This window comes from Paenibacillus terreus (assembly GCF_042138595.1).
GTDB classification, from domain to species: Bacteria; Bacillota; Bacilli; order Paenibacillales; family Paenibacillaceae; genus Paenibacillus; species Paenibacillus terreus.
The window spans coordinates 57,672-115,342 of the sequence record NZ_JBHIRX010000014.1 but is presented as its reverse complement, the minus strand read 5'-3'; the positions used below and the strand labels follow the sequence as shown (position 1 = coordinate 115,342).

Annotated in this window: 52 protein-coding genes, 1 tRNA gene and 2 riboswitches (1 of these 55 only partly in view); of the genes, 8 read left to right on the top strand and 45 right to left on the bottom strand. The window is 51.4% G+C overall.

What is annotated here, in order from left to right; all coding sequences use genetic code 11:
- Nucleotides 1-2: 2 nt before the first annotated feature.
- From ptsP to aroA, 4 genes are all read right to left on the bottom strand, one after another.
- Nucleotides 3-1,754, bottom strand: a complete 1,752-nt coding sequence (gene ptsP, locus ACE5KN_RS22110) for a phosphoenolpyruvate--protein phosphotransferase (protein WP_375524118.1) — start codon at nt 1,752-1,754, stop codon at nt 3-5.
- The gene (locus ACE5KN_RS22105; RefSeq protein ID WP_375524117.1) at nt 1,751-3,634 is read right to left on the bottom strand and encodes a glucose PTS transporter subunit IIA; all 1,884 of its coding nucleotides are present in this window, start codon (nt 3,632-3,634) and stop codon (nt 1,751-1,753) included. Before ACE5KN_RS22105 ends, ptsP begins: the two co-directional genes overlap by 4 nt.
- 208 nt (nt 3,635-3,842) lie before the next feature.
- A complete protein-coding gene (locus ACE5KN_RS22100; RefSeq protein WP_375524116.1) occupies nt 3,843-4,292 on the bottom strand; it encodes a CoA-binding protein in 450 nt (149 codons plus the stop codon).
- Between the two features lie 34 nt (nt 4,293-4,326).
- The gene (gene aroA / locus ACE5KN_RS22095; protein ID WP_375524115.1) at nt 4,327-5,619 is read right to left on the bottom strand and encodes a 3-phosphoshikimate 1-carboxyvinyltransferase; all 1,293 of its coding nucleotides are present in this window, start codon (nt 5,617-5,619) and stop codon (nt 4,327-4,329) included.
- A 160-nt stretch (nt 5,620-5,779) separates the two neighbouring features.
- On the opposite strand from aroA, the gene ACE5KN_RS22090 reads away from it, so the two are divergent.
- Complete coding sequence (locus ACE5KN_RS22090) at nt 5,780-6,088, top strand: rhodanese-like domain-containing protein (RefSeq protein WP_375524114.1); 309 nt, start codon at nt 5,780-5,782, stop codon at nt 6,086-6,088.
- 65 nt (nt 6,089-6,153) lie between these two features.
- Here the strand turns inward: ACE5KN_RS22090 and ACE5KN_RS22085 are convergent, their stop codons facing one another.
- The 4 genes from ACE5KN_RS22085 to ACE5KN_RS22070 form a co-directional block, all read right to left on the bottom strand.
- Nucleotides 6,154-6,282 carry a hypothetical protein gene (locus ACE5KN_RS22085; RefSeq protein ID WP_375524113.1) on the bottom strand — a complete coding sequence of 43 codons (129 nt, stop codon included), beginning with the start codon at nt 6,280-6,282 and terminating at the stop codon, nt 6,154-6,156.
- A 369-nt stretch (nt 6,283-6,651) separates the two neighbouring features.
- Nucleotides 6,652-7,170, bottom strand: a complete 519-nt coding sequence (locus ACE5KN_RS22080) for a shikimate kinase (protein WP_375524112.1) — start codon at nt 7,168-7,170, stop codon at nt 6,652-6,654.
- A gap of 145 nt (nt 7,171-7,315) precedes the next feature.
- The gene (gene gnd, locus ACE5KN_RS22075; RefSeq protein WP_375524111.1) at nt 7,316-8,722 is read right to left on the bottom strand and encodes an NADP-dependent phosphogluconate dehydrogenase; all 1,407 of its coding nucleotides are present in this window, start codon (nt 8,720-8,722) and stop codon (nt 7,316-7,318) included.
- A gap of 138 nt (nt 8,723-8,860) precedes the next feature.
- Nucleotides 8,861-9,460: a YkzI domain-containing protein gene (locus tag ACE5KN_RS22070; RefSeq protein ID WP_375524110.1), complete on the bottom strand. Its 600-nt coding sequence runs from the start codon at nt 9,458-9,460 to the stop codon at nt 8,861-8,863.
- A 242-nt stretch (nt 9,461-9,702) separates the two neighbouring features.
- On the opposite strand from ACE5KN_RS22070, the gene ACE5KN_RS22065 reads away from it, so the two are divergent.
- Nucleotides 9,703-10,335 carry a YktB family protein gene (locus tag ACE5KN_RS22065; RefSeq protein ID WP_375524109.1) on the top strand — a complete coding sequence of 211 codons (633 nt, stop codon included), beginning with the start codon at nt 9,703-9,705 and terminating at the stop codon, nt 10,333-10,335.
- Between the two features lie 258 nt (nt 10,336-10,593).
- Here the strand turns inward: ACE5KN_RS22065 and ACE5KN_RS22060 are convergent, their stop codons facing one another.
- Nucleotides 10,594-11,883, bottom strand: a complete 1,290-nt coding sequence (locus ACE5KN_RS22060) for an MFS transporter (RefSeq protein ID WP_375524222.1) — start codon at nt 11,881-11,883, stop codon at nt 10,594-10,596.
- Between the two features lie 197 nt (nt 11,884-12,080).
- Here ACE5KN_RS22060 and ACE5KN_RS22055 point away from each other — a divergent pair, with 197 nt between their 5' ends.
- Nucleotides 12,081-13,556 (top strand): aminotransferase class I/II-fold pyridoxal phosphate-dependent enzyme, encoded by a 1,476-nt coding sequence (locus ACE5KN_RS22055; protein ID WP_375524108.1) that lies wholly within the window; start codon nt 12,081-12,083, stop codon nt 13,554-13,556.
- Between the two features lie 141 nt (nt 13,557-13,697).
- Here the strand turns inward: ACE5KN_RS22055 and ACE5KN_RS22050 are convergent, their stop codons facing one another.
- Both ACE5KN_RS22050 and ACE5KN_RS22045 read right to left on the bottom strand, forming a co-directional pair.
- Entirely contained in the window at nt 13,698-14,015 is a 318-nt protein-coding gene (locus ACE5KN_RS22050) for a DUF1292 domain-containing protein (RefSeq protein WP_375524107.1), read from the bottom strand.
- 92 nt (nt 14,016-14,107) lie between these two features.
- The gene (locus tag ACE5KN_RS22045; protein WP_375524106.1) at nt 14,108-14,668 is read right to left on the bottom strand and encodes a copper amine oxidase; all 561 of its coding nucleotides are present in this window, start codon (nt 14,666-14,668) and stop codon (nt 14,108-14,110) included.
- Nucleotides 14,669-14,869: 201 nt separating this feature from the next.
- On the opposite strand from ACE5KN_RS22045, the gene ACE5KN_RS22040 reads away from it, so the two are divergent.
- On the top strand, nt 14,870-15,625 hold the full coding sequence (locus tag ACE5KN_RS22040) for an MBL fold metallo-hydrolase (RefSeq protein ID WP_375524105.1): 756 nt from the start codon (nt 14,870-14,872) through the stop codon (nt 15,623-15,625).
- A 124-nt stretch (nt 15,626-15,749) separates the two neighbouring features.
- Here the strand turns inward: ACE5KN_RS22040 and ACE5KN_RS22035 are convergent, their stop codons facing one another.
- Nucleotides 15,750-16,193, bottom strand: a complete 444-nt coding sequence (locus ACE5KN_RS22035) for a GNAT family N-acetyltransferase (protein WP_375524104.1) — start codon at nt 16,191-16,193, stop codon at nt 15,750-15,752.
- 238 nt (nt 16,194-16,431) lie between these two features.
- Here ACE5KN_RS22035 and ACE5KN_RS22030 point away from each other — a divergent pair.
- Nucleotides 16,432-16,504: transfer RNA gene (locus ACE5KN_RS22030), tRNA-Val, on the top strand.
- Nucleotides 16,505-16,853: 349 nt separating this feature from the next.
- Here ACE5KN_RS22030 and ACE5KN_RS22025 read toward each other — a convergent pair.
- Together ACE5KN_RS22025 and ACE5KN_RS22020 are read right to left on the bottom strand one after the other, a co-directional pair.
- A complete protein-coding gene (locus tag ACE5KN_RS22025; RefSeq protein WP_375524103.1) occupies nt 16,854-17,144 on the bottom strand; it encodes a hypothetical protein in 291 nt (96 codons plus the stop codon).
- Between the two features lie 14 nt (nt 17,145-17,158).
- On the bottom strand, nt 17,159-18,400 hold the full coding sequence (locus ACE5KN_RS22020; RefSeq protein ID WP_375524102.1) for a WXG100 family type VII secretion target: 1,242 nt from the start codon (nt 18,398-18,400) through the stop codon (nt 17,159-17,161).
- 234 nt (nt 18,401-18,634) lie between these two features.
- On the opposite strand from ACE5KN_RS22020, the gene ACE5KN_RS31175 reads away from it, so the two are divergent.
- A complete protein-coding gene (locus ACE5KN_RS31175; protein ID WP_511215705.1) occupies nt 18,635-18,910 on the top strand; it encodes an Rv1352/Rv1906c domain-containing protein in 276 nt (91 codons plus the stop codon).
- A gap of 63 nt (nt 18,911-18,973) precedes the next feature.
- Here the strand turns inward: ACE5KN_RS31175 and ACE5KN_RS22015 are convergent, their stop codons facing one another.
- From ACE5KN_RS22015 to ACE5KN_RS21955, 13 genes are all read right to left on the bottom strand, one after another.
- Nucleotides 18,974-19,405, bottom strand: coding sequence for a hypothetical protein (locus ACE5KN_RS22015; protein WP_375524101.1), 432 nt, complete (start codon nt 19,403-19,405; stop codon nt 18,974-18,976).
- Between the two features lie 533 nt (nt 19,406-19,938).
- Nucleotides 19,939-21,273, bottom strand: a complete 1,335-nt coding sequence (locus ACE5KN_RS22010) for an amidohydrolase family protein (RefSeq protein WP_375524100.1) — start codon at nt 21,271-21,273, stop codon at nt 19,939-19,941.
- Entirely contained in the window at nt 21,270-21,710 is a 441-nt protein-coding gene (locus ACE5KN_RS22005) for a cupin domain-containing protein (protein WP_375524099.1), read from the bottom strand. Before ACE5KN_RS22005 ends, ACE5KN_RS22010 begins: the two co-directional genes overlap by 4 nt.
- A 40-nt stretch (nt 21,711-21,750) precedes the next feature.
- A complete protein-coding gene (locus ACE5KN_RS22000) occupies nt 21,751-23,454 on the bottom strand; it encodes a CocE/NonD family hydrolase (protein WP_375524098.1) in 1,704 nt (567 codons plus the stop codon).
- Between the two features lie 65 nt (nt 23,455-23,519).
- Nucleotides 23,520-24,854, bottom strand: a complete 1,335-nt coding sequence (locus ACE5KN_RS21995; RefSeq protein WP_375524097.1) for an FAD-binding oxidoreductase — start codon at nt 24,852-24,854, stop codon at nt 23,520-23,522.
- Between the two features lie 51 nt (nt 24,855-24,905).
- Nucleotides 24,906-25,937: an ABC transporter substrate-binding protein gene (locus ACE5KN_RS21990; RefSeq protein ID WP_375524096.1), complete on the bottom strand. Its 1,032-nt coding sequence runs from the start codon at nt 25,935-25,937 to the stop codon at nt 24,906-24,908.
- 36 nt (nt 25,938-25,973) lie between these two features.
- A complete protein-coding gene (locus ACE5KN_RS21985) occupies nt 25,974-26,840 on the bottom strand; it encodes a fumarylacetoacetate hydrolase family protein (RefSeq protein ID WP_375524095.1) in 867 nt (288 codons plus the stop codon).
- Nucleotides 26,837-27,679 (bottom strand): creatininase family protein, encoded by an 843-nt coding sequence (locus ACE5KN_RS21980; RefSeq protein ID WP_375524094.1) that lies wholly within the window; start codon nt 27,677-27,679, stop codon nt 26,837-26,839. Before ACE5KN_RS21980 ends, ACE5KN_RS21985 begins: the two co-directional genes overlap by 4 nt.
- An 86-nt stretch (nt 27,680-27,765) precedes the next feature.
- On the bottom strand, nt 27,766-28,944 hold the full coding sequence (locus ACE5KN_RS21975) for an amidase (protein WP_375524093.1): 1,179 nt from the start codon (nt 28,942-28,944) through the stop codon (nt 27,766-27,768).
- A 47-nt stretch (nt 28,945-28,991) separates the two neighbouring features.
- Nucleotides 28,992-29,780, bottom strand: coding sequence for a cysteine hydrolase family protein (locus ACE5KN_RS21970; RefSeq protein WP_375524092.1), 789 nt, complete (start codon nt 29,778-29,780; stop codon nt 28,992-28,994).
- A gap of 46 nt (nt 29,781-29,826) precedes the next feature.
- Nucleotides 29,827-30,855: an ABC transporter substrate-binding protein gene (locus ACE5KN_RS21965; protein ID WP_375524091.1), complete on the bottom strand. Its 1,029-nt coding sequence runs from the start codon at nt 30,853-30,855 to the stop codon at nt 29,827-29,829.
- 24 nt (nt 30,856-30,879) lie between these two features.
- Nucleotides 30,880-31,653: an ABC transporter permease gene (locus ACE5KN_RS21960; RefSeq protein ID WP_375524221.1), complete on the bottom strand. Its 774-nt coding sequence runs from the start codon at nt 31,651-31,653 to the stop codon at nt 30,880-30,882.
- Between the two features lie 138 nt (nt 31,654-31,791).
- On the bottom strand, nt 31,792-32,589 hold the full coding sequence (locus ACE5KN_RS21955) for an ABC transporter ATP-binding protein (RefSeq protein WP_375524090.1): 798 nt from the start codon (nt 32,587-32,589) through the stop codon (nt 31,792-31,794).
- Nucleotides 32,590-33,132: 543 nt separating this feature from the next.
- On the opposite strand from ACE5KN_RS21955, the gene ACE5KN_RS21950 reads away from it, so the two are divergent.
- A complete protein-coding gene (locus ACE5KN_RS21950; RefSeq protein ID WP_375524089.1) occupies nt 33,133-34,737 on the top strand; it encodes a PucR family transcriptional regulator in 1,605 nt (534 codons plus the stop codon).
- Between the two features lie 255 nt (nt 34,738-34,992).
- Here ACE5KN_RS21950 and ACE5KN_RS21945 read toward each other — a convergent pair whose 3' ends face one another.
- From ACE5KN_RS21945 to ACE5KN_RS21880, 14 genes are all read right to left on the bottom strand, one after another.
- Nucleotides 34,993-35,289 carry a hypothetical protein gene (locus ACE5KN_RS21945; protein ID WP_375524088.1) on the bottom strand — a complete coding sequence of 99 codons (297 nt, stop codon included), beginning with the start codon at nt 35,287-35,289 and terminating at the stop codon, nt 34,993-34,995.
- Nucleotides 35,290-35,858: 569 nt separating this feature from the next.
- Complete coding sequence (locus ACE5KN_RS21940; RefSeq protein WP_375524087.1) at nt 35,859-36,086, bottom strand: hypothetical protein; 228 nt, start codon at nt 36,084-36,086, stop codon at nt 35,859-35,861.
- Between the two features lie 108 nt (nt 36,087-36,194).
- Nucleotides 36,195-36,743: a GNAT family N-acetyltransferase gene (locus tag ACE5KN_RS21935; RefSeq protein ID WP_375524220.1), complete on the bottom strand. Its 549-nt coding sequence runs from the start codon at nt 36,741-36,743 to the stop codon at nt 36,195-36,197.
- A 169-nt stretch (nt 36,744-36,912) separates the two neighbouring features.
- Nucleotides 36,913-37,557, bottom strand: coding sequence for a cell wall hydrolase (locus ACE5KN_RS21930; protein WP_375524086.1), 645 nt, complete (start codon nt 37,555-37,557; stop codon nt 36,913-36,915).
- Nucleotides 37,558-38,008: 451 nt separating this feature from the next.
- The gene (locus tag ACE5KN_RS21925; protein WP_375524085.1) at nt 38,009-38,614 is read right to left on the bottom strand and encodes a pentapeptide repeat-containing protein; all 606 of its coding nucleotides are present in this window, start codon (nt 38,612-38,614) and stop codon (nt 38,009-38,011) included.
- Nucleotides 38,615-38,787: 173 nt separating this feature from the next.
- Nucleotides 38,788-40,125 (bottom strand): glycoside hydrolase family 30 protein, encoded by a 1,338-nt coding sequence (locus ACE5KN_RS21920; RefSeq protein WP_375524084.1) that lies wholly within the window; start codon nt 40,123-40,125, stop codon nt 38,788-38,790.
- A gap of 170 nt (nt 40,126-40,295) precedes the next feature.
- On the bottom strand, nt 40,296-40,985 hold the full coding sequence (locus ACE5KN_RS21915; RefSeq protein WP_375524083.1) for an ECF transporter S component: 690 nt from the start codon (nt 40,983-40,985) through the stop codon (nt 40,296-40,298).
- Nucleotides 40,961-42,688 carry an ABC transporter ATP-binding protein gene (locus ACE5KN_RS21910; protein ID WP_375524082.1) on the bottom strand — a complete coding sequence of 576 codons (1,728 nt, stop codon included), beginning with the start codon at nt 42,686-42,688 and terminating at the stop codon, nt 40,961-40,963. The genes ACE5KN_RS21915 and ACE5KN_RS21910 overlap by 25 nt, the downstream gene beginning before the upstream one ends.
- Nucleotides 42,616-43,596 carry an energy-coupling factor transporter transmembrane component T gene (locus tag ACE5KN_RS21905; protein WP_375533154.1) on the bottom strand — a complete coding sequence of 327 codons (981 nt, stop codon included), beginning with the start codon at nt 43,594-43,596 and terminating at the stop codon, nt 42,616-42,618. Before ACE5KN_RS21905 ends, ACE5KN_RS21910 begins: the two co-directional genes overlap by 73 nt.
- Nucleotides 43,545-44,507 (bottom strand): DUF4430 domain-containing protein, encoded by a 963-nt coding sequence (locus ACE5KN_RS21900; RefSeq protein WP_375524080.1) that lies wholly within the window; start codon nt 44,505-44,507, stop codon nt 43,545-43,547. Before ACE5KN_RS21900 ends, ACE5KN_RS21905 begins: the two co-directional genes overlap by 52 nt.
- 132 nt (nt 44,508-44,639) lie before the next feature.
- Nucleotides 44,640-48,665: an S-layer homology domain-containing protein gene (locus ACE5KN_RS21895; RefSeq protein WP_375524079.1), complete on the bottom strand. Its 4,026-nt coding sequence runs from the start codon at nt 48,663-48,665 to the stop codon at nt 44,640-44,642.
- A 169-nt stretch (nt 48,666-48,834) separates the two neighbouring features.
- Nucleotides 48,835-49,030, bottom strand: a riboswitch (cobalamin riboswitch).
- A 396-nt stretch (nt 49,031-49,426) separates the two neighbouring features.
- A complete protein-coding gene (locus ACE5KN_RS21890; RefSeq protein ID WP_375524219.1) occupies nt 49,427-50,203 on the bottom strand; it encodes a MeeY/MeeF family manganese export membrane protein in 777 nt (258 codons plus the stop codon).
- A 183-nt stretch (nt 50,204-50,386) separates the two neighbouring features.
- The gene (locus tag ACE5KN_RS21885; protein WP_375524078.1) at nt 50,387-51,625 is read right to left on the bottom strand and encodes an MFS transporter; all 1,239 of its coding nucleotides are present in this window, start codon (nt 51,623-51,625) and stop codon (nt 50,387-50,389) included.
- A gap of 253 nt (nt 51,626-51,878) precedes the next feature.
- Complete coding sequence (locus ACE5KN_RS21880; RefSeq protein ID WP_375524077.1) at nt 51,879-52,238, bottom strand: (2Fe-2S) ferredoxin domain-containing protein; 360 nt, start codon at nt 52,236-52,238, stop codon at nt 51,879-51,881.
- A 179-nt stretch (nt 52,239-52,417) separates the two neighbouring features.
- A riboswitch (cobalamin riboswitch) is annotated at nt 52,418-52,605 on the bottom strand.
- A 220-nt stretch (nt 52,606-52,825) separates the two neighbouring features.
- On the opposite strand from ACE5KN_RS21880, the gene ACE5KN_RS21875 reads away from it, so the two are divergent.
- Nucleotides 52,826-54,007, top strand: coding sequence for an acyltransferase (locus ACE5KN_RS21875; protein WP_375524076.1), 1,182 nt, complete (start codon nt 52,826-52,828; stop codon nt 54,005-54,007).
- A gap of 150 nt (nt 54,008-54,157) precedes the next feature.
- On the opposite strand, the gene ACE5KN_RS21870 is transcribed toward ACE5KN_RS21875, so the two are convergent.
- From ACE5KN_RS21870 to ACE5KN_RS21855, 4 genes are all read right to left on the bottom strand, one after another.
- Nucleotides 54,158-54,889 (bottom strand): LutC/YkgG family protein, encoded by a 732-nt coding sequence (locus ACE5KN_RS21870; protein WP_375524075.1) that lies wholly within the window; start codon nt 54,887-54,889, stop codon nt 54,158-54,160.
- Nucleotides 54,882-56,393 (bottom strand): LutB/LldF family L-lactate oxidation iron-sulfur protein, encoded by a 1,512-nt coding sequence (locus tag ACE5KN_RS21865; protein WP_375524074.1) that lies wholly within the window; start codon nt 56,391-56,393, stop codon nt 54,882-54,884. Before ACE5KN_RS21865 ends, ACE5KN_RS21870 begins: the two co-directional genes overlap by 8 nt.
- Complete coding sequence (locus tag ACE5KN_RS21860) at nt 56,380-57,117, bottom strand: (Fe-S)-binding protein (protein ID WP_375524073.1); 738 nt, start codon at nt 57,115-57,117, stop codon at nt 56,380-56,382. Before ACE5KN_RS21860 ends, ACE5KN_RS21865 begins: the two co-directional genes overlap by 14 nt.
- Nucleotides 57,118-57,199: 82 nt before the next feature.
- Nucleotides 57,200-57,671: the 3' portion of a DeoR/GlpR family DNA-binding transcription regulator gene (locus tag ACE5KN_RS21855; protein ID WP_375524072.1), read on the bottom strand. Its footprint extends 287 nt past the window's final position; the window shows 472 of its 759 coding nt (coding positions 288-759); its start codon lies off the right edge, out of view; it ends in the stop codon at nt 57,200-57,202.

Sequence of the window (57,671 nt, the reverse complement as noted above, 5' to 3'; positions counted from 1 at the left end):
TTTTACGGGATATTGTCGTTCTGCGGATTCAACGGAACGCTGCTCGCTGCTGCCGCAAGTTTTTGCTCGATCAAGGCGGCATTGGACAGCTTCATGCATTCCTGAGCGGTGCGCCGCGCATCTGCAGCCGTCGTATTCAGCAGCCGGTGCTTGACACGAAGCAGAGACTGCGGCGACATGCTCAGCTGCCGGATACCAAGCTCCAGCCAGAGCGGGATGGAACGTTCGTCCCCGGCCATTTCCCCGCATACGCTGACACTGATGCCCGCCCCTTTGGCTGCCTCGACCGTCATGCGCAGCATGCGAAGCACCGCCGGATGAAAGGGATTGTACATATGGGCAATCTGCTCATTCATGCGGTCGACCGCCAGCACGTACTGCACCAGGTCATTCGTGCCAATGCTGAAAAAATCCACCTCTCGCGCCAGCTCTCCGGCAATGAGGGCAGCAGCGGGAATTTCGATCATAATCCCTTTTTCCGTATTTTTGTTATAATCTGCGCCACGTTTGTCCAGTTCCTCCATCGCCTCCGCCAGAACTGCCTTGGCCTGCAACAGCTCCTCGACGGAAGAGATCATGGGAAACAGTATTTTGACCTGACCAAAGGCGCTTGCCCGCAGAATGGCGGTCAGCTGGGTTTTGAACAGATCCTTGCGGTCCAGACTGATGCGGATACCGCGGTAGCCAAGGAAAGGATTCTCCTCTTCCTGCAGCGGCAAATAATCGAGCTGCTTATCTGCTCCGATATCAAGGGTGCGAATGACGATCGGCTGCCCGCCGGCCTTCTCGGCGACAAGCCTGTACACGTTAAACTGCTCCTCTTCACTGGGAAAAGCCGGCCGATCCATATACAGGAACTCCGTCCGGAACAGCCCGACACCCTGGGCGCCGTTTTTGATGGCTGTCTCCATATCCTTGACCGAGCTGATATTGGCGGACAGCCTGATCTTCTCCCCGTCCTTCGTAATGGCCTCTACGGAAGCCAGCAGCTGAAGCTGCTCCTTTTTGCGCTGCTGCTCATTTCGCAGCTCATTATAACGCTCCAGAACAGCCTGCTCCGGATTGACGTACACCCGCCCGTTGTCCCCGTCGACAATCATCATATCCCCGGTTTGGACAGGCAGGTTGCTGCTGCTTTCCAAACCGGACACTAGCGGAATGCCCAGCGCCCTGGCCATGATGGCTGAATGGGAGGTTTTTCCTCCGCTCATCGTCACAATGCCCAGAACATTGCCTGGATTCAAATGCGCAAGCTGCGAAGGTGACAGCTCCTTCGCTACCAGAATGTAAGGCTGTGTATCCTTCGGAAGCGTGACCTCGGGCGCACCCAGCAGATGCTTCAGCAGACGGTTGCCGACATCCTTGATATCCATGGCCCGTTCCTTCATATATTCATCGTCCAGCAGATCAAACATGGCTACAAAATGGTCGATGGCTTCCTTCACCGCCACCTCGGCCGCTTTGTACTGCCGTTCAATAATGCCGTGAACCTCATTCATAAAGGCCGGATCGTCCAGAATGGCCAAATGCGCGTCAAAAATACTGGACTCCTCCGGTCCGACCATTTCACGAAATTCATTTTTGATCGACTTGATTTCATCCTTGGAAGTACGAATGCCTTCATACAATCTTTCAAATTCCTTGGCTAAATCCACCGGGTCCATCTTCTGCTCCGTCAGGTCCCATTCCCAGCTTGGCAGGACAAATGCCTTGCCGATCGCAACGCCCGCGGCGGCGCCAATGCCGTCTATCATGATTCTACCCCTCCAACATTCCTATCGTGCAGTACAACGGACATCACCGATGCCTGACCTTTTTTTACATGCTTAAATGGAGCGTAGCTCCAGGATTTCACACGGTCCGGATTCGTGATCACCATCGGCGTCGCGAGCGAAGGAGCCTGTTCGCGGAGTGCCTGCAAATCAAATTTGATCAGCAGCTGCCCCGGCTCCACCGTATCTCCCGCCTCCACGAGGGCGTTAAAGTGGCCCTTGAGCTGGGACGTATCAATTCCGATATGCAGCAGCACCTCAATCCCCTCAGGGGTTGAGATGCCGATGGCATGCATGGTCGGATAAATATGCATAACCGTGCCGTGCACAGGCGACACCAGCTCCCCTTTTTCGGGGATAAAAGCAACCCCGTCCCCGACCAGCTTGGCCGCGAAAATTTGATCAGGCACCTCCTGGATCGGCAGCATTTTGCCCTGCACGGGAGCGTTGAACATGACCTGCGGAAGATCCCGCTCCATCAGCTTGGCGATTTCCTCGCGGATCAGCTCCGAATAGGTGCCGAATACGACCTGAACATTGCCGCCGCCCAGCTTGATCAGCCCGGCGGACCCCAGCGCTTTCATGGCGCCCGAATCGATCAGACGGTCATTATGCACCGTAAGGCGCAGCCGGGTGATGCAGGATTGAAGCTGAATGATATTTTCCTTGCCGCCGAGCGCCTCCAGAATCAGTGGAGCCCTGTAAGGGATGCCCCCGGCCCAGTCGTCCAGCATGGAGCCTTCCTCCCTGCCCGGTGTTGGAATCCGGAATGTCCGGATGGCCCAGCGGAACAACACATAATACACAAGCCCGTACGCCACCCCGACGGGAATAAGCAGCCATGCGTTATGGGACAGGTGAAAGTTGAGCACATAATCGATAAACCCCGCCGAATAGGAGAATCCGTGCCTGATGTCCAGCGCATAGGTAATCCACATCGCAATTCCGGATAAAACGGCATGCAGCAGAAACAGATAAGGTGCCGCGAACAGGAACGCAAACTCAATCTGCTCCGACACACCGGTCAGGAAGCACACGAATGCGGCGGTCAGAAACGTTTTTCTGATTTTAGGCTTCAAATCCTCCCTGGCCTCATGTATGATAGCCAGCGCAATGGCCGGCAGGGCAAACATCATGATCGGGAACAAGCCGGACATGAAGTACCCTGCAGTCGGATCTCCGGCAAAAAAGCGCGGCAGATCCCCCTGTACCAGATTCCCGTCGGGAGTCTCATATGTACCGAGCTGAAACCAGAATATATTGTTAAGCAAATGATGCAGCCCGAAAGCAACCAGAATCCTGTATAAGACGCCATACAAAAAAAGACCGAAGCCGCCCATAATGCTTTCCATGGAGGCGAGATGCACAAGAGCGCCCTGCAGCACAGGAGCGATGCCCAGCATCAGAAAAGCGAATACGGCCGAAAATAGGCCGATAAACAGCAGCACGAACCGTGATCCGCCAAAAAACTGCAGCACCTCCGGCAGCTTGATGCTTTTGAACCGGTTATGCGTATACCCGGATATAACACCCAGAATAATCGCGATCAGTGTGGCGGGATGCACTGTCCCGCTTCCGAAATGCTTCGTTACCTGATCATATATCGCCATTCCGGCCAACGCGGCCAGTCCGGCCTGCCCCGCCTGATTGGACATACCCAGCGCGACGCCGACAGCAAAGATGTATGGCAAAAAATTAAAAATGCCGTGACCTGCGGCTTCAGCCACTTCACCAACGGCAGGCAGCCCCCAGCCTGCCCAGGGAAGGCTCGCCAAACTCAGGAGAATAGCCGCTGCCGGCAGTACCATCGTCGGAAGCATAACGGCACGCCCCAGCTGCTGAAGCGATCCGAGCCAGTTCATGGCGATCCTCTCCTTTCTACCAATGATGGTAAGGTGTAGGGAAGTATTTGTCAAAGCTATAGTGAATCATTTTGGTATCGGTATCCATTATTGCCCCCACGCTGAATGCCAACACACGTCATTTGTGTAAAATGCGAAAGTCGACGATATTGCCGTAAGTGAAAAGAAGAAAAAGGGAGCCGGCCGGCTCCCTTTTGAAATTAGAGTATTAGACACCTGACGGAGCGTTGGGACGGACAGGCCGCGTGATGGCTTCCTCCACCTTGATGCAGCGGTCCATAATCACGGTCATTCCGTGTTCGTGGGCGATGGCGGCGGCTTCCTCGCTTACAATGCCCTGCTGCAGCCATAATGTCCGGGCATTGATCGCCGCCGCATCCCTCGCTACATCCGCGCAATATTCGCTGCGGCGGAACACGTTCACCAAATCGATTGGCTCTGGTACATCCTGCAATGACGCATAACAGGTTTCACCCAGGATTTTCTGGCCCGCTGCCGCCGGATTGACAGGAATGATCCGGTAGCCCCTGCTCTGCATGGCTCCCGCAATCATATAGGAAGTACGGTCTGTTTTATCCGACAAGCCCACTACCGCGATATTGCCCACCTGCTCCAAAATTCGCTTGATTTCTTCTCGTGACGGATTTTCAAAAGCCATGGAATATTCCCTCCTTATCACTTATGCCGCATTATTATTTTACCCATTCCACATTGGCGCCAAGAGCGGTCAAATGCTCAAAATATTGCGGATAGGATTTCGCCACATGATGCGCGTCCCGGATGACGAGCGGCTGCTTTGCCCGCAGGCCGACTACCGTCAACGCCATGATGACGCGGTGATCAAAGTGCGCGTTAATCTCCACGCCGCCTTCCACACCCTCCGGACGGCCATGGACAATAATTTCCGCTTGCCGCTCTTCCACCTTCGCTCCCGCTTTCGCCAGTTCAGCGAGGTAATCCGTGATGCGGTCACATTCTTTGTAGCGCAGGTTTTCCACGTTATAAAAGCGGGAGGTTCCCTCGGCAAACACAGCCGCAGCCACCATAGCCAGGACAGCATCTGTCGCCGCATCGCCGTCGAACTCAACCGCCTTGAGCTTGCCGTTCCCCTGTACATGCACGGTATCGTGTTCATGCGTCAACGGCACGCCCATCATTTGCAACACATCCACAATCGCGCGTTCTCCCTGTTTGCTGTGTACCATCAGGCGTTCAACCGTTACATCCGACTGCGTTACGGCAGCCGCCGCAAGGATCGCGGCGCTTCCCGGGTAATCGCCTTGCACCGTGTAGCTGCGCGCCTGATAAGACTGACGGCCCGGCACCTTGAATGACATGTAATCATCGCTCGCCTGGATCGTGATTCCGGCCTGCTCCAGCACCTCCAGAGTCTGGCCGATAACGACCTTGGACTTCAGGTCATTCAGCACTTCGATCTCGCTGTCCTCCTCCAGCAGAGGGGTCAGGAACAGCAGCGCACTCAAATATTGCGAGCTGACCGAGCCGGATACTGTGATCTTTCCGCCCTTTGGCTGCCCACCCTTGATCCGGATCGGAAGCCGGCCTTGCTGATGCTCCACTTCCACGCCCAACTGTCCAAGCGCATCGATCAGATCGTCATGCGGCCGTTTTCCCAGCGATTCCGGATATGTATTGACAAAGGTCACGTCGGGAAGGAAGGACGCAATACCCATGAGAAAACGAAGCACCGCTCCCGCGTTGCCCACGTTCAGCTCAGATACATGGCGCGGATGGCTGCCGAAGCCTGTAATGACGATTTTCTCATCATCTTCTTCAAGCACGGCACCCAAATCCTTGATGCAGCGGCGCATGGCATCGCTGTCTTCGCTATGGGCAGGATAATAAATCGTACTTGTGCCATCCGCAAGCGCGGCCGCCAGCAGATAACGGGTGGTGTAGTTTTTGGAGGACAAAGCCCCGAATTGTCCCTTGAGGGAAGGTGTAGATTTTACGATAACATCCATTTTCAATAAGCTCCTTCGGTCTGAATTCGCGTAAAGATCGTAAACTGTATCCGTTGACAGCACGGCTTCCGCTTGTCTACACTGTTTATAGTGCGCTTATGCTTATCATCATACAATTGCACAACCATTTAGATAAATCCAAGGAAAAGAGGTCTCACATATGAATCCGATCCCTCAAATTGAACCCGCCAAGCTAAGGCAGCGCCTTCAGGCGGGGGAACAGCTGAATCTGATTGATGTCCGGGAGGATGAAGAGGTGGCCGCCGGCATGATTCCGGGCGCCAGACATATTCCCATGAATCAGATTCCCTCAAGACTGGAGGAAATCGACCCGGACCAGGAAGTCATCTTTATCTGCCGCAGCGGCTACCGCAGCGAACGGGTCTGTGAATATCTGCAGCAGCACGGTTATGATAACTGTGTCAATATGACCGGCGGCATGCTGCAATGGTGGAACGAAGAAGAGTAACCGGACGCTCCACCCGGACGAACCATTCCTTAAATCGCTGCTGCCCCGGATTTTTTTCAATTATTTTAAAGAGAATAAAATTCGGGGGCAAAGGCGAATTCTTCGCTTTTCCAGAATTGCTTCGTTCCCTCCGCTGCATCCAGCGTGTCCCTGCCTACAAAACACAAGGAGTTCACTTTTTCGTCCACTAGCATTGCATTAACTCCTGCACAAGACAACTTTTAGGCCCCGATCCTTTCCGGATCTCCCGCAAAAGCTCAGGTTTTCGAGCCAATATAGCGCCCACCGGAAATCTAACGGTTGTAGCAGCTTCTATTTTACGAAAAAAGACCTTTACTAAATTCTAAGGGTTGTGACAGCTGTTATTTGCCTTAATATAGGCAAAAATATTCGGGCAAAGTGAATTAAGCGCCATTGCAACCGTTACAATTTAAAATCAACGTTCTTGGAACCAATAGCGGTTGTGGCAACCGTTAGAATAGTTTCGTGGTTAGAAATGTACCATCTTTGTCAGATTTGTTGCAACGCTAGTGTTTTTCATCAAAGAACTTGCCTTTAAAAGCTTAGACGCGGTAATGCGCTAAAATCAATTCAACCACTTTGCCCGCGCCCACACCCGTCGTATCAATCGTAACGTGGGCAAATGAATAAGCATCCTTGCGTTCCTCCATAATCTTCCGTACCCGGCCTTCCACATCTCCTGCCAGCAGCGGTCTGTCCGCTGACGATCTGACTCGCTCCACGATGCTTTCAGCTTGTGCCGACAAGGCCACAACATAGCCGTTATTGAGCATTGCCCGGCAGTTTCCCTCTCTCAGCACAGCACCGCCTCCGGTCGCAACCACCTGGCCGTTGTCTTCCAGTACCTTGTGCAGCACGGCGGTCTCCGCATCCCTGAAGTAGTCCTCGCCTTCATTGGCGAAGATATCGGGTATGGTTCGTCCCTCCCGGCGCTCCAGCTCCACGTCCAGATCCACCATACGATACCCCAGCTTCTCCGCAAGAAGGGCCCCAACGGTAGACTTTCCCGTTCCCATCATGCCAATCAGAATGAGGTTCCGGTTCTGAGCCGCATTTTCCACGTATGACACCCCTCTGATCTATAAAACTTTCACATATCATAACACAGGGCCGAAACTTAAGACAATCCGGGTATACGAGCAAAATAAAGACCCGATACAGCCTCTGCCTTTCAGGCTGCATCGGGTCTTGGTCAGAACATGAAGCTTAGAACCACTGATGGTGGAAGACGCCTTCCTTATCCACACGCTTGAACGTATGGGCGCCGAAATAATCACGCTGTGCCTGCAGCAGGTTCGCCGGGAGACGCTCCGTGCGGTAGCTGTCATAATAAGCCAGCGCGCTGGAGAAACCGGGAACCGGAATGCCGTTCGCTACAGCGGCGGAAATCACTTTACGCCATGCTTCCTGATACGTTTCCACAATATTCTTGAAGTACGGATCGAGTAGCAGGTTTTTCAGCCCGGAATCACGGTCGTAGGCATCCTTGATGTTCTGCAGGAACTGGGAGCGGATAATGCAGCCACCGCGGAAAATCATGGCGATATTTCCGTATTTCAGATCCCAGCCATACTCATCGGAAGCTGCGCGCATTTGGGCGAAGCCTTGGGCATAGGATACGATTTTACTTGCGAACAGCGCCTTGCGCACGTTCTCGATAAACTCTTTTTTATCGCCGTCAAAGGCGGCTGTCTCAGGACCGCTGAGCACCTTGCTGGCAGCAACACGCTCTTCCTTCATGGCCGAAAGGAAACGGGAGAATACGGATTCGGTAATCATGGACAGCGGCACGCCCAGATCCAGCGCGCTTTGGCTTGTCCATTTGCCTGTACCCTTCTGGCCGGCAGAGTCCAGAATAACATCCACCATCGGCTTGCCGGTTTCTTCATCGTATTTCGAGAAGATGTCGGCCGTAATTTCGATCAGGTAGCTGTCAAGCTCCCCTTTATTCCATTCCGTGAAAATTTCGTGCAGTTCGTCCGCGCCCACATTCAGCACGGATTTCAGCAAATGATACGCCTCGCAGATCAGCTGCATGTCGCCGTACTCAATGCCGTTATGCACCATTTTCACATAATGTCCTGCACCATCAGGACCGATATATGTACAGCATGGGTCCCCGTTTACTTTTGCCGAAATGGCCGTCAAAATCGGTTTTACCAGCTCATAAGCACTTTCCTGCCCACCCGGCATAATGGCCGGCCCCTTCAAGGCTCCTTCTTCACCGCCGGATACACCCGTGCCGATGAAACGGAGGCCTTTCTCCTCCAGCATTTTGCTGCGGCGCTGGGTATCAGGGAAATAGGCGTTGCCGCCGTCAATAATGATGTCGCCTTCGTCCAGATGAGGAATAAGCTGTTCAATGGTTGCATCCGTCGCTTTGCCCGCCTGAACCATGATCAGAATTTTGCGGGGTGATTCCAGGGAGGCTACGAATTCCTCAATGGAAAAGGTTCCTGTGAGGTTCTTTCCTTCCGCTTCTTTTAACAGATCATGCGTTTTCTCGGGCGAGCGGTTGTATACCGAGACACTGAACCCTCTGCTCTCAATGTTAAGGGCCAGGTTTTTGCCCATTACGGCCAGACCAATCACACCAATTTGCTGTTTTGCCATCTGGTTCCTCATCCTTTGCAACTGTATTTTGTGAAATCACGTACAACTATATTTTACCGTTTTTGCGCAAAGAAGTGAACCCCCGCTTCTGCGCAGAGGAAAACACCTCATTTGCATGAGGTGCAAGTAAAGCGCTGTTTATCCCTCCAGCATCAGCAGCTGTCTGGACAGTTCCTTCAGCCGGCTGCGGCAAATGTCAGCCTTTTCTTTATTTCCGGCCTGCAGCGCAGACCATAACTGCTCCAATCCGTCATCCACCTCCATCCTGGCCAGCTGAAGCCGCAATTCTCCCTCTTTTGAAGCGAGCATCTCCTCAAGCTTCTCGGTCGACAGCTGTACCCCTTTCTGAAACAGAACGCGCTGTCTGAATCCGTTCACTTCCACAAGCCGGATCACCTCGCCGAATAAAATATTTTTCACCAGGATGTGCTGATCCTTGATGCGCTTGACAATGGCATGGCCGCGTGTAACCCCAATCAGATTTTCCAGCCATTCCGCCAGCTTCTCATCCTTGATCAAATAATCCCCCGCTAATTTGTAGTGACCGGTGCGCAGCAGCTGAAAACGGAGCTTCACCAGCTTGCGTCCCGTACGGACCGATAAAATAAGACTTTCCTCATCCTCGCTCCAATATAAAGAGTAGCCTTCCTGAATGAGGTCCTTGATCAGATTGTGGATATGCCGGCGGCTAAACCGGAGCTCCAAATTGCAGTATTCCACTTCGCAGCTCTTATTCACGGCATTCCCTCCTTTGTGAGATCCGGATCAAGACTGCGCGGCAGGAAACGGCTGCGCCGTATGATCTTTTCCTTACTCTATTTTATACTTCATATTATGTAAGGGTACTTGGTTATTTGACTAAATTTGCTTAGCCATGCCCGGCTCATTTTTAAGATACGGCCAAGCCCCCGGCTGTATGCTATAATCAGGGTTGTTCCGGTTAAAAATAAGCGGAATCGGGCAAGACAGGAGGAGAAGGAATGACGTTCACCGGTTTTAACGAGCAGGATTTCGACGTATTTGAAGTGCCTGGCCTGGAGGCCAGAATGGAAGTGCTGATCCGCAACGTGCGGCCGAAGCTGGAAGCCATCGGGGAAGAATTGACCCCCTATATGACCGGCCTGTGCGGCGAAGAGATGTTCCCCCATGTCGCCAAGCATGCGCGCCGTACGGTAAATCCGCCCAAGGATACCTGGGTTGCATGGGCGCCAAGCAAGCGGGGGTATAAAGCGTATCCTCATTTTGAAGTAGGCATGTTCGCTTCCCACCTCTTCATTGTGTTCGCTATTATATATGAAAGCCCGAACAAGGAAGTGTTCGCCAAGCAGCTGGACAAGCAGCTCGGAGCCATCCGCAGCCACTTGCCGGGCAATTATTACTGGTCCACGGATCATATGGCGCCGCAGGGCACTTCTCATGCGGAAATGACGGAGGAGCAGTTCCAGACCTTGATCCACAAGCTCGCCAATGTCAAAAAATCCGAAGTGGTCTGCGGTCTCAGGCTTGAACGGGATGACCCTCGTGTACAGAACGGAGAACAGTTGCTGAAGCTGGTCCGCTCCACTTTCGAACAGCTGCTGCCTCTGTACAAAATGGCTGGCCATCCGGAATAACCCCGGCTACATACCGCAGCAACATAAAGAAGCGTTCTTCCCCACCGGAGATGAACGCTTCTTTTGTTTTGTATGTTAGTGCGTGTTCAAAAAGTCAGGTTTTCAGCACCGAGAAGGTTGAATGAAGATAGGGACTGAGGAGCGGAGCGTACATAAGGTACGTGAGCACCGGAAGTCCCGGCTGAATTCAAGATTCGATGTCGAGTCCGCTTCCTGAGTTCCTTAGTGATCAAAAGATGACTTTTTGAACTACCTCTGTTAGGAGGCTGTGCTCTTGCCCCGGTATGGACGACGCTCAAGCAGCAGATGGCAGATGAACAGCAGCAGCATCACAACACCGCTCGTAATGAATGGGGCCGTATGCCCGACATGGTCCCACAGTGTGCCGGAGACAATCGGTCCGACAACCAGCCCCGAGCCCTGCAGTGTAAGAAAAAAGCCCCATACCGTGCCGCGTTCGCTTCCCGGAACCAGGCCGGCAAGAAACGTATTCCATGCCGGGAGAATCAGGGCATAGCTTAAGCCGACGACACACACGGCCAGAAATATCATGGGAATCGTGGAAATGCCCGCAAAGGTAAACAGCGTAAGTCCCGCAAGAGCAAAACCGACATGCAGAAAATAGCGCGGTCCGAACCGGTCCACCAGTTTGCCCAGGGGAATGAGCGCAAGTACGGTTATACCGCCGCCAGCAACGAGCAGTGCGCTGTACATATTGGGCGAAATGCCCAGATCCGTTCTGGCATAAAGGGTAAGCACCGGGCTAAGCAGCCCGAGGACAAAGGACTGCAAGAACAGCGCCGGATAAATAAGCGGGTTGACCTTCAGATTGGTTTTGATAAAATCCAGCGTACTTTTCATGTTGTCCGTGATTTGCCGCAGCTTTCTATCCAGAGTCAAAGCCGCTCTCCCCGGATTGTTCGTTTTTCCGTGTACGGCTGCTTCCTTTGTCGGTTTGCGTCCAGGCAGCAGCAGTGCCACCAGCAGCATCAGAATGGAACAGCCGGTCAAAACCATAAACACAATGCCATACTCTTGCCCTGTGCTGGCTGTGACGAAATTCATGACGATGGGTCCAAGCCCCGTTCCGCCCAGCACAGCAATTTCAAGTGTGCCCATCGCCCTTCCGTTGCTGTTGCTCGGCCCCGAGATCTCCGTCGTCCCGGTCATGGCGCAAGGCCAAAGCGGAGATGTGCCGATTCCCAGCAGCAGACAGGCCAGCACCAGCCAGAAGGAGCTTGAAAAAAAGCTCATCATCAGCACAGCCGCAATTGTCACAATGAGTGCCGCTGCCATCGTGCCCCTGTACCCCAGCCGTTCGGCCAGCCACCCCGCCGGCACGCGGAACAGATTATCGCCGAGATACTGCAGCGAGAAGGCAAGGCCGATGATCCCGGCGGAAAGGCCCAATGTGTCGCCCATATATACAGGCAGTATGGAGACAAGCAGCGATCCCTTCAAAAACTCCACCAAAAAAACGAGTACCCATAGAGCTATAAAAAAGGGCGACAGCAGCCGCCCTGCTGCTTGTTTACCGATATTTTCCATCTTCTTCACATCCTGCTCCAGTTGTTCTAAAATCCGCAAAAAGCATTTGTTTGCATTCCCGCTTCATTTTGCTATACTCAATTTTGTTTATAAACCGCGTATCGCTCCAAAATACGATACAAAAAGACAATAACAAGACGACGTGCCGTAAGCAAACATCAGGCGCGCGTTCAAAAGAAAGGTTGTGACAAAATCTGATGGATCACCGCCAGACACCGCTGTTTACCGCATTGAAAAAGCATGCAGACAGCAATCCGATTCAATTTCACATCCCCGGTCATAAAAAGGGAATGGGAACCGACCGGGAATTCCGCGAGTTTATCGGGGATAACGCCCTCTCCATAGATTTGATTAATATTGCGCCGTTGGATGATCTGCATCAGCCGACCGGCGTCATTGAGCAATCACAGATTTTGGCTGCCGATGCATTCGGTGCGGATTATACGTACTTCAGCGTGCAGGGCACCAGCGGTGCGATCATGACCATGATCCTGTCCGTCTGCTCGCCTGGCGATAAAATTATCGTACCGCGCAATATTCATAAATCGGTCATGTCCGCGATTATTTTCTCAGGCGCAAAACCTGTCTTCGTCTCTCCTGCCAGAGATGAAAATCTCGGCATTGATCACGGCATTACGACAAGTTCGGTCCGCCGCGCCCTGGAACGCCATCCGGATGCCAAAGGCGTGCTGGTTATTAATCCGACCTATTTCGGCGTGTGCGCCAATCTTAAGGAAATTGTCGATCTTGCCCACAGCTTTGATGTGCCGGTGCTCGTAGACGAAGCCCATGGCGTGCTGATCCATTTCCACCCTGATCTGCCGATGTCCGCCATGCAGGCCGGAGCCGATATGGCGGCAACGAGCGTACACAAGCTTGGCGGCTCCATGACACAGAGCTCCGTGCTGAATCTGAATACGAAAAACGGTTATGTGAACCCGCAGCGTGTGCAGACGATCATCAGTATGCTGACAACCACTTCTACGTCTTATATTTTGCTCGCATCCCTCGATACGTCACGGCGCAACCTGGCCCTGAACGGACATCAGATGGCACAGCATGCCATCGACCTGGCCCAGTTCGCGCGCAGCGAAATCAATAAGATTCCGGGCTTGTACTGCTTTGGTGATGACATTCTCGGCGGTGAAGCAACTTTTGACTATGATCCGACGAAGGTGACCATCCACGTCCGCCATCTCGGCATCACCGGATATGAGACGGAAAACTGGCTGCGGGAGCATTACAATATCGAAGTCGAGCTTAGCGATATGTATAACATTCTCTGCCTAATTACTCCAGGTGATACACAGGAATCCGTGCAAACGCTGCTGGAAGCTCTTAAGGAGCTGTCCTCCCAATACTACAAGGATGGGCAGGCCCACGAGCTGGTTGTAAAAATTCCGGAAATTCCACAGCTGTCCCTCATCCCGCGCGATGCATTTTACGCGGATACCGAGGTTATTCCTTTTAAAGAATCGGCTGGACGCATTATTGCCGAATTTATCTACGTGTATCCGCCGGGCATTCCCATTCTGCTGCCTGGGGAAGTGATTTCACAGGAAAATATCGACTACATTGTGGAGCACGTCGATGTCGGCCTTCCCGTTAAAGGCCCGGAAGATCGTTACATTAATCAGGTCAAAGTCATCGTCGAAGCCGATCCGATCTTCTGACCTTAAATTTGAAAGAGCCAAGCCTGCGGGCTTGGCTCTTCGTGTGGCCGGCTTGTCTCCCGCATGGTGCAAACGGGGTGGCGGCTTATGAAAAGAGGCCCCTTCGCGGGGCCTCTGCAGGCCGTACGGCCTGGTGCTGAATTAGTCGTTGTACTCCTGAACCAGCTCGTTAAACACTTCTTCAACACGCTTCCATTCTTCTTCGTCTTCAATATTATAAAACACCATCTCTTCGTTCTCTTCCTCAACACGAAGAATGATGCCATCCGCTTCAGGGTTTCCTCGTTCAAGCAAGAGAGCATAAAGCTGATCATCGACGTCAAACGTCTCGACCAGTACAACCTCCACGTCATTGCCGTTCTCATCCGTCACGGTAAGAATCAGTTCTTCATGCTCGTGGTCATGATCATGGTCGTGGTCGTGATGATGTCCGTCATGCTCATGTTTGTGATCAGTCATCCATATACCTACCTTCAGTTGGTTTGTTCTTCCTTCCGTATCGTAACATGATCCGGGTGGGAAGGTCAATTTTACCATGCCCCCGCAGCTGTTCAGGAATCCAGTGCCGTAATGACCTTTTCGGAAATCAGCTTGAAGCTGCTGGTCGGTGTTTCCTTAATATAAAAGCCTACTCTGTATTTGCCGGCTTTGTTGAAATCATACGTAAAGTCATTCGTACGGAACCAGAAATTATCCTTCTGCTTGCCCGTAATTTCCTGGGACTGAATATCCTTCACGTTGCCATCCGGGTCCGTAATCGCGATTTTGACAGCTACAATATCTGTGGTCAGGCTGTCAATCTGGGAAAATACGTTAAATTTCAGTTTCCCCTTGTTCACGTTCCCGAATACAGTATCTCCCTTGAACAGGAAAATATGAACGTTAGGCTGTTCAAACTGGACTTTGCCGGTAGATGAGTCATAGCTTACCAGGCCGTTAAAATCCCGGATCGGCACATATGTCGTACCGTCGATCACATACCCGCCCTCTTTGACTTCCTGTCCGTTTATAATTAATTTGACTGGCTCCTGACCGCTTGCTTCGGCGGACAAGACAGATCCTCCCAATGTAGAAAAGGCCATGGCCAATACCAAAACTTTTGTCCACTTCATTTTCTTTATGTCCCTCCATCCATCTTCTGTTGTAAATTTATACTTTGCAAATCTCTACAAGTTGCGCTGTTCCGCTCACAAAATTGCCACTTTTGTCATGGATGGTTTTGCCTGTACCTGTAACCATGTTAATATAACAGGTAGTCCCGAATACCCGGATTTCACGGAATTCGGTTAACAGAACGACAAGGAGGCTTACGGATGACATTAAAGCTGCAGATGCTGGGTACTGGCAGCGCCTTTGCCAAGATGTATTACAATAATAATGCGCTTCTGGACAGCGGTGAAGCGAAGCTGTTGATCGACTGTGGAATCACCGCCCCACTCGCTCTTCATCAGATGGGGCTGCCGATCACGGAGCTGGATGCCGTTCTAATCACTCATATTCATGCCGATCATGTGGGCGGGCTTGAGGAAATGGGCTTTCGCATGAACCTTATTCACGGGCGCAAGCCGGTATTGTATTTGGCGGAGGCGCTCATCGAACCGCTCTGGGAGAATACCCTAAAGGGCGGGATGCAGCAAAAAGGCATGATCGAACGGATGGAGGACGTGTTCGAAATCAGGCCGCTCGTGCCGGGGCGGACCGCCGACCTTGTGCCGGGCATCCGGGCCGAGCTTATCCCCACCAAGCATATTCCCGGCAAGGACAGCTACTCCCTGTACATTAATGAGCGGTTGTTCTACAGCGCGGATATGACCTTTAACCCTGAGCTGCTGAATGAGCTGGTTCAGGAACGCGGCTGCAAAGCAATGCTGCATGAGGTGCAGCTGCTCGGCGAAGGGGCTGTGCACACCACCCTGGATGAGCTGCTCAGCCTGCCGCCGGAGCTGCAGCGGATGATTCATCTTATGCATTACAGTGATGAAATAGAGACATTCCAGGGACGTACGGGCGAGATGAAAATTTTGGAGCAGCAGCGCGTCTATGATGTGGAGAAAGAGCTGGAAGTATAATTAGGATGGTAGTGTTATTGGGATAGTAGCATGGTGATCGGATCGATGAAAGCCGCAGAAACGATTCGTTTTCTACGGCTTTCATATTATTTAGATGGGATGAAGATTTCTTCCCCGAGTTGGATTACAGCTTTTTACGCATCCGTACGTGTGGGATTCCCGCATCATCGAATGGCTCGTCGGAGATCGTTTCATAGCCGAGCTTCTTGTAGAACACCTCCGCTTGGCACTGGGCGTCCAGCAGCGAATAACGAAGACCAAGCTCCCGCGCTCTCTCCTCCATGGCGAGCAGCAGTACCCGCCCGTAGCCTTTGGAACGGTAGTCCTTCAGAACAGCAATCCGCTGCATTTTGGCCGTCTCGTCATCATAAATCGTCACTCTTCCGGTCGCAACCATCTCCCCTTCATCCTGAATCAGAAAATGGTGCGCCGTCCCGGTAAGGCGGTCATGCTGGTCAATCTCCTCTTCCATCGGCACATTCTGCTCCTCAACGAACACCTTGGTACGAATAGCCAGTGCCTGTTCAAGCTGCTCCTCGGTCGTTACAGTTACAATTTCAGCCGCCATGATCTTTTTATCCTCCTACTGTCTATGTATGAATAGCATTAAACCACGTAAGCTGAATTATAATACAAAACCGACCGGGAAGGTAATGGTGTACCTTCATGGTTAGAGCAGCGAAAGAGAATGACAGAATTCCCTCGTATCTATTTAATCTGTTTGGAAAAGTGAAATTTATTCAGATAGGCTATTGACACATGGAAAGCTTTCGGGTAATATCAATCTTACCGCGACAAATAAATTTGATCTGTTAGCTCAGCTGGGAGAGCACCATCTTGACAGGGTGGGGGTCAGTGGTTCGAGCCCACTACAGATCATACTTCTCAAAACAATAAAGAACCCCTTGCTGAGCAAGGGGTTCTTTATTGGCTTTAAAAGGATCTTGTCTAAGACAAGCCTCCAAATATTAGGCAATTTAGGCAATAATATGTTTTAAATCAGTAGCAAGGTAAACACTCAACCCAGAATTTGGACCTGCGGGTAAACGATCGACTCCAATGTTTGTTCTCAAATCTTTAAGTAAACTCCGTGGTAAATTTAGTATACAGGAAGAGCAATCACGAGATAGACCGTTTCTGTCAACGGGATCTACTGTGTTGAAAGAAAATACAAGACTCCCCTCCATGGAGACATATTGGGGGAGTTTTTTGGCCATCGTTTCAATTATCACTCTTTCTTTAGTGAACATACTATGGAACCAATTTGAATATCCTCCGCTTTTACTTTCTTACCGATAGAAATTCCTATATTTTTTTTATTAGCCAACGAAGTTGAAATCTGAATTGAATGAACCGTATATGCAGTTTCTTGACCATCGTTTTTTAAGAGTATTTTATCTCCTATCATTGTTTCAATTTCGGGATACGTCAAGGAATCAAGCTCAGGATTTGCACCTACTAAGATCGTTCCTTCTTCCTTGTGGTCAAAAGCGAGGCTAACAGTTATAATTTTTTCCACCAATATAAACTCCTTTATCTTTCATCAATATATAGTTTATCTTTTACGTCTCGAATCCTCAAACCGCCATGATGTAATCTTGTAATTGCATCCCTAAGCAGAGTTATTCTTTCCGTAGATGTCAAATCAGGAGCAAACCTAGCTGCCCTAATACTAGCTTGTGCTTCATCAAGAGCGAAATTAATTTTAAATGCATCTGCATCAAGTCCATATAATTCAAATGCTCTTCCCGCTTGGTAAGCCTCATAATGGCCTACAATCTCATGTGCCACTGTTGCTTTGCCTGTTACTCGGGAATTCGCACTGAGTGTGCCTATTCCCGCTTGTTCCGCAGGTAACACATCTGTATTTATGATAAACCGATCATACATCATACCTGTATTCCATTCATCATAAAATCCGGGCCTGCTTATAATCATATTTTCTTCCGGAAAACCTAGGGATTTTGTGTAATCCATTAATTCTTTCTTTTGAATGTCGGTTAGCGGGAATTCATTTCTCAATCCATCAGAAGAGATTTGTCTTAACTCACTTGCCCCTTCATATTTCACTGAACCATCAATTACAGTCTTAGGTCTAATGATTGCCTTAGTTGTTATGCCCCCGGTTACTAATCCGGCTGTGCCAATGATATTAGCCATATGTTCAGTCGACCAAGCATTCTTAGGAAATATTGTTTCTCTAATAGTACCATGCACCCCGAATGTCATAGCATTAAAAAAGTCGTTAGGAGAGTTAAACATGTTATTTGCTCTCTCTACATAAGCCTGGTAAGCACCTTTGGGAATGCCTGCAGAAGCAAAGTCAAGGAATCCCCAAAATGAATCAAACTTCTTTTCATATCGCTCATCAAAACCCGCTTTTATGTCGCTGCCAAGTTGTTTTAAGCTATCAGCGGACTTCTCAAGGGCATTTCGTGTGTCTGGTAAAGGAGATGCACAAGAGTTTGCTGGCGGTGGTAAGCATCTTGAATCCATGGAGCCGATTCGGGATTCATCTGCTAATCTGAATTTTTCAGCATGCTCTTTTAATCGCTGTGAAATAGAAGCGGTTAATAACACAAGGTTTTCCATGTTCTTTGTAGCTAATTGAAAATCATCATAGAATCGTTGTTTTGTAGTACCTTCCCAATTTGCTACCATAAATGACATTTGTGATATCAAATGAGCATTCATGTTTTCGATTAATACTTTGGCGTTGACAAATTGCTTGGATACCTCTTGGAGGTGGTCTGGACTTACTTTAATGATGGTCATAGTTCCCTCAACGTTATTATTGTTCCCTCTATATTACTATTAAATTTCCATTTTTATGTAGTAACTATTTTACTAAAAAAGCATTACCTTAGTCGTATATCTACTATTCTTGTTTCTTTAGTTTTGTATGTGCAGCAAATCCATCACAATCTTTAATATTATTCGGGCTTCAGCTATAATCGGGCTTGTATGTTTCTTGTAAATATTGCATATTATTTACATTATTACAAATAATTGCTCAAATTATCTCATAAAAAGACCCGAGATATCGATCCTGGTACCTATCGAAGCGACGGAAGCGGAACTTACTGGACCCGGTTAAAGAATTTTGCAGAAGACGGGATCATTGCTGTTAACAAGACTAAATCAGGCCAAGCTATTGTAACTATCAAACCGACAGATAAAGGTTTTATGACACAGGGAGGAGCAACCTGGACCAAGATCAAATGGTGCAATAACCTTAAAACAAAAGCCTCGGGTAAAATCCCGAGGCTCCTATATATTTATTGAATATCAATAAACATCATTCCCAATAACATCCCATAAAACTTATTTATCCCCATATCCAGAGGATCATCCGCCAATAGCTGTAGCAGTAAAGATAAGCGGTCCAACAACTGTAAAAGCAGAGGTTGGGTCAACATTTTCAAGAGCGAGCTGATAATTCAGAACACCGAGGTTAGTGTTGCCATCCAGGGCTAAAGCATTAAAGAGATAAAAGTTTTCGGTAATTCCAAGCGAGACTTCCAATCCTACTTCTGCATTATATATCTCTCTTCCAAACTTTAAAATACGCACTATAATTCTAGGAACACCAGTAGTTACTTGTACCCCAAAGTTTGCTTTTAACTCAACTCTAGCGTTTTGAAAAGAAGCCGGATTTGCCGGATCAAGGTTTACGGACGTAGTTGCAATCGTACTTCCGACTCTACCATTAAATACAATATTTGCACCGCCAACGTTAGGGGCCACTAATGTTGAACCATAGTTAATTAGTGTCGCCACGCTTTATCAACTCCCTTCAAATTTATAATCTATTCTATGTAATTGTTTAAAGAGAGCGTAGACTTAATGCTTAGCAGTATAGCACATATTTTTAACGCTTAAAGCGCTCATAATAGTGCAATCTGGAAGTTTTACTTTAGTGCACCTAATACAGATATTTTCAGTAGATTAAAAAACTCATTAAGTCTATATTTCTCATCGAGCCAATCTACGTCTTTTACTACCGAGATAACCGAAAATGTCTCAGGCCCCAAAGAGTAGAATTCTCGGACTTCCGGCACTCTTTGATTCTGGCATCCTGTTAATAAAATCAGGCCAATAAATGCCCATATTAATAGATGACTAATTTTCATCACAGCCCGGCCCTTTAAATGGAAATGAATTTATTCTTTCCTGTGAAAACAGCACAAAGACGTGCCCGGGCTGATCGCTACTCTGACCAGTGATTCCGGCACACGTCCCATGCAGACACAAAATGCAATTTATGGTCGACTCTCTCCACTATTTCTCTGCAATTACTATGTTTCAACCGTTCACTGATTATCCATCGCATATGCGCGCGCTGCATACAGGGCCGACTGCCAGCCTCCGTTGGAATATACCCAGCGGCTCATGCTTGTGCCCGATAGCAGCTGCGTCACATCCGCCGCATCTGTGACCACAAAATCGCAGGCATTGCCTTCCTGAATGCCGTAGCTCTCACACCCCACAATACCGGCAGGTATATCCGTAATCATCCGCAATAGCTGCATCAAATCCTCTTTGCCCCCCATATGGGCGGCATACGATGTGATTTGAGCGATCTGCGTCAGATCCGCGCGGCCGAACGGATGGAAGGGGTCCTGGATATTGTCGGAGGCGGCTGCCAGGGGAATGCCGGCAGCGAGCAGCTCGCGGATTCGTGTGGTTCCCCGCCTGACCAGCCCACGGTCCTCCCTTCCCTGCAGATACAGGTTAACGGCAGGCAGCGTTACGGCGTTCAGGCGCGCTTCTTCCATCTTCGTGATCACAAACTGCCCATCCTTTTCATCCATCGCGGATAGTGAACAGAGATGATCCGCCGTCACCAGGCCCTGATACCCGTAACGAATCGTTTGCTCCGCGATGCTCAGCACGGTCCTTTTTTCCGGATCATCGCTTTCATCCGCATGCAGGTCAACCGGCACGCCGTATCGCTCCGCCAGCCGGAAAATGCGGCTGATCTCACCTTCCGGATCTGCCGCAAGATGTGGAGCGCCACCCAGCACGTCAATGCCCATGCACAGCGCTTCTTCGACAGCTTCATCGACAGCGGCCTGGTCGCCGCGGAACGGAACCATCAGCGAATACTGGATATTCATGCGGCCGCTCAGCTTCTCCCGCACCTCCAAAGCCGCTTCAATCGTCCGAAAAGCCACCTCTCTGCCCAAATGGACAGGGAAATCGAGATGACTTCTTATCGTCGTCGTCCCATAGCTCAAAGCCATTCTGGCGGCCGCAAGCATGCGGCCCGCCAACTGCTCCATGCTGAAGTCCGGCACTGCCTGGCTGTAGTTCTGAATGGCTTCCTGAAGCGTACCCGAAATGTTGGACACCTGCCCGAGCGAAAAAGCTTTATCCAAATGCATATGGCAGTCTACCAAGCCAGGCAGCATAATCCCGCCCTGCAGGTCGATGCATTCCGCTTCTTCCAGTTTTTTCAGATCGGTACCAGCCAGCGCCGGAGCCATCGGCAGTGTCAAACCGGCGTCTGCAGCATCAAGGAACCCGTTCTGCTGCCGGATGCAAACCCATTTGCCGTCCTCCGCCTTCAGTTCATACAATTGGTTGTCTTCCCTGAGCGGAAGGCGTGTATTAATGAAATGCATGCGGCCGGCGGATTTGCTCATTGTGCTGTGGCCATCGCCTTGAGCACGGCCAAATCCTCCTCATCCAGCTCGGCGGCAGGACCTGCTTTGATCATGTCCGAGAACATTTCGTCAGGCACCATGGTCGTCAGACAGTACAGACGGCTGTTGCCCGTGTTGATAATGTCATGATGGTTGCCCGGCGGGATGATGATGAACGAACCCTGGCGGATCGGCGTCTCATATTCGCTGCCTACTTTGGCCAGGCCTTCCCCTTTGAGCACATAAAAATATTCATACGCTTCCCGATGCTCGTTGGACGGCGTTCTGCCCCCCACCTCGAAAATCTCTACAAATGACGTAAACGGCACCTGCTCCCTGTCGCACAGCAGCACGAATTTGTTCGTATCCTTGGCGGAAATTTTATGGACAGGACAATGCTCAAAATTACCGGCTACCAGTCCCGGAATATTTACCATATGCATTCAACCTCACTTTTTATTTATAAGAAAATGTTCCTCAGGTTCTTACAGGAAGCCTCAAATACGACGGGGCCTGCCCCGCACTGCGCACGGCTGTGGTTGCGATGTTCAACCCGCTTGTGCCCGTCGTATTCACCTCACCCTTGACACCGTTCGGATGGCGTGCGAACAGCGGGAAGGCACTCCCGGTCAATTCGAGCCGGACATAGCTGCCTGCCGGCAGGGTAGCTGCCAGCGGACGCAGACGGATTTGCGCTGTTCTCCATCCATTCTCCATTTCCGCCTCATTGCTGCTAATTTCCGCTTCTTCACTGCAAATTTCCGTACGGCCCACGCTCAAGAGCCGAGCCGCTCCACTCTCGGATACAATCGTCAACACAGCCACCAGATCGGTAGGTCCACCCAGCGTCTGATACTGTACGTACAGCTCGGGGGCTCCAAACAGCGGGAGCTCCTCGGCAAGCGGTCCGCCCGTATATACCAGAATTTCGTGCCGCTCTTGTACGGCACTGCGGTCAGACGGCAGATAAGAATCCAGCCGCATTGGCAGGCGTGAATCATACACGAATACATCCGGCACCGCTTCCTCCACATCTTCAAGCCTTTTTTCGAGCCTTCCCCCGCCGGATGCGCCGTTGGCCGGTGCCTGCGATCCGGACAGATAGAACACCTCGGACGGGGATATCTCCCCTGCAAAGACGGAAGGCAGTCTTTCCGCCATATGCCATTCATGGCTCAATTGATCGAAATAACGAACCGGCAGCTCTGCGGACAAATCAGCATCCCGCTTCCCCTTCAACCAGTAATCGAACCAGCGAAGCTGCTCCAGATGATGATCGCCGTCCGCCTGCTCGCCATGAACGATGCCGCCCGCCCTGCGTCCCCATGGAATATGGGCCCACGGTCCGACAACGAGCCGATGGAAGCACTCCGGTGTGGCCCCGGACTGCAGCGTCTCGAACGTCTGCAGTGTCCCCATCAGATATCCGTCATACCAGCCGCCGATATGAAGAGCCGGCACCGGCTGGGCGGTTATATCGGCAATCCAGTTCATCTGCTCCCAGTATTCGTCATACGCCGCATGGCCGATCCAGTCATAAAATGCGGGAAAGTAACGCTCCAGAATCGGGTGCTTTTCATTCAAGGGCATCTCCCAGAACATGTCCTCAGGGCTGCGCATGTACCGTGAACATTGTGCGGCCGTTTCATAATCCCCCGCCCTCTGCGCCGTATCCCGGGCCAATTGAAATGCCCAGGGCAAATGATTGCCGAGCGCAAAGGAGCCATGCGCATAAAACAAGCCATGGTACAGGTCGGCAGGACACATGCTGGGCGCAATGGCCTTGAGCGCAGGCGGGTGAAGCGATGCCGCCGCCCACTGCGTCAACCCCTGGTAAGAGAAGCCGTACATGCCCACCTCGCCGGATGAACCCGGCAGACCGGCCGCCCATGCAACGGTATCAAAGCCATCCTCGGCTTCCCGCACAAACGGCTCGAATTCCCCTTCCGACTCCCCCCGGCCCCTGACATCCTGGATGACGACAATATATCCCTTGCTTGCATACCAGACAGGATGGGCATGCGTCACCGTTGAAGCAATCGCCCGGCCATAGGGCTGGCGCATTAACAGCACCGGATACTCTCCCGTTTCATCCGGCATGTAGATATCGGCATACAGCGTGACCCCGTCACGCATGGTACAGGGAACCTTTCGACGGATAACCACATCTGCAAATTTCACATGATCCGCTCCTCGTATATATTTCTTGAAGGCTGTTCTTTCGTTCCTTTTGAGAATTTGTCTTATCAGACACTGCTTGCAGCGGGGCGCTTCAGCTTCTCCTGATTTAAAATTCCTTTTGGATCGTTGCGGTGCTTGATCTCCCACAATCGGTCATGGGCGTAAGAGCGTCCGCCATCCTTCAAGTCCCAGGTATGCGGATTATTGACCCTGACCCCGTTTTGCTTATATCGGTCCATTAGCTGATTCAGACGTTCCTCTGTTGAGAAGGGAACGAGCGGCAGGCCGGAAATGAGCAGATTTCCGTTTTGGCGGGCAAATTCAATATGATTCATTACCTCCGGATATTCTGCTTTCATGATCGCGATTTGCTCCAGGGCACGAGTTTGGTCAAAATTCAGCTGCAGATAGGTCAGTCCCGGATCCGCCTTTCTCGCCCATAAGGTGGTATGGTTCCAGGTAAAATCGGATACGCCAACTCCTTTGTGGTACTGCTCGGCAGAAACCTTCATCGCCGTCTGTCCGCCATACTCTGCTATGACACGCAAAAGCTGCTTTTCACAGTCCGTATCGATTTCAAGCAGTACAACAGTCCGTCCGGAGGGGAGATCAAGCGGAACAAAATAGGAGGAAATGGGCCATTCGTGAATGGAAATGAGCCTTTTCACCAGAGAGGAATCTTCAGCAACCGTCTGTCCGAAGCGAAATGCCTGCTCAAAGCTGTCGAAGGTCAGCGCCCACTGCATCCACTCCACACGCGGCGCAAGATTGATTTCCACCTCAGACAAAATGCCAATCGTACCGTAGGTGTGAAGGTAAGGCAGAATCTCATCACCTTGGAGCTCAATCGTGCGCGGCTCAGCCTCGACTGTTTTGATTTTCAGAGAACGTACGAGACCATCCCAGATCGTGCCCCAGCTGATGGAGCCAATGCCGCCGAATCCGCCGCACAGAAAACCGCCGATGGTTGCCGACTGAAAGGTGGAAGGCATCGTGCGCAGTTCATAACCCGCCTTGCGGGCTGTGGATTCCATTTTGCCGAGCCTTGCCCCGGCCTGGACCCTCATGAGGCCTTCTCCCGTTTCGAGCACCTTGTTATACTTGGCCAGATTCAGCACAATTCCGCCCGTAACCGGGACACACTGGCCGTAGTTGCCGGTTCCGTTCCCCCTGACGGTGACGGGCACGCCCGTTTCCGCGGCAACCGACAGCAGGGTGTTCAGCTCCTGCTCACTGCGCGGGCTGGCGATGCATTCCGCAACCTTGCCCTGAAGCTGTCTCGTCAGGACAGGGGAGAAGTGATGATAATCCATCGAATATTTGGCAAGCGCTGGCTCCTCCCACTGCAGCAGCTCAGGATCGATCCGTTCTTTCACAATTGCTGTCCAATGTTCATTCATTCCGTTCCCTCCCATGTGTTTTTAAGATTTAAGCGGCTGATTGTCACCTTCTTAAGGCTTTGGCAGGAACTCATCAGTGAACACCTTGCTGACATCCGGCTCGGATTTCAACGCTCCAATCTCCACCAGCTGCTGTCCCAGCTCAGCCCAGCGCTCCTCCGTCATATAACCGAGACCATGCTCCGCCGCATCGCCTTCATATACAAAAGGGATAAGCGTCTCCGCAGCGTAATTCAGCTTATCTTTGGTGAAATCCGGGTTTTCCTGCAAAATGACATCGTTCACCGTATCATAGTTGGTCTTGTAATAATCCCAGCCCTTCATGGAGGCCTCTACATAAGCACGTACGATGTCAGGATGGTCCTGAATATACTGCTCTGTTGTAAAGAGCACATTGGAGTACGGATTATAACCGGCATCCTCCAGCAGCAGGAAATTGACGTCCACGTTCTGCTGCTTCATTTCATAGGGCTCACTTGTGACATATCCCTGAATAGCGGCCTTTTCATCCGCCACGAAAGGAGCAAGCGAACCGGTATAGGCCATATCCTGCACCTGATCCAGATTGTATTTTTTCTTCACATAATCCCAGAATACCGACCCTGTTCCGACGTAAACGGTACGGTTATTCAAATCGGCAAAGGATGAAATATGTTGGTCGGCATGGACCATGAGACCTTGCGGGCTTTTCTGGAAAATCGTCGCAATCGCGACCAGCGGAATCCCTTGCTCCCGGGCAACAAGCAGCTGATCTGCCGTCGTAAGTCCAAATTGCGCCTTGCCGGAGGCCACAATTTGTGTCGGAGATACTTGTGGTCCTCCTGGCTGGATGGTCATATCCAGACCCGCCTCTTCGTAATAGCCCTGCTCCTTGGCTGCATACAGACCGCCATGTTCCGCCTGTGCAAACCAATTCGTCACCTGGGTAACCGCCGTCAGCTTCCCGCTTCCCCCCGCGGAGCCGGATGTGCCAGCCGTGGCTCCCTGCTCAGACGGCTGATTGCCGCAAGCAGCCAATAATGTTGATAAAGAAAGAACTGCGGACAGTAAAATAACAGATGCGGATATTCTGAACTTGTTCATCTCATTCCCACTCCCCAAGAAGAAATCTGAAGCTGTTTATTCGTCATCCGCTACCGGATTGCGAAGCGGCGCAAACCCACTGATTCTGCATTCGGTCGTATCTCCGCGCTGAATCCGGACCGACCCCGGGGTGCCTGTCATAATGACGTCACCCGGATAGAGGGTCATCATGTGCGAAAAGTACGAAACGATGAACCATGGATGATAGATCATACGGGCCACAGTATTGCTGTGAACGACCTCTCCATTCAGAACGGTTTCGACGGCCAGACTCTGCAAATCGCTGATTTCGTCAGGTGTGACCAGCTGTGGACCGAGGCTGAAGAACGTATCAAACACCTTGGAGCGCTGCAGAAATCTCGGATTACGGGCGTGGATATCCTGGCTTGTCATATCCAGCGTTGCCGCAAACCCCGCGATAACGTCATGAGCCCGCTCTTCCGGCACATGTTTGCAGGTTCGGCCAATAATCATGGCAAGCTCCGCTTCTGATGTCACATGTTCAGCTTGCGCAGGAATCCGGATATGCTCCTCCGGTCCGATCAGGCTTGTGTCCGGCTTCATGAAGCAAATTGGCTCGGCCTCTGGCGGAGTCGCCGCCAAATCAATCGCTTTCTGCACATAATTCATACCGATGCCCCAGATTTTGCGGGGCTGGCGGAAAAGCGGGGCTGGCATGGCATCCTCCGTCTGAACGGAAGGGATCGACGCGAGCTTGCTATCACCGCGCTCCCTGTACCAATGGATCAGCTGCTCCAACTGACCCTGCTGCAAAATCTCCATCACGGTCAGCCCCCAGGCGCTTCCTTCCGCCCGATTGATCTCCTCCATCAGAAAATACTGGCCGGCATGCTCCACCGCAGCCCGCTCTTCGCTGCCGGATTTCAGACTGACAAGCTTCATACAAGCTCTCCCGCGGCATGTTCCACCGACTTGTCCTTGAGCAGATCCGTAATTTCAAAATCACACAGCTCTTCAAGCGCCTCCGACAGGATGGCAGCAATTCTGTCCTGAATGGTGCGGCCTTTCCCGGGCGTGGCCAGGGTCGCGTCACCGGCAATGCCGGTAGCGGAAATATCCGCCATCTTCCAGCCGAATCGGATCTTGCCCTCAAGTGTCAGAAACCGGTATGGGGACATGTCGGGAAGCTCCTTGGCCAGGAACTCGTTTTGCACCCAGTCCGGCTTGATGGACATCACCACGGAAGTCTCATAATCGCCGCCATGAATCCCGTACTCCAGCTCCTCGGGAGAGATGAGGTCTTCCGCCACTTTGAGACTGCCGGGGCTGAGATAAAATACCATCATGCCCGTTCTGATCCGGATTTCACGGGAGGCGGTATTCAGCAGATCCATATTGCCGCCGTGAGTATTAAACAGCAGCAGCTTGCGGAATCCGCTCGCCTGTAGACTTTCCGCAATATCCAGCATGATGGCGAGCAGCGTATTTGCCGACAGGGAAATCGTGCCTGGCAGCCCGATATGCTCATTGCTCTTGCCATAGGAGACAGGGGGCAGCAACCATATCTCTTTGTTCGGACTTACGTGCTCCAGCGTCTGCGTTAACGTCGCTTCCCCGATCAGGGTATCCGTGTATACCGGCAGATGCGGCCCGTGTTGCTCCACAGCGCCCACCGGCAAAATGACCAGCGCTTTATCCTTCGGCATTTCCTTAATCTGCTTGCTTGTCAGGCGGGGCAGGAAACGCTCCTCCCATGCCGTACCCTCATATCTTTGAAACATATTGGACACCTCTCTTGTGGCTTTTGATGTTCTGGAGCGGCAAGGGGATACCCCCCGGCCTTATCGCTTTCAATGAATTGACCTGTTTATCTTTGTACTGTCTCAGCAAGGGACGCAGCCCATTCCAGGAGACGCAGATCCTGTCCCGGACCGGCGATGACGGAAATCCCCACCGGACAGCCCTGCACCTCTGCAGCAGGAATCGTCAGCTGCGGCAGGCCCGCCAATCCGGCGATACAGGTCAGCCGCATCGTTTTCACCCGGCGCTCTTCCACCTGCGGTCCGCTCATCGCGAGCTTCGGCGCTGCTCCGGTCGTCGTCGGGATCACCAGCACCGTGTCGCTGCCGAGCAGCTCTGCCAAGTATTGTCGAACCTCCGCTCGGCGTGCAGCTTGCTTTTCCATCTCGGCACGCTCAATGGTGCCGGCCCAGGAGAAGCGTGCGGCAATATCCGGTCCGAATACAGGCTGCTCTCGTTCGATCCAGGCACCATGCTCCTGCCATATTTCATAGCCCTGTATCGTTCTGAACATCGCCATCCATTCAGCCAACCCCTGTGGAGCAATGCGGATGGAGTCATGGCTCGCCCCCGCCGCGCGTAGCAGATTCAGGCAAGGGGCCAGTGCCTCGCTGCTCTCCGTGTCAGCCAGCTCCCAGGCATCTTCCGCCGTAACCACCCGGCTGAAGCCGGAAGCCGACGCCTCCTGTTGCGGCAGCAGTATTTCGCCCGCCAGGCGCAACGTTTCGGGATCACGCGCCATCCAACCCACCGTATCAAAGCTGGCCGCGAGCGGGATGACACCTTGCACGGTTACACTCCCATGGGTCGGACGCATCCCGTATACACCGCAGTATGAAGCAGGTACGCGTACCGATCCGCCCGTATCCGTTCCAAGCGCGAAGTCCGCGAGCCCTGCGGAGACAGCAACGGCCGAGCCGCTGGAGGAACCGCCCGGAATCCGGCCCGGAGCCTTCGGGTTGACAGGTGTGCCATAATGAAAATTTTCGCCGTTCAGGCTGAACATCAGCTCATCCGTATGGGTCGTGCCGCTCAGCCGTGCCCCCTGACACAGAAGCAGGTTTACCGCTTCGGCATGCTCGTGGGCAGGTCCGTGCGTTTCCAGCCAGCGCGGATTACCCGCTCCATTCGTATAACCGTGTACATCAAACACATCCTTGACCATAAAGCTGAGTCCGCTGAGCGGCCCATTTCCTGCCGGTTCAACTGTCATATGGTTGACAATGGCGTTCCACTGATCTTTCATTTCATCCTCCCATCCCTTCCGCTCATCCTTCCAGAGGTGTCCATTGTTCAGGTGTAATTTTCAATTTTGCGTGTTCCCGATCCGGTCAGTTCATCCACCAGCCAGGCGGAATCAGCGACAAAGCCGTAGCATTGTTTAATATTGTAAAGCGCTGCTTCCGAGCAGAATGCCGGCGAGCTCGTCGCCGAGCAATCCTCCAGCAGGATGCCGTCATATCCCAGACAGACCGCGTCCTGCAGCGTATGCATCACACATTGGTCCAAATTCACCCCGGCAAACAGCACTGTCTGAACATTCAGATTGCGCAAAATGCTGTCAAGCGGCGTATCCCAAAACCCGCTCATGCGGTATTTATCCACGTAAATATCGTCTGCAACCGCATCCAGGCCATCGACAATGGCCGCTCCCCAGCTTCCTTTCTCCAGCACCTTCGATCCGTTCCCGGGCAGCGCATCCCCGATACCCGTACCCCGGCCATCCGAGTTGTACACATGCAGCACGGATGGCGGCACATTCATACGGTCTTCCCGGTTGCCCCAGTTCACCCAGATGACAGGAACACCGGCCTTGCGCAGCTCGGGCAGCAGCCGGTTCAACCGGCTGACCGGCCTCTGCAGCGGCGCTGTATCCACGCCGATGGAATCCAGCCAGCCCCCGGGGGTACAGAAGTCATTTTGCATATCGATGACGATAACTGCCGTATGCTCAAGATCAAGGATCACCTTTTGCGGCTGTGCGGGCAGAGTTACGGACGGACCGGGCTTTTGCGTCCGCCGCAAATCCACCAGCATTTCGGACACCCGCCAATAGTTCCTTCGATTTCCCAGTTTGAACATATAAGTCCCTCATTTTCCTATAGATTGTTGCTTCTCCGGTCCGGCGCTAAGGCTTGGATAAATATTCTGTCGTGAACGCTTGGGTGGTATCCTGTTCCTTTGTCAAACCTCCGCTTTGCAGCATTTGCTTCTGCAGGGTGCTCCATCGTTCCGCCGTCATATGTCCGATTCCATTAGCTTTTGTCTCCTCATTCAGAATGAAAGGCTTCTCCTGCTCAGCCTCATAATTCATCGCATCCACCGTCATGTCCGGATTGTAGGTCTGAATAAAGGGGTTGACCGTTTCGTAGTTATCCAGATAGTAGCTCCAGCCCTTCTGGCTTGCCTGCACTACAGCCTCCACGGTATCGGGATGTTCTTTCAGATAGTCTTCGGTCGTAAAAAGGACATCCGCATAGTTTGCATAACCGGAATCGGCAATTTTCAGAACATCGACATCGATACCCTGCTTGGCAAGTGCGTACGGTTCGTTGGTAATGTAGCCCTGATTCAGCGAGCCGGGATCATTGATAAAATTGACAAGCTGACCGTTGTACTTCATTTCTTTGACATCCGTCAAATGGTACTGGCTCTTGATATATTCCCAATAAGGCACAGCCGTCCCGATGTATACGGTTCTGCCGTTCAATTCGCTGAAATCGCTGATGTTCTGCCCTTTGTGGTAAATAAGCACCTGCGGCGTATGCTGAAAGCCTGCAAGGATGCCGACAACAGGAATCCCCTGCTCTCGTGCCTTCAAAATTTCATCCGCGTACGAGATGCCAAATTGGGCTTTGCCCGCAGCGACAAGCTGCATGCTGGACACCTCCGGTCCGCCCGGCTGAATCGTCATATCAATGCCCTTGTCTTTATAGTAATTCTGCTGCAATGCCGCAAAATAGCCGCCGTCCTCCCCTTTCGCATACCACGCCTCGATCAGCCGGACTTTTTCCAAACCAGGGCTGTCTCCTTCTCCTGCCGCAGCTGAAGATTCTGGAGCCGAGGCATTGGAGCATGCGCTAAGAAGCAGCAGCAGTAAAGCCGTACCTGACAGTACCCATTTCTTGTAACTTAAATGCAGAAGATGCTTGGACATACTGCACCTCTCCCTGTTGTGATGTCATTTCATTGCTGATTCATGCCAGGACTGGAGCAGCCTGTTCGAAATCAAGTTGATGATCAGAAAAAAAGCGATACCTAGGGCGGATGCCGCCAAACCGCAGGCGAACAGGTACGGAGTTTGCAGGCGGGTGGCCGCGACGGTAATCCCGTATCCGAGCCCGCCCTGCCCGCCGCCGATGCCGGCAATGTATTCTCCCACAATGGCTCCGACCACCGAGCTTGAACAGGAAATCTTCAGCCCTGCCATAATGTACGGAAGGGCTGCCGGAAAGCGCAGCTTCCAGATCGTTTGCAGCTTGCTGGCATTGTAGAGATAAAACAGATTTTTCATGTTCTGATCCGTGGAGTTCAGTCCGATCAGCGTATTTGACAAAATCGGGAAAAAGCTGATCAGAAACGAAATGATGACAATCGCATTGATGCCTGCCCCGAACCAGATTACAATGATCGGTGCGATCGCAACGACGGGAATGGTCTGCAGGATAATCGCATACGGATACACACTTTTTTCCACCGTTTTGGACAGGGCCAGCAGAATGGCGATAGAGATCCCCAGCACGGTGCTGATAGCAAAACCGATCAGTGCCTCTACAATGGTTGTGCTTACCGAGGTGATCAGGTTGGTGCTGTTCTCCATCGCGGCTGCTGCAATATCGGATGGCTTCGGCAAAATATACGGCGGCATTCCGATCAGCCGTACGATCCATTCCCAGCCGCCGATAAACAGGACAAAGACGACAAGCGGAGGAAAAATCTTCTTCAGCAGGCTCATGAACGCATTTTCGCCTGCCGAAGCACCGCTGTGACTGCCGCCCCTCTTGCTGGAAGTCCGGATACCTGCCGCGGTTTCAACAGCCGGGCTCGTTGCCATTTTTTCCATTTCTCATTCCACTCCTCTCGTTTATCTCTATCAGTGCTTCAACACATCGGACACACTGCGCACATAATCGCCGAATTCCGGGCGGGTCCGGAATTCATCATCCCGCGGATAAGCAAACGGAATATCAATGATGTCCGAAATTTTGCCCGGGCGCGGTGTCATGACAACAACCTTTGTCGATAGAAAGACACTTTCAAAAACGTTATGGGTGATGAACAGAACGGACATTTTTTTGTCCTGCTCCCAAATGTTCAGCAATTCATCCTGCAGCGTCTGCCGGGTGATTTCATCCAATGCCCCAAACGGCTCATCCATCAGCAGCAACTTGGGCCTGGAGATCAACGCCCTTGCAATGGACACCCGCATCTTCATACCGCCTGACAATTCACGGGGCAGCACCTTCGTGTAATCCTTCAGGCCTACCAGCTCAAGCACCCGCTCTCCTTCTGCGATCCGTTCCTTCTTGGATACGCCACGCAGTGTAAGAGGCATCGTTACATTATCAATGAGCTTTGCCCAGGGCAGCAGAGTATGTTCCTGAAATACAAATGCGATCTCATTTTGCTTGCGCGCTTCTTTGGGTGAAGTGCCCAGCACGGACAGATGGCCGGAGGATGGTTCCGTCAGACCGGCAATCATATTAAAAATCGTCGACTTGCCGCAGCCGGAGGGTCCGACAAAGCAGAGAAATTCACCTTCTCCCACCTGCAGCTCCGCATGCTGAACCGCAATCGTCCCGTTGGGGTATATTTTGCCGACATCATTGATTACAAGCATGGAATGGCTCCCCTTCTCAGCGGGTGCCGTTTGATTTTGAGTAAGCTGCATCCTCATCCCCCTCTTCTCCTTGAAGTTGTGTCCCATCATAAAGCCAAAACTTTATTATGTAAATATTCATGACACAATTTTGGTTTTTGATCTAATGATGTGGACTTTGTACTGTTTTAAAAACATATTTTAAATATTTTATGTTATTTTATTTAACGTTAAATGTAACAAAACATTTGCAGAAAGCTGCGGAAAGCTTATATAATTTTCTAAAAGTGCGTGTTCAAAGAGTCAGGTTTTCAGCACCGAAGCTTATGCTTCCGAAGTGCGTTTTTTCAAAACGCTGGAGTTGGATGAAGCTAGGGACTGAGGAGCGGAGCGTACTAAGGGTACGTGAGCACCTGAATGTTTCCGCAGGAAACATGCTTCGGAAGCATACGCTTAGGCCCGGCTGAATTCAAGATTCGATGTCGAGTCCGCTTCCTGATTTACTTCGTGATCAAAAGATGACTTTTTGAACTACCTCTAAAAACCTGTGTCAGAGATTACAGGCGCGCACTTGTCTGCGGTTTAAGCATCATTTTTGAGAAGGAGCGATTTGACATGCATTTAACCGTAGAGGATGCTTTAACGATCTATCCGTTATCGGAAGGAAAGCTGGCGGCGGGCAAAAAAGGAGTGACCCGCATGATCAGCTCGATTAACTTGATGGATGCGCCGGATGTCATTAACTGGATGAAGGAAGGGGAACTGCTGCTGACGACGGCTTATGCCATCAGGGATTCACCTGAGGAATTTGTTACTCTGCTGCAAAAGCTGAATGAACGGGGTTCCTCGGGGCTTGGCATCAAACTTGGCCGGTACTGGTCGGAAATCCCCGAGATCGTTCTGCTTGAAGCCGACCGGCTGAGCTTTCCACTGATCGAGCTGCCCTTTGAATTCACCTTTTCCGAACAAATCACCGCACTCTTTCAGTCCGAGTTTCAACGCGATACACGAAGACTGAACGAACTGCTGGAAACACAGAAAAAGCTTGTGGATTTTGCCATGCAGGCGGATGAGTATACAAATTATTTCCAGGGGATTACAAGCATTTTGGGGCGTCCTGTCGCCGTCGTGACTGCCGAGGGACTGGTTCTGCACAATGTAACCGGCTGTTCTGAACAAGAACTGCTGAGCGATTGGCCCTGGCATCTGGACAATCGGTTTTATAAAGCGGCGGGCAAGCTGCTGTACCGGACTCCACTGCTGAAAAGCGGAACATCTTTCGGTTATCTGCTGGTACAGACCAGGAATTTGCAGGAAGCGAATGAAATGGAGGGAATTTTTCATCAGGCCGCCGTCATCCTCTCCTATCACTTGGAGATCATCCGGAATCAGGAGGCTGCCGCCGCAGGGAGACGGCTCGGCATGACATTGGAGCGTTACCTGAAAGGAAACGCCTCCCCGCAAACCGTGCTTGAATTTGCAGAGGTGCTGGGGAGCGGCTTCTGGGACTTCCCTTATGTATGCATGATATCTTCAGCGGATACAAGTGCATGGGATCAGGACAGACGGCGCCGCCGACTGCGGGAAATTCAGGAGAGACTGCAGGAGCATCCGAAGACAGCCTCTCTGGAATCCCATCATTTTTATGTGATGAATCGTGTATATTCCCTTTTGCGGATTCCGAAGGGAGAGGCCGGGGAGCGCAAGCAGTATGAGCAGACAGCGCGCTTGTATGCGGATCTGATGAACGCATGGGGCTATGGAAACGGGGTAAACGCATGTTATATCAGCAAAATCAGGACAGGTATCGATTCATTAATCGACGGCTTCCGGGAGTGTGCGGAGGCCGAAAGAATCAGCGTGGAGCTGGGCATAACCGAACAAGTTGTCCTGTTTGCCGATCTGGAATTCGCGTATCTCTTCCGCCACCTTCCCCAGGAGGTCATGAATAGATATTGCTCCTATTTATTCCGCCCTCTGCTGGATAAAGACGAGGAATACGCCGGCGAAATGATGCGTACGCTTGAAGCTTATTTTGCCAACAACGGCCAGGTGAATGATACCGCGCGTGAGCTGTTCATCCACCGCAATACGGTTCTTTATCGAATGGAGAAAATTGCGGGACTGCTGAATCTGGATTTAAAGAATACCGATGATTTGCTGAAGTTGAAGCTTGGGTTGATGTTTCGGCATCTGCTGCCGAACGGCGGAAAGGCTTAATTCTGATACCTACTTAAAGGGTCAAGAAGAAATCGCCGATTTCCTGCGATTGTTATGGCAAAAAGGTCGAAACAGGGGCAAGTTCCCTGTTCTCGGCCTTTGTCCCTCATACCCACGATAGTAAAGTGGACTTTCATAATTCGAACTCTAGTTTGTTATTTATTTCTTGTTACTTGAACTTTCATAATTTATTAATCAACTGAATTTAGTTTGCTTTTTATTACAGAAAATCCGATACCACTTCACCAAAACGTTCTACCTGGTTCGTTTCAGTTCAACTTCCTGCTGGATAGAGCGGGCAGAAAGCAGCTCAATGATATTATGTTGATTATCCAAGATGGTTTCCATCTTTACAACATGTTCATTGGTATCCAGTACGGCTTGCTTAATAAACTCTTGCTCAGTTATCAGGTGGTTTAATTGATCGTTAATAGGAGCGAATTCTTTCTTCATCGACTCTTGCTCGGTTTTCAGGTGGTTTAATTGATCGTTAATAGGAACTAATTCTTCCTTTATGACTGAACGCAGCAGATCTTTTAATTCATTGTTCATAAGCTCCACTCCTTCAACATTGTAAATTTCATTTTTTTACCTCTTATGGCTAAAGCCACGAGATTCTTGGGTAGTCCGTTCTACTGAACAGAAACGAACCTGCGTCTGTACTCCCCATTCGAATGAACATCTCTTTCGCATAATCAGATACGGGCCCCGATAATAACTTATTTACGATACCTACCAAAAGCAAGATGATCATGCAACGAGAAGAATGAATGATTAGTATTGCCTAGTTTCAAGGGCACACCAGCCTTTCATATATATAAGCTGATTATATCACAGCAACGTAAAAAAGTAACAACAAAACAAAAAAAATTTTAGGCTCCGCCTACCGAAATTCGTTCCCCACTTTCATCAAGCTTCGTAAGATTCAAAAGCGGAGGAAGGTTAAATCCGAACCACTACCCATTCCTGTCAAGTTGAGGCTATCCCAGCAGAGCTATTAGATCAAATATCGCGGCAGAAAATGATATCACCTCGACTATGCCCAAAAACCTCGGACACAGAGTCCGAGGTTTTTTATAAGTACTGCTGCTTCAAAGAACGATTGCTCTCAAAAGCTATTTTTACAGATCGTCCATCAAATCCAAAATGTATTGCGGAACCTCGCGGCCGTATTTCTCTGTGCCGTCCGTGCTCACAATCAAGGGCTCTCCATCCAGAAGCGGGTAACCCCCGCCGAATTCAAAGTCCACTTCCGCAATTCTGCCGCGGCTGTACTTTCTTGCCGTTTCCTCCTCACTCACCACATGGAGTACGGATCTCATGTCAATATACGCGAAACCTGTTGCCATTTGTACATCACTCCTTTTCTCTGTCCATTATACGGTGACAGCTCCCCATACCGCAAAGGCGGGCTCCTCAGATCATTCAGACGCTCGTTTGTTGCCCACTAAGTACCATTAATTCTTCTCCTGCGCAGCCATCCATTCCTCATACAAAATGCCCATGATAATGAGGTCATAACGGCGGCCGTCCCGTCGTACCGCTTCCCGCTCTCTTCCCTCCAGCCGAAAGCCGGCCTTCTCATAAGCGCGGATGGCTCCGGGATTGTATTCGATCACATTCAGCCCTACCCGGTTCAGGTTCAGCTCATGGAAGGCATAACGCAGAATCAAGTGAAGCGCGTCCGTTCCGTATCCTTTGCCTCGGTTCCTAGCCTCTCCTATGCCGATCGCAAGCTTCCCGGCTCCATTATTCCACTCAATGCTGTGAATGGCGGCAAAGCCAATCAGTTCGTCATCTGCAACCGTTCTCAGCCTGAAATAGACTTCATTGGGATTGGGTGTGCCTTCCTGCTCGATCCGGCTGCGCTGAAAGGGCAAGGCGATGTCGGTATCCACGTTGCGCAGGTAATCCGGGTCTTCTCCCCAACGCAGTATAATGTCTGTATCCTCTTCTCGTATTCCGGTTATTTTAACCAGCTTGCCCTCAAAAAAGTTAGGTGTCAACCCCATGAAGCTCTCTCCTTTTCGTGCGGATTCTTCTATGGTATAGGCAGAAGTATATAAAATCAATGTCCCAGCTTTAACATATGGAAAAACCGCCGCTGCTTCAATCTGAAACAGCGACGGTCTGTGAGCGTGTCTATTTGATGCTTGGCCCTATAGAAAACAAATATCAGTTCGTAAACGTATGTCTGCCCAATGTCAGCACAGCAGGGCGAGCCATGCTCCACTTTGAAGTGGCAATTTTCGGATTATAATAATACAGCGAACCGTGGGTTGGATCCACCCCATTCAGCGCCTGACGGGCTGCCGCGTAGGCCGTTTTATTCGGAGTCAGATAATATTGTCCATCCTGGACGGCTGTAAACTGACCCGGCTGCATAATAATTTTAGGGATGGAGCTCGGAAATTCGTTCGATTGGACGCGGTTCAGAACGACGGCACCAACGGCCACCTGTCCCTCAAAGGACTCCCCACGTGCTTCTGCATATATAATGCGCGCAAGCTGCTCCAGTGTCGTATGGCGGGCAGGAGACAATGCGTTCAGCTTGGCTTGCGTAGCCGGACCTGCCACACCATCCACAGCCAGCCCATAATCCCGCTGAAAACGCTTGACGGCCGAATCTGTAATAGAGCCGAAATAACCGGTGAAGCCTGCTTTAAAATAACCGAGTGTTGCGAGCTGTTCCTGCAGCTGCAGCACATGTTCGCTTTGCATTCCTTTCGAAAGAGCTTGTGCGGCACTTGCCTCATCAGGAGCGAAGGCCACTCCCAAAGCAAAAGTACAAGACAGGATAAGAGCGGATAATTTCTTCATTGGTCGAGACAACCTCCACATTCATTTTCTGGCCAGACACAAAACCCGGCCAGTCACTCAGGGTGTTTATCCGATTGTGAAGCTTCCGCACACGCTGGGAACGGCGGAATGACATGGAATCACGGTTAAAGCATCGGACAAATCTGATTTCGGTAGAAGTGTATCATATTTGTAGAAACTGGATAACCCGGCTCTGGTCCTAACATGAAAACCTTGTCACAGCAGCGTTTTTCATCATTTTACCAATCTCGGCACATGTAAATATAGGGCTTTGGTTACAATTTTGTAACCGCCGTTTCCTATTCGAATTGACCGGGTTATAAGAACTATTTGACTATTTGGCATCAAAGTTAGCAATTTTCTTCAACAAAATTGAAAATAGTCTAACTTGATGCCAAGTTGCCATGGTCAGGGGAGTGTAAATTGCAGGTTCAGTTTTTGAAGATACATCTTAATCCACTTTGGCCCCATAGGAACGCAAAAAAGCCACTGCCTGATGCATATCCATGCGCGCGCCCTTCACATCCATGGAGCGGAAATCTACGCCCTCCATAATGGCTCCGCGCAAATCGGCTCCCTGCAGCTTGGCTTGCGCCAGCTGTGCCCGGGTCAGATCAGCCTTGCGCAGGTCGGCCTTTTCGAGATCGGCTCCATACAGATCCGCTTCCTCCATCCGCAATCCGCGCAAATCCTGCTTGGCCAGCTGCGCCCCTCGCAGATTCGCGTAAGACCAGTCCCCCGCCGCGAACGTCACACCATCCAGATTGGCTTTTACAAAGTCCGAGCCCGTCATTTTACACTGTTCAAACTTGGCGACGAACAAATTCGCTTCCGTGAACCTGCAGTTCACAAAGGCCGATTCCGTATGAATGGACGCATTCATCTGTGCGCCGCTGAAATCACATTCCTCAAAACGGCAGCCCTCCGTTGTAATTTCCTCAAGGGACGCGCCCCTGAAGCGGCAGCGGGTAAAGGTGCAGCGGATCAGCTCTCCTTCTCTTAATTCCTTGCTGCTAAAATCTACCTCACTATAAGTTTCGTCTATGTACTGGTACATGTCATCTCTCCCCGCGCAAGCTTGATTTGTACGGCCATTGCCCGATTGTCCGTAATGATAAATCTAATTATTCCGCATTGGGAAAAGGGAGTCAAATGACAAAAAGAGAACCGCTTGAAGCGGCTCTCCTCCATATGGGCTGCAGCTTAATGCCAGAATACGCCGTGTAGTGCTTATCCCAGTATGATCGTATTAAATGACTCTGGCTCCATTTCGATTTGGAACACGCTGTTACCGTCTGACAGACCAAGAACACGCTTGTCCTTGAACGGGTTCATAATCACCACGGCTTTGCGTCCGTCCGACAGGAGGAAGGCGGAAGCCTTGCCTGACCACGGCCCTTTAAGGCCTAATCTTTTTGAGCCCGGGGATACAAAATGGGAGTAATGCTTCATCACATCATATTCGGGATTTTCCGTTTTCCCCGCGGTGGCTGGATCGACCGTGACCATGGAATTCTGCTCCCACCCCCATGTGCTGCGCCCTTTGGGTTCAAGCACCATGTTCCAGTAGATGTAGGCATTCACTCCGTTATTAAAATAATGCTGAAACAGATTAAACACGTATTTTGCATAGTCCCAGGAATTGTTTCCGTCCCCGCATTCATTCTCGGTCTGCATGTAGCGAAGCTCCGGATAGCTCTGCACCGTACGCTGTATGGCATGTTTGCCCGCCCATTGGTAGCCCACGCCGGTAATATATTTGTAGGCTTCTGGATCACTCAGCACACGGAATGCATAGTCATCAAAATCGGTCGTTCTTTTCTTGATCAGCTCTTCCCACGGATCGGGAGCATTGATCGTGCCCAGCCAAATCTCTGTGTTCAGTCCATGCTCTGCAAAAGCAGGGCCCAGGTAGTCGCGGATAAACTCCCTTAACTGCTCGCCGGTCCACACACAGGACGGAAATTTCTGGTCTGCGATCACCTCATTTTGCACATGAATCTGGTGGATGGTAATGCCTTCTTCCTGATAAGCCTGCACAAATTTCACAAAATACAGCGCATATGCTTGCAAAATATCTTTTTCCCAGCGGAGCGTTCCGTAATTATAGGCCCTCGGAGATTTCATCCACGTCGGCGGGCTCCATGGTGAGGCAAAAAGCTTCAGGTCAGGATTATATTGCAGTGCTTCCTTAATATATGGAATGAGATATTTGCGGTCCCGCTCAATGGAGAAATGCTCCATCGCCAGATCCCCGTCCGTTTCGTTATGGCTGTACCATTCCAGCGCGTAATCGCTTGCGCCGATGGGCAGGCGGCAGATGCTGAACCGCTGTTCTCCCTCCGGATGAAACAGCGAATGAAAGACCTGTCTGCGGTCTTCCTCGCTTAAATGCTGCAATGCCACATACCCCAGTTCGTTGAAGCATCCTCCGAAACCGTCCACCTCCTGAAACAGCTCTCCGGTCAGTTGCAGATTGGCGGATACACCTGTGGCTTCAGTGGCCTCTTTCTCCATCCATCTATGCTGCTGTGAAGTCGAAATCCAGCGGATATGTTGCTTTGTCATAGCCTGTCCTCCCGATTAGATCAAGTGGGCGCCGATGCTTTGTTAACCGCTTTTGTTTGGGCTTTACAAGCATGGCAGCGTTCTTTAGCTTGATCTAATTTTAATGCAGAAGCCGGGAAAAACAGATGATCTAAACCGCGTGAAATTTGCCCAAATCCAAGGTGATCCAGTCACTTCCTGTCCAGCAGGCCATATTTTTTGCGGAACCGCTTCAGCACTTTGATCCAGCCACCCGCCAGAATGGCAAGAAAAACAACATTTGATAGAGCATGCGCAAGATCAAAATAAAAACTTTGGATATAGACCAGCACAACGGAATGCCAATTCCCGGCGGCAGCCGTATCTACAACGACCCACAGATTCATAATCCAGCCGAACAGAAAACCCCAGATGAAACCGAAAGCCAGCAATGCGGGCTTTTTGTTCATCCACCATGTCCGGCGCAGCATGCCTGCCGTAAGCCCCATCATGCCCCAAGCGAACATCTGCCAGGGGGTCCATGGCCCTTGTCCAAAATACAGATTCGACACCAGCGCCGACATGGCTCCAACAATGAAGCCCGCCTCCCCTCCAAAAACAAGCCCCGAAAGAATAACGATAGCCGAAACCGGTTTGACGTTCGGGAGAGCGGCAAACGGAATGCGGCTGACAGCAGCCACAGCCGTTAGCACCGCTAGCAGCACAAGCTCCCGAGTCTCCATTTTTCTTCGCTCAAAGCGCATGAAAAATGGAATAAGCACCGCGATGACGAGTATGAAGCTGAGCAGCATATAATGTTCATCCATCATTGTAGTGAACAGGATAAGCACAATCAGGCTGAACGCCGCTGAAGCAATCATCCACCTGCGGGATCGTTCCATCGCCTCAATACCTCCTCAAGCGTCACGACATCGGGCAGCCAATCACGGACAAGCCGGTTGACGGCTGTCGTATAAAAATACTGGCTCGCGAAAAATGCCTCCGGAGTACCCTCGGCCGTAATGATTCCGTCAAATAACAGCGCACAGCGGGAAGCGTACTGTGCGGCAAATTCCACGTCATGAGTGACCATGACGATCGTATGACCTGTTTGATTCAGCGACCAAAGCAGCTCGGCGAGCCGCCGCTTTGCAATAGGATCAAGTCCTTTGGTCGGTTCATCCAACAGAAGCACATCAGGCTGCAGCAGCAGGACAATAGCAAGCGCGGCCTTCTGCTGCTGCCCTCCGCTGATATCGTGCGGATGCCTGTTTTTTACTTCGGTAAGCTCCAGCAGCTTTAGCAGACGGTCAATCTCCCTGCGGGGCTGGGGAAGACCGGCATATGCAGCCGCTGCGGCCAGCTCTTCTTCCACCGTATCGTGGCTGAAATAAAGAAGCGGATTTTGCGCCAGATATCCTGTCTTCATTTTGCTGTTCACACGCACACTCCCTCGCCGCGGCTTCAGCAGACCAGCCATCACCTGCAGCAGTGTCGACTTGCCAGCCCCGTTCCCGCCCAGGATGGCGAGCATCTCGCCGTCAGCAATACGTAGATTCAGCTTTTTGAGCACCTCCGGGGCGTTCTTCTCATATTGAAAGGTGACTTCATAGCACTCCAGCTGTACCGCTGCAGTCGATTCCGACCGGAATGCCTGGGCGGATGTGCTGTCGTTGACAGCAATCGGCTCCTTCACGGAACAAAGCGGATTGAAGGGGAATGACTGCAGCCAGTGCCTGCCCTCGCGGATCATGAGAGGCACAGCATCCTCTGCGATCGCCTTATCATCTTTGTTAAGAGCAAGATACATTTGTGTCACGGACGGTAGATACGCCAAATCGTTTCCTTGCCTATACAGCTCATCCGTTTGCCCAGCGGCTGGGACTGCGGCTTGCTTGTCACGGCCCATATCGATACTCACACTGCGCGGCGAACCACTGTACTTCAACCTGCCGTCTTCCAGCAGCAGCAGCCGGTCAGCAGCCGGAATGACATCCTCCAACCGGTGCTCGCTCATCACCACGGTCATGGAAAATTCCCGGTTGAGGCGCTGTACCATGGAAATGAATTCCTTGGCAGCGACCGGATCCAGCTGGGATGTAGGTTCATCCAGCAGCAGCAGCTTCGGCTGCAGCAGCAGAACAGACGCCAAATTCAGCAGCTGCTTCTGTCCGCCCGACAGCATGTGTACCGGCTTGTACAGCAGCGGCTCCAGATCAAAAAACTGGGCGATCTCCGCCAATCTGGCGCGCATAAGCTGCGGCGGGTATCCCAAATTTTCCATACCAAAGGCCAGTTCATGCCACACCTGATCCATGACAATCCCGTTATCCGGATTTTGAAACACCATTCCTATGTCTTTGGCCGCCTCTTCTGCAGAAAGCTCTGACGGCTGTCGTCCACCGAACAGCAGACAGCCTGTTCTGATACCGACAGGAGCAAGTTCCGGCTTAAGATGCCGAAGCAGTGTCGTCTTGCCACAGCCCGATGCGCCACACAGCACTACGAATTCCCCTTCCTCTATTCTGAAGCTTACATCCGATAGGGCGGGCCGCTCTTCATCGGGGTAGTGGAAGGATAATCCTTCCGCCCGGATAATTTCCATGACAGATGCTCCTTTCCTTCCAAAATCAGCGGAGTCGCGAGAAACGACACAAAGAGTAGATACAAAATAATATCACCGATACCCGGCATTAAAGATTCCATGCGCGGGTATATCGTCAGAGTCCCATAATCCAGAACTCCGCCTGTGATCACAATGGCAGCACCAGCAGCAAGATACAGCAGCGATATATGATCCCGACGGTCCATCCGGTACACCGAGTAAGCAGTACGGCGGGCAGTTCCGTAACCGCGGGCTTTCATGGCATCCGCAGTCTCCACCGCCTCTTCCAGCGACCAGACGAGCAGCACCTTCATCAGCACCGTTCCGTTTTTGATCCGTTTGCGAAGCGGGCCTTCCTTCATGCTGATTCCCCGGGTCTGCTGAACAATCGCGATTTGCGACAGTCTGAGCCGGAGCAGAGGAACGAAGCGCATCGCCATAAGTGCCACCAACGCTGTTTTGGGTGCCAGTCTGCCGAACAGATACATGAATTTATCAGCCGTTACATTATGGTTGTATGACAGGCTTGCAAGCAGGACGACCGTAATGGACAGCATGGTGGTGATGCCAAACAGCAGCGCCTCCAGTGTGATCGGCTGATCCATTAAATAGAACAATATGTGCCTGCCCCTGTGGGAGACGAGCGGGTTAATGACGGCGATCGCCCCGCCAATCGGCAGCATGTAAAGGAGCATCCGCAGCAGCGCGCGCCCCTGCTTCTGCATGATGATCAGCCCAGTCAGCAGGCAGATTTCAGTCATGAGGAATACAGGATGGGACAGGAGCATTCCGAACAGAACGGCGCACATATAATAAAGGAACAATGCAGCCGGATGAAGTGAACGAAAGCCCCCGTTCAATTGGATTTCGCTCCAATATCGGCGCCAAGATCCAGTGTGTACAGCCATTCGATCCGGTCGCCAACCTTAAGTGTGTAAGCTCCTGCGCCAACACTCGGAAACTGCCCGTTGATACGGAACATCCATCCGCTCTTGGGGCCATGGTCGAACTCGTACAGATTGTCTATACCTTCTATATAAGCAACTGCCTTTGCGCCCTTGTATTCCATCTGAATACCGTTGCTTCTGGTAACACGTTTCAACACCTCGAGCGCCGTATCGCCGGCCTGCAGTTCTACTGAGGTGGCGGGCATGATCGTTCCTGTTTCCTCATCACCTGCAATGGAAAGGGTGACGGTATTCTGTACCGGCTCACTGTCTGTTACAGCAGGTTCTGTAATGCCACCCTTTTGTGCAGCGGCAGAGCCGGTTGAAGCGCTGGAACCACCCTCGGAACTGGAGCTCCCTGACCCTGTCGCTGATTTTGCGGGGGCTTTCGTTGCTGAAGCGGATGTTCCCGCGGCTCCGGCAGATCCGGCGGATGCGCCTTCCTTCCGCTCGGGGGATGTGTCAGTTTTCGTCCCTGCTCCAGCATTATCATCCGAACCGCTGCCCGGCTTGGCCACCCGTGCTTGGCTGCTGCTGTCTGCCTTGCTTTCTTTGCTGACTGAAGCTGCTTCACCGCTCTCCTTGGAAGCAGGCGATGAATCCGTCGCTGCTGCTGTCTGATCAGCCGCATCTTCCATGGAAACAGCCTCTTTCGCCGTATCATCCGCAGCCACTTCCGATCCGGCAGGCGATTTCGCAGCTTCCCCGCCGCTGGATGCAGCCGATGCCTGATCCTCTGGTGCGACAGTCTCGGTCTGATTGCTGGTGTCCGTCTTATTTTCGCCCGTTGTACAGCCTGCCAGAAGCAGCAGTGACAGCAGCAGGACAAAAACCGTCGGCAGCAGCCACTGTTTTCGTTTACCGTGTGGCATAAGAAATGCACACCTCCAACTAAGGGAAAGGAACGAAGGATCACAGCTCCTTCGTTCCATCCCTGCTTTTATTCATCATGTTTTGTACAAAACTGACCAACAGCTATTAAGCCATCGCTTTGTAAATCGGGTTCACTTGCTGACAAGCTGCTTTTGCTTAAGATGAACAGCCACTACGGCCGCCATCTCACGCGTTACTTTGGACGCCGGATCAAAGTTTCCGGAATTCCCTACCATGAGGCCATTATCGTATACCGCGCGTACGGACGGCAGTGCATAACCGCTGATGCGGCTCTGATCCTTGAATGAAGCAACGGACGTGCTGGCGTCCAGATTGAAGGCGCGTGCAAGCATCACGGCCATGTCCTGGCGGGACACCGCCTGCTCAGGCTTGAACTGATCTGCGCTGATTCCCTGCACAATGCCCTTCGCCCGCGCAGTCATCACCGCTTCGTAATACCACTTGTCCGCCGATACGTCACTGAATCCGCCAGTTATTGTTCCATCTACCGACGAATCGCCTGTCAGGCGCAGTACAAGCGCCGCGAACTGGGCGCGCGTCAGCTGCGCTTTCGGTGCGAATCTGAGCTCAGACCCGCTTACCCCAAGCATCAATCCTGCATTATATGCCTCATGTACAGCATCAACCGCCCAAGCGGATATGCTCTGTTCATCCACAAAAGCACCCCCGTCCGTTCCCGGTGTATCCGTCCCGAGAGTTGCTGTCGTAAACGAGAAAAGTCTGCCGTCGTTATTCAGGTACAGGCGGTAAGCATCCAATGCGAGCAAGGCCTGCTCGGTGGCGATCGCATTGCTTCCACCGCCCGTATTATGGGCATAACCGCCGTCGTTTTGGCGGAAGGCATTTAACCGGGTGAGCAAATCCCCGCCTGGTTTAGTAAAACGCTCATCAGCAGGGCTGATCCCGACAGAAGCAAGCGCGACAATCACTTGAGCGACGCTCTCGCTGTTGTCGTCCCCATTAGCCTGGTAACCTCCGTGATTCTGCTGCTGATTTGACAGGTACAGAACCGCTTTATCGATAGCCGTCTGCACATCTGCGCGGTCGGCATGAGTGGACAGCGCGGTTACCGCCATTGCAGTGATGTCCACACCGCTCTCGTCACCCGTACTGAGAGGGAAACCGCCGTCGGGATTCTGTGCCGCAAGCAGAGATTTCAGCAGGGAATCCCGATTCCATACCGCATCGGCAGGAACCTTGTAATCCCCGCTGTCAAGGGCAATCAGCGCGAAGATCGGGCCGTTCAGCCCCTGAGAGGTCATACGGTCATGATTGTAGATCTTCTCAATCAGATTGTAGCCTGCAATCGATGTCGGATCCCCTCCGGCTGCTCTGACCCCAAGCGCCATGCGCTCCAGATCCGTCACTTTGCGGAACGTGCCGCCAGCCTCGGTCAGCTGCTGTCTGACGCTCTGCAGATATACGGACGGCACTTCCCCGCCGGAACGGGCAACCCCGATGGCCTCCCAATCAGACAGCGGGCTGCTCTTTTGCACCTTGTTCACGGCAGCTGCGATTTGATCATTCAGTTCCTTCTGCCCCTCACCGTTTACTCTGCTGCTGTCGATGACAGCGTACTTGGTAAAATGAGCAATTTTACCTGTGATAATGCCAGTACGGGCATCCAGTACGGCGGGAACCGGAATCCATTCACCGCTATCTTCATCAAGCCAGGCGAGTATATAATCATTCAGACGATCCGACTGTACCGGAATCTTAAAGGACAGATAGGCTGGAATGCTGAACGACGTTCCGTCCGGCGTAAAGTCATACAATCCCGCTACCAGCTCAGGACGGCTGGAAGTTTGTTCATGAATGCCAATCGATGTCGGACCCGCAAGAGAAGAAACGGGAATAATAAACTGTACCTTGCCAGCGCTGTCCGTCATGGTCGCGCCCGATTGTGAAGATACCATTTGGCTGAGAGACACCCGTGCCGATGCTGCCAGAGCTTCAGTGATTTTCTCCGCTTCGTCCGCTGACATACGGGAAGAAGCATTGATGACCGAAGTCGCCTGGCCCGCCTGACCGATTGGCAGTTTGTTATCCGGAGAGAGACTGATTATATTCAGCGCAGTAACAACCTGAGAAGGGACAGATGCCGGAAAGGTTCCCACTGCCGCCGACGTTCCGCCACCGGAAAGGTTGCTGTCTGTCTTATAATCCGTCGTATATTTCCAATCCACCACATCACCGCTGCTCAAGCGGTAAGCTCCTGCGCCGACATTTGGCTTCTCGCCGTTCACTGTATAATACCAGCCGCTGTTCGGGCCGCGGTCAAACTCGGCCAAACCGTCAATGGCCGTAACATATACCGCTGATCCGCTACCGGAGGCTGTGACTCTGCCTGCCCCCAACCCGCGAATCAGCACGCTGTAAGGAGTATCCCCACTGACCAGTCGGACCTGTGTAGCAGGCAAGATAGTGCCTGTTCCTGTTACCGACAAGGTGATGGTTTGCGTTACAGGCGTCGTGCCGGAACCCCCACCGTTCCCAACAATCAGCATGGACGTGTTGCGTACGACAGTCGGAACATCATTGGTCTTATAACCTGTTACTGTTACGGTGTAGGTTCCTGAGCCAAAGCCCTTAAAGGAAGCTATACCTTGCTCATTGGTTATAACCGTTTGGCTGCCAATCTGGACCTGCACATTGGCTGCGGGGGACACCACTTTTGTAGCGTTATAGTTGGCATCGTACTCCCAGACTGCTTTCTGTACCTGTACCGAGACCGGCTCTCCCGAACCCGGTGATGCAGGTGTTGAGGTGATGGAATCAATGAGTGAAGTTCCATAGCCCCCAAAATAAAAATATACCTGGTCGGAGGGATTCAACTTGAAACTTCCGGCGCCAACATTCGGATTAATCCACTCACCACCTCTTTTAACCGCATAACTCCAATAGCCGGTATTCCCACCCTTAATACCGCCGATGGAATTTATAAATCCCTCGGATGAGGTCTCAAGGGCGATATGATGTTTGACTGTTACATTTTTCAAGGCATCCAGAGCGTAAACTGCCTTTGTAACATCCTCCGCTACAGGGGCTGTCGGTCCTTCAATAAACACCGTTGCCTGGACTGAGCCCGGCACAGGTTCCGGCTCGGGAGCAGGCTCAGAATCCGGTGATGGCGGAGGCGGCACCAAGGCAGGCTTTGTCGGATTTACATAAAGAGTGCCCTCGCCTGCTGTAAACAGGTCATAAGCAATAAGCGCCCGCATCGCCTGCTCGGTGGCATATTCTTTATCCGAACTTGGAATATTTAGCGCATGTTTGAACCCGCCGTCCGAATTCTGGAACGCCAGCAAGCGCTGAATTAGGTCGCCATTGGCATTCGCAAACTGCGCAGCGGTCGGATCCAGCTCGAAGGAGGCTAGTCCCACGATGGCCTGGGAAATACTTTCACTGCTTGCATCATCCAGGTTTGTCGCCAGCCAGGAAACAGCCTGCTCACCAGCCGTCTGTACATCGGCCTGATCCCGATAAGGTCCGAGCGCACTAAGAGCCATTCCGTACAAATCTCCATCCACGTAGGACGGATCCTCCAGATACGTGACGATGGAATCGACCAGCTTATCACGTGTCCACTTCGCATCAGCCGGAACATCGTAGCTTCCCGAATCCAGAGCAATCAGTGCATATATGCTCGCATAGATAGTAGGCATGTCCGAAGCATTATAGAGCTTCGCAACGGCATTACAGTCCGTAAACTTCGTCGCATCCCAGTCGATGGCCGAAGACTCGATAATCTGACGGGCCAATGTCGTTACCGTGGATTGTCCACAAGTCTTTTTCACCTCATTTACCAAAGACATCTGGTAGCTCTGCGGCACGGATCTGCCTGTCCGCCCATAACTTAAAGCAAACCAGTCCGAATCCACGCCTCCGCTGTTCTCTATGTAGTCAAATGCCTTTTGTAACGCCAAGTCCGTTTTTTTATACACTGCTTCTGTCACAGCTGTCCGGACGCTTGTTCCATAGACCGATTGCTGTACTGAAGAAGGTTCTCCCTGTGATATCCCCTCCTCCGCGTGGGCTTGCCGGACAGGCCAGCCCCATGAAAATAGTGTTGATGCGGTAAGAATCAGCGCCAGACTGAGCGCCATGATGGCTTTATAACCGGTTAACCCTTTCATATCAGACCTCTTTCTAAATTGATTTGTTGTTTCTTTACCTCTAAAAATGCAAAAAATCCACTTCACAGAAGTGGACATGGTAAACAGAGCAGCTTCACGCCAAGGCAGGTTCCCGGAACGTGCTGCATGAAAAACGGCTGTCTCCCCTTCTCTCTCCCGAAGAATGCAGAAACAAAATCGTTACAAGGCAGGTCTCCTGGCTCAGCCTTATCGCTTTTCCCCTCCTTCCCATTCCTGAAGAACAGTGGCTTGCGGGGATAGCTCGGCATTTACAGTGGCGGGACCGCGCCGGAATCTACCGGACTTCCCTATTAAGCAGGCAACGTGAATGCACGCATACCTGCACCTCGTACGCTGGATTATTTAGTTTTTCAATCAGTGACGTCTCTATTTCGTTTCTATCATAGCGGCAGGGGTCCCTTTTGTCTACGATATAATGCTGAATAACACTTCGGCATAAGTTTTTGTGTAATTTATGATATAAAAGATGGAAGCTATGGGATGTTCAGTTTGACAGCTGTGTTACCCGTGAGCTGAAAAAGCTGCCGATCATACCGGCAGCCTTATGTTGACTGAACTATGCTTTCTTTCATTTTTATAATCCATTTCGTTTGATGAAGATTAAAAAGGGCAGGAACGAATAACTTCATTCCTGCCCTCATCGCCTGCTTTTGAGTCACAAAAAAATCTCTCCTTAGCAAATGAACCTTAATATATCAAGGGCAATTTATCCTGCCAACTGTTTCATTGTAAGGTTGAACCTAAGGCAGATCAGCCTGTGACTGTTTTTTATTTGATGGCGCGAACCATCCGAGAAGTGCTATCGCAACCAAAACACCATAAAAGACAAGGGTCCAGCCTGTACTATGCGGGAAATGATGAGCCAGTACACCAATATCTTCATGGGCCAGGGTAATCACAGCGAGCTTAACGCCGACCCAAGCCACAATTGCATAAGCCGTGGTCTCCAGTGCCGGCCGTTGAGCGAGCAGCTTCACAAACCATGTGGCTGCGAATTTGATCAGGACGAGCCCGGCGATTCCGCCAAGCAATACAACGATGAATTGTCCGCCGTCCATACCGCCGAAATCCCCAAGCGGTGAATCGGGAAGCCCCAGTGCCAAAGCCACTGCAGCAAGAATGGAATCAATCGCAAAGGCAAGATCCGCAATAGCAATTTTTCCTACGGTTGGCCAAAAGCCTTTTCCTGCAGCATCTTTCTTAACGTCTTCGCGAATATTCTCGTTTTTCTTGCCAAAACGTGCTTTGATGATGTGCTTTAACCCCAGGTATAACAGATAAGCAGCCCCGATCGCCTGTATTTGCCAGACGTTGGCAATAAACGATATCGCAAACAGAGCGGCAAAGCGAAAAACAAAAGCCATAATAATCCCGTAATTGATGGCTTTCTTCTTCTGGTCCTCCGGTAAATGCTTTGCGATCACCGCCAGCACCAAGGCATTATCCGCCGATAGCAAACCCTCCAATGCAATAAGAATCAGTAATGCCCATGCGTACTCCAGCCAAATGGATTCCAACAGCACTTCTCCCCTCTTCATAAAGAGTATGTTCATTACGACAAACTTCCTGTTTGAAACTCAAGTTTCGGTTAAATCAGAGATTTTTATCCGGCTAAAAGTTGCACCGTCATTCCCTTCCCTATTTACGCTGTCAAGTTATGGCTCGTTTCATTCATTAAATATAAAAAATCAATAATAACTCTATATCATTTCTTTCCGCTTTAATAAGTAAGCATATAGAATGACGCCCCCGACCGCACAAATGGCTGCACATAAACCTATAAATCCGTAGCCAGCCTGAAGCCCGCGAAGAAGTCCCAACTGAGAATCTGCCCCGAAAAAGCCCTTCGTTATTTCAATAACTCCGCCGATCAAGTAGTTGCCAATTACACTGCCGACTCCCATAAGCGTAACTGTAAAAGTTATTGCGGTATCACTGCCATTAGGGTACCTTTTGGCAATAAAAGCCATAACGGTTGGATAAATCATCGCAATCCCTATACCGGCGGCAGCGAATAAAAAGGCCAGGCTCTCTCCCCCCAAAATGGCTATGAAAGTACAAAGTGAAGATAGCCCTGCAAATACAATCAGTGACAAAGTAAAACCAATTTTGTCTGTTAACGGTCCAAGCAACAGCCGTGCCAGTGAAAAACATAAGAAAAAAGCAGATAACATTCCCGAAGCTGAAACTGTATCCCAGCCGTACGCTTTTTCAAGAAAGTTAACGAGCCAGCCACCTACAGCCAATTCGGAAACAACGCCAAATGATAAAATAACCACCATCAGCCATATAACCGGGTCTTGCATCAATGTTTTCAGAGGAACGCGATCTTCATGTTTAATCTCATCCCCTGGGAAAGTGCTAAAAAGTGCAAATATAATCGGTATGATCGATAATAAAAGCATGACAAGATACATACCGCGCCAGTCAAGCACAGAACCGTTAATCTTAACCTGCATCAGACCCGTCGCAATAAGCGGTGCGACCGTCGAGCTAAGGCCATAAAAACCGTGGGCTAAGTTCATCATTGTGCCGGTATTTCTCACAAATATGCGGGCGCCTAAAATAGCCAATCCAATCTCCAGCATCCCGTTTCCAATGTACATCAGGAAATATGACGCAGAAAACGTAACATAATACGGAGAAAAGAAAATGAAAATACCCGAGACCGCCATCACTGCAAAAGATATAACGGTTACCCGCTTGATTCCCCATATTCTTGTCAGATAAGCAGTAAAAGAGCATGCGATTAAATAGCCAAGCGCATTAAGGGACAATAAAGTGCCCAATTGTGATTCGTTTAGCAGAAAGTCATACTGGATCCGTGGAATAGCGGGTCCCTTTATGTTTTCTGAAAATCCGAATATGATAAACCCTATAAAGATTGTTGCAAGCTGCATGGCATAAACTTTGTTGAATTTCCCTATACGTTTCTTCACTTTTTGCTTTCTCCTTATCCGTTTGGTTATGTATGAACATAAGGAAATTTTATATGAACAAATTTCTTTATTAAATATAATATTATGGAGTATTTATATAGTTTTAAGGAAACGACAATATCATAGCTTTCAACAGTCGCTCCTTATGTTGGATAATAAATAAAAATTTTCTGTTAATCCAATCTTTATTTTGAATAAACAACAAACCCACCAAAAAATGGTGGGACTTGTTACATCAGTTATTTTGTTTTTTCTACTGAAAACGCTCGAATCGATAGGGAAGCAGACTGGCCGGCAGCTCCAGCAGCTTGTCCTCATCCCGCGAGGCGATCGCCCATTCCAGCAATTCATCATAAAGGTCTTCCTCTTTGATGCCGCCGAACCATACCGGACCGTCCGGCGTCTGAATCGATACGACGTTGGCAATATCGCAAGGACCAAGACAGCCGGTGACTGTCAGCTGGATACTCTTGAGCAGCTTCTCTTCCTTCCATCTGCTCTTCAGCTTGTCTAGCGGGATGCCCGGTTTGCCCTTCTCTGTATGACCGCAGCAGCAGCCGTTACAGATCATAACCTGGCCGAGAACTCTTCTTTTCGTTGCAACTTGCTCCATTCTTATCCTCTCCCATGCACTTGTGATCTCGCATAAGCCTCCCCGTCCGGCTTCATGTTGACCCAAAAAAGCCCTCAGTCCGCAAAGGGCTGAGGGCAAGAGTACATAAGAGAACAGACCGCAGACCACACACGGGTCCCGATCTCCATATTATGTACACCGTTCCTTAACCGCGAAGGGCTGATGCGAACCTGCAGGCAGGTCTTCTGGCTCCCGGATCGGTACCTGCCTTCCGTCTTCCCCAGCATGCTGAGTGACATGTATGGAAGGAGGCTCCCCGGTTACAGCGGCGCGACCGCTAGGGATTTTCACCCTATTCCCTTTTAACCCCGGCCTTGGCCAGGGCACCTGCGAGATTCTTCCATTATAACGGACTCAGGACAGAATGACGAGCCTTTAAAATTCATGTCACATAATCTCATTTTTCCATTGTCATATATCAGGAACAGGAATACATAACATTTCCGAGTTCAGATCTAATCCAATAATGGGCCTTTCAGCATATTTTCAGTAAACTCTTTCTTTTGTTTCAGAAAAATGCGTTTTAATGAAACGGCACTTAGAAACCGAAAGGACATGATTCGTATATGGGCACTGCCAAGAAGGAAAAAGTCCCTGAGCTTCAGGTTGTCAGGGCATTTGCGATTATAGGGGTTATAGCAGTCCATTCCACGTCGTCTGCCACACTGCAAATGACGGAATCTCACTATTATTTCTTCTATAACTTTCTGAACATCTTCCTGAAATTCGGAACATCCACGTTTATTGCGCTGAGCGCATTTGTGCTTTTTTACAACTATTTGGACCGGCCGCTCGGCAGCAGCTTAATCAAGCATTTTTATAAGCAAAGACTGCTGTATATCCTGGTGCCGTATTTCGTTTTTTCACTGATTTATTTCTGCCTGCAGCAGACATCCGCCGGAGCCCCCGGTATGGATGCGGGAGAACTGACCCGTTCCTTCTTCACCAAGCTTGTTACCGGCAAAGCCTACACCCATTTGTACTTTGTATTTATAAATGCGCAGTTCTATCTGCTGTTCCCGTTGTTCCTGTGGCTGTTCAAAAGGTTTCGCGGATTGCACAGTTGGGCGGTTGTGCTAGGCTTTGCGCTGCAGTGGGCTTTTGTGATCGCCAACAAGTATTACTTTCAGGTGGAAAACCGCGGCAGCTGGGTGCTCTCTTACATGGCATATTACATGCTCGGCGCTGCGCTAGGCATCTACTATCCGAAAATCAAACAATGGCTCATTGTGCGCAAGGAACATGCCTCAGGAACACGAATCGCCGTTTGGAGCCTGCTGTGGCTCCTGTGGCTGGCCGCAGGGCTGTCGCATGTGTACATCTGGTATGAAACGCGTATGAATGGCCTTTTGTACAATTCACTCCTTTACGAGCTGCTGTACAACATTTACGCCTCGCTAAGCGTACTTGTACTGCTGCAAATCGCCTCCGTGGTGTACCATCAGGGCCGATCCGCCCTTGGTCGCGGGCTGGCGCAGTTGGGCTCGGTTTCATTCGGCGTGTATTTGCTGCACCCGATCGTGCTGCTGCTGTACCGCCTTTTCTCGCCGCAAACCGGCACGGCCTGGCTGCTTCATCTCTGGTATGCAGGCGGTTTTGCGCTGGCGTTGACTCTTGCCTGGTTCGTAGTATCCATGGCCGGACGCTATCTTCCTTATGCCTCTGTGTTCTTTGGTCCCCTCCCCAAGCCAAAGCGGTCTGAGCTTAGACAGGAAGCAAGAAGTTCTGCTGCTTTTCCTGGGAAATAATCGAAACCGCAAGAAGCCTTAAGCGGGACGCCGTTCCGCTTAAGGCTTGAATTTCCTGGAGTAGGCCTCCTAAAATCGCAAGAAAAATTTCCGCTAAACGCGGTCTGTCTTCTGAGAATGTACGTCGATAGGCGTTTTTACGGCTATTGATCACGAGCCCCCGATGATCAAAGCATAGACAATTCCCGGCCCGTGAACGCCGATCGTCAGGTCATTCTCGATATCCGAGGACCGGCTCGGGCCCGAGATAAAGTGAATGCCTGCCGGAAGCTGATCACGCCCAGCCTGATCAAATTCCGTCAGAATTTCACCCAGCCGGGTCTTCAGTCGTTCCACCGGAACCAGAATGATGAGCACGGTGGGAAGAAGGCTTACGGAGCGACCTTTATGCGGTGCAGAAAGCACCGCCACCGAACCGGTATAAGCAGCAGCATAATCCGCCATAACGACACCGAAGTCCGCATCAGCCGCTTTGGCTTTCCAGGAATTCTCGGAATCCGAGTTCCAGACAGAGATGTCCGCGCCGGGAATGGCGGATTCCAGCTCAAGCGCCGCCAGCTCCGGCTGGTCCTGTCTGAGAATGGCTCTTGCTCCCATTTCGACTGCCTTGTCGACGATGAAGGAAGCTGCTTCCTGCATTGTCCCCAGTCTGGCTACATGTCCGCCCACGCTGCTGAAATTGGCGGCAAAGCGGTCGATCCGCTCCTGCTCGCTCCACTCGAACGCCTGCCAGAACCCCGGCGCGCCCCGCAGCGGATGCGGAGGGGGTTCCGTTACACGCGGCCGCTTCAGTCTGGCAGCAATGCCGTTCATAAACTGCTGCTGCTTCGCGCGTGACTGGGATTCCATTTGCTCCAGCCATTCCTGATGCGGGCTACTCATGCCGCTCCCCCCTTTTCCGCTGCCGCAAAACAGCCTCCATCCGACTTTGCAGCACCGGGTCCGGCTGGGGCAGCGTGCTTCGCACTTCACGGTCCAATTCCTTCCAGCGCTGACGGAAGGTCTGCTTCGCAAGAGACGGTGCAACCCTGTAATTGTTCCACCCTTTCAACGGACCCAGCTTCAGGGGAACCCCACCGTCCCGGACGAAGGGTTTTTGGCCAAGCTGGCCCAACCGCACCGCCGCGCTGAACCGCTTCGAGTTGGCGGCCACGGCCGCAAAGCCCTTCATGCCGATCCCTTCCAGCCTGCTGCCATGTCCGCTTTCGACCTTACGCCGCCGCAGATAGACAAGCATATCGTGCAGGGGAATTTTCACGGGGCAGGCTTCGTAACACGCGCCGCACAGGCTGGATGCGCTGGCAATGTCGTTCCATTCAGCCACGTTGCCGTTCAGCGCGGGGGTCAGCACCGCACCGATCGGCCCGCTGTAGGTTCCGCCATAGGCATGGCCGCCGATATGACGGTATACCGGACAGGCATTGAGGCAGGCACCGCAGCGGATGCAGTTCAGCAGCTCCTGGAATTCCGGATCGCCAAGCTGGTTGGAGCGGCCGTTATCCACAATGATGATATGCATCTCCTCCGGGCCGTCCGCATCCCCGGCACGGCGCGGGCCTGTAATGCCCGACATGTACATCGTCAGCTTCTGGCCCGTTGCCGAACGCGGCAGCAATGTCGCCATCACTTCCAGATCGGCCCAGGAGGGGATGATGCGTTCCATGCCCATAAGGGTGATCTGTATCCGCGGCACGGTGGACACCATGCGCGCATTGCCTTCATTTTCAAACAGTACCATCGAGCCGGTCTCCGCAATGGCAAAGTTGCAGCCGGTCATGCCGATATCTGCCGCGAGAAATTTTTCCCGCAGCTTTCTGCGCACAAATCCCGCCAGCACGGTCGTGTCCGCTGACAGCTGCTCCCCCGCCTCCTGCGACAACAGCTCGGCGATCTGATACCTGTTCTTATGAATAGCGGGGATGACGATATGGGAGGGCGCTTCGCCCGCAAGCTGAATGATATACTCTCCCAAATCCGTCTCGATCGTTTCGATGCCAGCCTGTTCAAAGGCTTCGTTCAGGTGCAGCTCTTCGGATACCATCGATTTCGATTTGACCGCGCTGCGTGCCTGATTATGCGCGGCAATGTCCAGCGAAATCCTCACCGCATCTGCCGACGTATCGGCAAAATGAATGTGCACCCCGTTCGCGCGGGCATTTTCCACAAACAAGTTCAGATAATAATCAAGATGGGCGATCGTATGCAGACGGATTTGGCGCCCCCGCTCCCGCCATTCCTCCCAGTTGCCGTGCTCCTCAGAGGCCATTTTTTTGCCATTGCGCAGCCGTTCTGTTGTAAATTTGACCGCATTTCGCAGAAATTCATTCTTTAACGCCTGACTGGCCCGATCCTTCACATCAACGGCCATGGAATTACCTGCGCTCATGCTGTATCACTCCTTCGTAAAGCAGTTCTGCCAGATGCATCACCCGGACAGGCTCGTTCCGGTAGCGTAAATTACCGGCAATATTCATCAGACAGGCCATATCGAGGCCGACCAGCACGGAGGCTTCCGTCTCCAGAATATGATCTGCCTTCTCCGTGACCATGGCCCCTGAAATATCGGGCATTTTCACAGCGAACGTACCACCGAAGCCACAGCAATCCTCCGCAAAAGGAAGCGGTACCAATTCAAGCCCCTGCACACTGCTCAGCAGCTGCATGGGTTCATCTTTAACACCGAGCAGGCGGCTGCCGTGGCAGGACGGATGGTACGTCACTTTATGTGGAAAAACGGCCCCCATATCCGTCACACCCAGGACTTGCACCAGAAACTGTGTAAACTCATATGTTTTTTCTTCCAGACGCTGCGCCTTCTCCAACCAGTATTCATCATCTTTGAACAGCTCCGGATAGTGATGAATCATGTAGGTGCATGACCCTGAAGGAGAGACGACAAAATCGCTGTCATCAAACGCTTCCAGCAAGGTTTTGGCGGCTGTGCGTGTCTCTTCCCAGTATCCGCTGTTGTAGGAAGGCTGTCCGCAGCACGTCTGCACCGCGGGGAACTCCAGCTGAATCCCGTACCTTGCCAGGAGGCGCACCATCGCTTCCCCAACCTGGGGGTATATGGCGTCACTCAAACAAGTGATAAATAACGAAACCTTCATATCCTCACACCTCTTTTGTGAATCCCCGAAATGGAGAAAAAGCCAAACCCGCATCTTTCCGGGCTTGGCTTAGTCTGTATAGCTATACTATCGTCACGGGAATGGAAAGCTCGGCCAGCCCGGCCAGCACCTTTTCCTCGATTCCCCGGTCCGTAATCATGCTGTCGACCTGCTTCAGGTCCATGACATGGGTAAAGGCCTGCTGTCCGAATTTACTTGCATCAGCCAGCAAAATAACCTGATCCGCGATCCCCACCATTTTCTGCTTCACCCTCGCCTGCAGCTCGTTGGATTCGCTCACTCCGCGGGTGAGATGAACTCCTTTGCATGACAGAAACAGTTTATCCACGTAATAAGCGTCTAAGGAACGCTCAGCCAGAGGACCGACATAAGACAGGGATCGCTTGGCCAGCAGGCCGCCGGTGGATATAACATCAACCTTTTCCTTGCCGCTCAGCTCGGTCGCCACCCGAATCGAATTTGTCAGTACGGTCAGCGGAACGTCAGGCAATCTGGCTGCCATATACCATGCCGTCGAGCTCGCATCAAGCAGG

Coding starts and splice junctions, on each gene's coding strand:
- ACE5KN_RS22010 (WP_375524100.1), bottom strand. CDS start 21,273: ATGAGCAAATCCGCCGGCCGCATGCATTTCATTAATACACGCCTTCCG.
- ACE5KN_RS21880 (WP_375524077.1), bottom strand. CDS start 52,238: ATGGAGCAAGTTGCAACGAAAAGAAGAGTTCTCGGCCAGGTTATGATC.
- ptsP (WP_375524118.1), bottom strand. CDS start 1,754: ATGATAGACGGCATTGGCGCCGCCGCGGGCGTTGCGATCGGCAAGGCA.
- ACE5KN_RS21990 (WP_375524096.1), bottom strand. CDS start 25,937: ATGAACAAGTTCAGAATATCCGCATCTGTTATTTTACTGTCCGCAGTT.
- ACE5KN_RS22020 (WP_375524102.1), bottom strand. CDS start 18,400: ATGACCATCATTAAAGTAAGTCCAGACCACCTCCAAGAGGTATCCAAG.
- aroA (WP_375524115.1), bottom strand. CDS start 5,619: ATGGATGTTATCGTAAAATCTACACCTTCCCTCAAGGGACAATTCGGG.
- ACE5KN_RS21970 (WP_375524092.1), bottom strand. CDS start 29,780: ATGTTCAAACTGGGAAATCGAAGGAACTATTGGCGGGTGTCCGAAATG.
- ACE5KN_RS21960 (WP_375524221.1), bottom strand. CDS start 31,653: ATGAGCCTGCTGAAGAAGATTTTTCCTCCGCTTGTCGTCTTTGTCCTG.
- gnd (WP_375524111.1), bottom strand. CDS start 8,722: ATGGCAAAACAGCAAATTGGTGTGATTGGTCTGGCCGTAATGGGCAAA.
- ACE5KN_RS22065 (WP_375524109.1), top strand. CDS start 9,703: ATGACGTTCACCGGTTTTAACGAGCAGGATTTCGACGTATTTGAAGTG.
- ACE5KN_RS22040 (WP_375524105.1), top strand. CDS start 14,870: ATGACATTAAAGCTGCAGATGCTGGGTACTGGCAGCGCCTTTGCCAAG.
- ACE5KN_RS21965 (WP_375524091.1), bottom strand. CDS start 30,855: ATGTCCAAGCATCTTCTGCATTTAAGTTACAAGAAATGGGTACTGTCA.
- ACE5KN_RS22060 (WP_375524222.1), bottom strand. CDS start 11,883: ATGGAAAATATCGGTAAACAAGCAGCAGGGCGGCTGCTGTCGCCCTTT.
- ACE5KN_RS21975 (WP_375524093.1), bottom strand. CDS start 28,944: ATGAAAGATCAGTGGAACGCCATTGTCAACCATATGACAGTTGAACCG.
- ACE5KN_RS21930 (WP_375524086.1), bottom strand. CDS start 37,557: ATGAAGAAATTATCCGCTCTTATCCTGTCTTGTACTTTTGCTTTGGGA.
- ACE5KN_RS22045 (WP_375524106.1), bottom strand. CDS start 14,668: ATGAAGTGGACAAAAGTTTTGGTATTGGCCATGGCCTTTTCTACATTG.
- ACE5KN_RS21875 (WP_375524076.1), top strand. CDS start 52,826: ATGGGCACTGCCAAGAAGGAAAAAGTCCCTGAGCTTCAGGTTGTCAGG.
- ACE5KN_RS22055 (WP_375524108.1), top strand. CDS start 12,081: ATGGATCACCGCCAGACACCGCTGTTTACCGCATTGAAAAAGCATGCA.
- ACE5KN_RS22050 (WP_375524107.1), bottom strand. CDS start 14,015: ATGACTGATCACAAACATGAGCATGACGGACATCATCACGACCACGAC.
- ACE5KN_RS22105 (WP_375524117.1), bottom strand. CDS start 3,634: ATGAACTGGCTCGGATCGCTTCAGCAGCTGGGGCGTGCCGTTATGCTT.
- ACE5KN_RS21925 (WP_375524085.1), bottom strand. CDS start 38,614: ATGTACCAGTACATAGACGAAACTTATAGTGAGGTAGATTTTAGCAGC.
- ACE5KN_RS21985 (WP_375524095.1), bottom strand. CDS start 26,840: ATGAAGCTTGTCAGTCTGAAATCCGGCAGCGAAGAGCGGGCTGCGGTG.
- ACE5KN_RS21900 (WP_375524080.1), bottom strand. CDS start 44,507: ATGCCACACGGTAAACGAAAACAGTGGCTGCTGCCGACGGTTTTTGTC.
- ACE5KN_RS21950 (WP_375524089.1), top strand. CDS start 33,133: ATGCATTTAACCGTAGAGGATGCTTTAACGATCTATCCGTTATCGGAA.
- ACE5KN_RS22085 (WP_375524113.1), bottom strand. CDS start 6,282: ATGCTAGTGGACGAAAAAGTGAACTCCTTGTGTTTTGTAGGCAGGGAC.
- ACE5KN_RS22090 (WP_375524114.1), top strand. CDS start 5,780: ATGAATCCGATCCCTCAAATTGAACCCGCCAAGCTAAGGCAGCGCCTT.
- ACE5KN_RS21865 (WP_375524074.1), bottom strand. CDS start 56,393: ATGAGCGCAGGTAATTCCATGGCCGTTGATGTGAAGGATCGGGCCAGT.
- ACE5KN_RS21910 (WP_375524082.1), bottom strand. CDS start 42,688: ATGGAAATTATCCGGGCGGAAGGATTATCCTTCCACTACCCCGATGAA.
- ACE5KN_RS21915 (WP_375524083.1), bottom strand. CDS start 40,985: ATGGAACGATCCCGCAGGTGGATGATTGCTTCAGCGGCGTTCAGCCTG.
- ACE5KN_RS22005 (WP_375524099.1), bottom strand. CDS start 21,710: ATGGTAAATATTCCGGGACTGGTAGCCGGTAATTTTGAGCATTGTCCT.
- ACE5KN_RS21980 (WP_375524094.1), bottom strand. CDS start 27,679: ATGTTTCAAAGATATGAGGGTACGGCATGGGAGGAGCGTTTCCTGCCC.
- ACE5KN_RS21870 (WP_375524075.1), bottom strand. CDS start 54,889: ATGAGTAGCCCGCATCAGGAATGGCTGGAGCAAATGGAATCCCAGTCA.
- ACE5KN_RS21995 (WP_375524097.1), bottom strand. CDS start 24,854: ATGAATGAACATTGGACAGCAATTGTGAAAGAACGGATCGATCCTGAG.
- ACE5KN_RS22100 (WP_375524116.1), bottom strand. CDS start 4,292: ATGGCTTTTGAAAATCCGTCACGAGAAGAAATCAAGCGAATTTTGGAG.
- ACE5KN_RS22035 (WP_375524104.1), bottom strand. CDS start 16,193: ATGGCGGCTGAAATTGTAACTGTAACGACCGAGGAGCAGCTTGAACAG.
- ACE5KN_RS21945 (WP_375524088.1), bottom strand. CDS start 35,289: ATGAACAATGAATTAAAAGATCTGCTGCGTTCAGTCATAAAGGAAGAA.
- ACE5KN_RS21940 (WP_375524087.1), bottom strand. CDS start 36,086: ATGGCAACAGGTTTCGCGTATATTGACATGAGATCCGTACTCCATGTG.
- ACE5KN_RS21905 (WP_375533154.1), bottom strand. CDS start 43,596: ATGGCTGTACACACTGGATCTTGGCGCCGATATTGGAGCGAAATCCAA.
- ACE5KN_RS21895 (WP_375524079.1), bottom strand. CDS start 48,665: ATGAAAGGGTTAACCGGTTATAAAGCCATCATGGCGCTCAGTCTGGCG.
- ACE5KN_RS21920 (WP_375524084.1), bottom strand. CDS start 40,125: ATGACAAAGCAACATATCCGCTGGATTTCGACTTCACAGCAGCATAGA.
- ACE5KN_RS21860 (WP_375524073.1), bottom strand. CDS start 57,117: ATGAAGGTTTCGTTATTTATCACTTGTTTGAGTGACGCCATATACCCC.
- ACE5KN_RS21955 (WP_375524090.1), bottom strand. CDS start 32,589: ATGCAGCTTACTCAAAATCAAACGGCACCCGCTGAGAAGGGGAGCCAT.